This window comes from Streptosporangium canum, from assembly GCF_900113865.1.
GTDB classification, from domain to species: Bacteria; Actinomycetota; Actinomycetes; order Streptosporangiales; family Streptosporangiaceae; genus Streptosporangium; species Streptosporangium canum.
In genome coordinates, this window is record NZ_FOQY01000018.1 from 1 (window position 1) to 57,352 (window position 57,352).

The window sequence follows — 57,352 nt, forward strand, 5'->3', positions numbered from 1 at the left end:
TCCGGTACGGCCCGGCGCGCGAGGTCCCGGTCGAGGTGCGCGGCGCCGGCCAGGCCAGCCGCCAGGTCAACAACTTCTGCGCCCCGGACGCCTTCGACTGCGACAAGCTCGTCGCGGTCGAGGTGCTCACCCCCGGCGGCAACTGGTCGTCCTACCCGCCGCACAAGCACGACACCGCCTCCGAGCGCGAAGCCGTACTGGAGGAGATCTACTACTTCGAGGGCGGCCCCGGCTACCAGCGGGTCTACGGCACCCACGACACGCTGGCCGAGGTGTCGGGCGGAGACGTGGTGCTGGTCCCGCACGGCTACCACGGCCCGTCGATGGCGGCCCCCGGCTACGACCTGTACTACCTCAACGTGCTGGCCGGGCCCGCCCCCCAGCGGTCCATGGCCTTCTGCGACGACCCCCGGCACGCCTGGGTCCGCTCCTCCTGGGCGGAGCAGGCGGTCGACCCCCGGCTCCCCATGACGAAGGCGTGGCGTTGACCTCCTCCCGGGACCGAAGCCCCGGCTCTCCGCGCCGGAGGTGTCCGGCCGGTGCTCGGCACGCCCGACGCGGCGCCCCGGCCGGCCGGCGTGCCGCAGGCGCGGCGGGCCCGTCTCCCCGGCGGGCGGACCCGGCGCCCCCTACCTCTGCGCGGTGAGTTCCGGATCCGGCTGGAAGCCCCTGGCCAGCGGCACGATCAGGGCCACCACGACGGCGGCGGGCACGAACGCCATCCGCGCGTCCACGGTGTCGTTGACGGTGCCGACCACGGCCGCGCCGACGAGGAAGCCGACGTAGTTGAACATGTTGACGCGCGCGATCGCCGTCTCGGCCCCGGCGCCGAGACGGCCGGCCGCCGAGAACGACTGCGGCGCGATGATCGACAGGCCGATGCCGACCAGGCCGAACGACAGGACGGCCACCAGGACGCCGGGGGCGGCGACGACGCCGAGCGTGCCCACGACCGCGATCACCGCGCCCACGCGGACGACCGGGGCCGGGCCGTACCTGCGCACGGCGAAGTCCCCGGGAACCCGGGCGAGGAGCATGGCCGCCTGGTAGACGAGGTAGGCGAAGGGCACCAGCCAGCCGCTCGCCGACAGCGCGCTCTCCATGTAGACGGTGCCGTAGTTGGAGACCGCCGCGTCGCCGACGTAGAGGAACGCCATCGCCAGGCAGAGCGGGATGATCGGCCGCCACGGCACCCTGGCCGCCGGCCGCGCGTCCCGCGCCGTCGCCCGCTCCCCCTCCCGGTCGTAGAGCCGGGGAAGCATGATCGCTGAGATCGCGGCACCGATGGCCACCGGGATGGAGAACGACCAGCCCAGGTCCGTCCCGAGCGCGGTGAAGGCGGAGTTGAACCCGGCGCCCAGCATCGAGCCGACGCTCCACACGGCGTGGAAACCGGTCAGCACGCTCATGCCGTAGCGGCGCTCGACCGCGACGGCCTGCATGTTCATCGCCGCGTCCACCGCCCCGACGAACAGGCCGAACACGGCGCTGAGCGCGTACAGCCCGGCGAGCCCGCTGTTCCATCCGGACAGGGCCACGACGGCGCAGACGCCCAGCTGGGAGATCCGCAGGACCGGGCCGCTGCCGTACCTCGCGGCCAGGGGGGCGGCCACGACGCTCCCGACGCCGGCGATCACCGGCACGAGCAGCAGGACGAGGGTGAGGTCGCCGTCGCTCAGCCCGAACCTGTGCTGCAGGTCGATCACATGGGTGAGCAGGGTGGCGAAACAGAGACCCTGGACGAAGAAGGCGGCCCAGGTCGCCACTCGTGCTTGTCTGTCGCGTGGGGTCGGCACTACGACCTCCGGAGAACATGAGGGGGGTTCAAGTTCTCGTCAGGGTAGGGGCGCCGTCTCCGCCGGTCAATGGCCGGTCACCCGGGTCCGCGCGTTAGGGTGCTCGTGTGAGGGCGGGAGCTGACCGGCGCAGGGGTTATCCGGCCGGGGAGGCGCGGAGGGAGCGCATCCTGGCCGTCGCGCTGCAGGAGTTCGCCGAGAACGGCTACCGGGGAGCCTCCCTCGCCCGCGTCGCCGAGCGGGCCGAGCTCTCCCAGGCCGGGCTGCTCCACCACTTCGGGAGCAAGGAACGCCTGCTGATCGCGGTCCTCGACCACCGCGACGAGCTCGACCTGCGCCGCTACGACCTCGGCGGCGTGCGCACCGGGGCCGCCGCGCTCGGCGTCCTGGCCGACGTGGTCGAGTACAACTCGCGCGTCCCAGGGCTCGTCCAGCTCTTCACAGTGATCGCCGGTGAGGCGGTCACCGCCGGCCACCCCGGCCACGACTGGGCCCGCCGCCGCTACCGGCGGCTCCGCGGCGAGGTGACCCGGGCGCTGGGCAGAGCGGTGGAGTCCGGCGAGTTCCGCGCGGGCATCGACCCCGAGGCCCACGCCGACCGGCTGATCGCCATGATGGACGGCCTGCAGAACCAGTGGCTCCTGGACCCCGACCGGGTCGACATGGCGGCCGTCTTCCGCGGCTATGTCGACGACCTCGTCATGCTGCTACGGCCCTGAGAGCGATTATCGTCGAAGGGTGGACAGTTTCCCGCCCCCGTCGACCCGCAACTCCGCGCGCCCCCCGCGCCCCGGCGAACTGCGTGCCGGAGACGCCGACCGGGACCGGGTGGCCACCGTGCTGAGCGACGCGCTCGCCGACGGCCGTCTGGACCACGGCGAGCACGAGGAACGGCTCCAGGCGCTCTACCGGGCCCGCACGCTGGGCGAGCTCGCCGCGCTGACCGCCGACCTGCTCCCGCCGGAGGCCCAGCCGCTGCGGACCGACGACGGCCCGGTGATGGCCTTCTTCGGCTCGCAGGAGCGCTCGGGCCGCTGGGTGGTGCCCACCCGCTTCTCCGCCACCGCGATCTGCGCCAACGTCACGCTCGACCTGCGCGAAGCGCTGCTCCAGTCCGGCCACGTGACCCTTCAGGTCACGGTGATGGCCGCGACCCTCACGCTGATCGTCCCGGAGGGCGTCCGGATCGAGATGCCCGCCTCCGCCATCATGGGAGGCAAGAAGAACCAGGTCCCGCCCTCGCCCGACGGCCCGCTCATCGAGATCACCGGGCTCGTCACCCTGGGCAGCATCGTCGCCAAGTCGCCCAAGCGTCCCCGCCGGCCGTGGTTCCGCCGCTGAACCGCGGCACCACGGGCGGCGCCGGACGGCTCAGCTCGCGTTGTCGAAGTTGATCGCGCTGTAGGCGCGCAGCTTCCAGAGCTGGTGCTCGCTCTCGATCTTGCGGATCGTGCCGGAACGGCCCCGCATGACCAGGGAGCTGGTGACGGCGTGGCCGCCGCGGTAGCGGACGCCCTGCATCAGCTCGCCGTCGGTGATCCCGCTGGCCGCGAAGAACACGTCGTCGGAGCGGACCAGGTCGTCGGTGCTCAGCGTGGCGTCCAGGTCGAGGCCGGCGTCCAGCGCCCGGCGGCGCTCGGCGTCGTCCTGCGGCCAGAGCCTGCCCTGGATGACGCCGCCCAGGCACTTGAGCGCGCAGGCGGCGATGATGCCCTCGGGCGTGCCGCCGATGCCGAGCATCAGGTCGACGCCGGTGCCCGCGCGGGCGGCCATGATCGCTCCGGCCACGTCGCCGTCGGTGATGAGCTTGATCCGCGCGCCGGCCTCGCGGATCTCCCTGATGATCTTCTCGTGCCGGGGCCGGTCGAGGATGACCACGGTCACGTCCGAGGGCTCGCCCCCCTTGGCGCGCGCCACCGCGGAGATGTTGTCGGCCACCGGAGCGTTGATGTCCACCGAACCGGCGGCCTCGGGACCGGTGACCAGCTTGTCCATGTAGAAGACGGCCGACGGGTCGTACATCGAGCCGCGCTCGCTGACCGCGATGACCGAGATCCCGTTGGGCATGCCGAGCGCGGTGAGCCGGGTGCCGTCGATCGGGTCCACGGCCACGTCGCACTCGGCGCCGCTGCCGTCCCCGACATGCTCGCCGTTGTAGAGCATCGGCGCGTTGTCCTTCTCACCCTCGCCGATCACCACCACGCCGTTCATCGAGACCGTGTTGATCAGCTGGCGCATCGCGTTCACCGCGGCGCCGTCGGCGCCGTTCTTGTCGCCGCGCCCGACCCAGCGGGCCGCGGCCATCGCCGCCGCCTCGGTGACCCTGACCAGTTCGAGGGCGAGGTTGCGATCAGGTGCGTGTGCGCCCGTGGCGAGCGCGGCAGGTACGGACGTCTGATCGGACATGGCGAGGAGCCCCTCTCGTGGATTACTGCAACGATCGTAGTTGCACCCTTCTTGCCGGATGGCGCGGGATAATGTGTGCACACCATGAGTAGCGACACGGAACGGCTGGTGACAGGCGTGACTGCACGGACCTCCGAGCGTGGTGCCGCCACGCGCGTCGCACTTCTCACAGCGGCCAGGGAGATCTTCGTCACAAGCGGCTTCGCGGAGGCCGGTGTCACCGAGGTGGTCTCCCGCGCCGGGGCGAGCGTCGGCAGCCTCTACCACCACTTCTCCGGCAAGGCCGACCTCTACCTGACGCTCTTCGAGGACTTCCAGACCCGGCAGACCCAGCGGACCAAGCAGGCGGTCCAGGAGGCCCGCGCCGAGGGCGAGACCGACCCGATGCGGCTGTTCATCGCCGGCGCACGCGCCTACCTGGAGGGCTGCCTGGCCGAGCGCGAGCTCGCCGCGCTCTTCCTGCGCGGCGACGGGCCGCCCGGGTTCGAGGTCATCATGCGCGACCGGCTCCGTCAGTGGGCCAAGCGCAACGCCGCCCTGTTCGAGGGCGACGAGGGCGCGCTGGTCGTGGTCCTCACCGGCGCGCTCGCCGCCGCCGTCTCCGAGGTCGCCCTGTCCGAGGACGAAGACGCCTCCCGCGTCCTCGCCGAGGGCGTGCTGGACATCATCGGCCAGATCAGACGCCCCTGAGGCCGGACCGCGCCCCCGAGCGGCTAGTCTCGACAGTCGTGGAACGGTTCACTCAGGGTTTCTACGGCTACGCGGTCGCGATGCTGGTCTGCCTCGCCGGCGTCGGCGTCTTCCTGCTGGTCACGCCGCAGAGCAGGACCGAGCACCTCCCCAAGGTCGACTTCTCGATCGACGTGGCCAACATGCGCCGGGACGCGCCCTACGAGGTGTGGTCGCCGGAGCCGGCGCCCGCCGGCTGGGTCCCGACGAGCTCACGGATGACCAAGGAGAAGGGCGCGGTGACCTGGAAGCTCGGCTTCGCCACCGCCAAGCGCCCCGAAGCCGCTACGCGCTCCCACGCGATGCTCGTCCAGAGCGACGAGAAACCGGCGGCCGAGTTCGCCAACCGGATGGCCAACACCAGCGAGGTCACCGGCAGCGTCCAGATCAACGGCGAGACCTGGGAGCAACGCCTCCGCAAGGACAAGGACCAGCGCTCCCTCGTCCGGCTCCTGCCCGACGTCACGGTCGTCGTCACCGGCACCGCCCCGTGGGAGGAGCTGTCCGCCCTGGCCGGATCCCTCAAGCAGCAGGTGAAAGCCGCCTCTTAGCCGGAAGACGGCCGCCCTCCAGACGCTCCTGCGGCCCGTCAAGCGGGAGTCGCCTCCTGACACGGCCCGGCGGATCGGCGGGATCGGCGGGCGAGAGCGGCCCGCCGGCCGCGGTCCGGCCGGTCAGAAGGGCGCGTCCCCGGCGGGGTCGGGCTGCCGGCGCTGCGCCATGGCGGCGGCGAGCTTCACCCGGGCGCCCTGGAGCCACTCCTCGCACAGCGCCGCCAGCCTCTCGCCGCGCTCCCACAGCTCGATCGACTGCTCCAGCGTGAGACCGCCCGCCTCCAGACGGCGGACCACCTCGGTCAGCTCCTCGCGTGCCTGCTCATACGACGGTGTCTTCTCATCGGCCACATCCACCACCCTAGAGGGCGCCACCGGGGAACGCTCCGGACCACGGACCTGGGAAACTACCTGGATGAGTGTCCGCGCCGCGATCCACGACGACATCCCCGAGCTGCTCCGCCTGCGTGAGATCCTGGCCGACCGGATGGCCCAGGACGGCAGCTACCCGGTCGACGGCGACTGGCGGCGGGCCTACGCCGACAGCCTCACGGAGCGGCTGGGCAGCGACGACACGGCCGTCTACGTGGTGGACGCCCCCAGCGGGGGGCTGGTCGCCTGCGGGATGGGCCTCATCTTCGAGCGCTTCCCCGGCCCCAGCCTCCCCGACGGCCGCTACGGCTACATCCAGGGCATGACCACCGACCCCGGCCACCGGCGCCGGGGACACAGCCGCGCGATCATGTCCAGGCTCATGGAGTGGTATCGCGGCAGCAGGATCCAGCGCGTGGACCTGCACGCCACGTCGGACGGCGAGCCGCTCTACCGCGAGTTCGGCTTCGTCGACGACGGCCACCACTACCCCTCGCTCACCTGGCGGGATCCCTCCTGACCGTCACCCGGTCGTCGGGGAACCGGATCGTCAGCTCGTCGCCGGGGGCGACGTCGGCCGCCCGCCGTACGACGTCGCCCGTGGGGCGCTGCACGATCGCGTAACCGCGCTCCAGGGTGGCGGCGGGGGACAGGGACACCAGGCGGGCCCGCAGGTGCTCCAGGGAGTCCTGGGCGCGGTCCAGGGAGCCGGTCAGCGAGCGCCTCGCCCGGTCCCTGAGCTGCTCGGCCTGCTCGGCCCTGCGCTCGATCTCACGGACCGGGTCTGCCAGCGAGGGGCGGGAGCGGACCGCGGCCAGCCAGGCCGTCTCACGCTCCAGCCACCCGCCCGCCACCCGCCGGCCCCGATCACGGAGCTGGCGGATGAGCGTGAGCTGCTCGCCGACGTCCGGCACGATCTTCTTGGCGGCGTCCGTGGGGGTGGAGGCCCGTACGTCGGCGACCAGGTCGAGCAGCGGATTGTCCTGCTCGTGGCCGATCGCGCTGACCACCGGGGTCCGGCACGCGGCCACCGCCCGGACCAGCGCCTCGTCGGAGAAGGGCAGCAGGTCCTCCATCGACCCGCCGCCCCGCGCGATCACGATGACGTCGACCTCGCCGTCCGCGTCGAACTTCCGCAGAGCCTCGCCGACCTCGGTGACCGCGTACGGCCCCTGCACGGCCACCGGCTCGACCTTGAACCGCACCGCGGGCCAGCGCCGCCGCGAGTTCTCCAGCACGTCGCGCTCGGCGGCCGAGTCACGGCCGCAGATCAGCCCGATCGTGCCGGGCAGGAACGGCAGCCGCCGCTTGCGGTCGACTCCGAAGAGCCCCTCGGCGGCGAGCACCTGGCGCAGCCGTTCCAGCCGGGCCAGCAGCTCGCCGACGCCGACCGGCCGCATCTCCAGCGCGGTGAACGCGAATGAGCCCTTGTTGACCCAGAAGTCCGGCTTCAGATGCATGACGACCCGGGCGCCGTCCACCGGCCGGGGGACGGTCGCCTCGTAGACGCCACGGGGGCAGGTGACCCGGGCGGACACGTTGGCCACGGGATCACGCAACGTCAGGAACACCGTGCCGCCGCGAGCGGTCAGCTCGGTGATCTGCCCCTCCACCCAGACGGTGCCGAGCTTGCCGATCCAGCCGCCGACCATCTGCAGCACCGTGCGGACGGGGAGCGGCTGTTCCGGTGTGGTCTTGGAACTCATGGCCGGGAGCCTACGCGCCGGCTGCCGCTATTCCGCCGCTTCCAGCTTGGCCAGCCGGTTCTCGTACATCCGCACGACCTCCGCGCGGACGGTGGTGGCCCGCTCGTAGGCGAGGAACTCCCGGATCTGCTCGGCCGTCTTGCCGCGCATCCGGGCACGCAGGGACGCGACCGTCAGCTGTCCGTAGCCGGGCATCGGCTCGGCGGGTACGGTGACCGCCTCGACCGGCTCGGCCACCGGAGTGGCGACCTTGGTCTCGGTGACCTCGACCAGCGCGGCGTCAGCCGCCTGGGGCTTGGCGGTCTTGACCTCGGTGACCTCGATCCCCACCGCCGCGGGCGCGGGAATCCCGGTCTCAGCGGCCTCGGCCTCGGCGGCCTTGGCGGCCTTGGTGGTCCTCGCGGCCTTGGCCGGCTCGCTCCCGGTCGGCTTGGTGGCCTCGGCGGGCTTGGTCTCGGTTGCCTCGGCGGCGGGCTTGGTCTCCGGCTTGGTGGTCTCGGCGGCCTTGGCCTCGGCCGTCTCGGCTGCGGCGGGCTTGGTCTCGGGGAGCTTGGTCTCGGTCGGCCTGGTCTCCGGCTTGGTGGTCTCGGCGGGCTTGGTCTCAGCGACCTCGGTCTCGGTTGCCTCGGCGGGCTTGGTCTCAGCGACCTCGGTCTCGGCGGTCTTGGCGGGCTCGCTCCCGGTCGGCTTGGCCTCGGGCGCGGCGGGCGCGGGGCCGGTGGCGGCCTTCGGCTTGGCGGGGGTGAAGATGACCGGCTCGGGGCGGGGCTTGGCGCCGTTGGCCTCGGACCTGTCCTCCTTGGGGGAGGCGCTCTCCGGGCGCGGGGCGAAGATGACCGGCTCGCGCCGGGCCGGCTTCTCGGCGACCTTCTCCTCCGCCTTCTCGTCCTTGGCGAGCTCGTCGGCGGTCTTCGGGTGGGTCTCCTCGGTGTCGGCGTCCTGCCCGGCGATGCGCTTGATCGTGGTCCGCATGCGGTCACCGAGCAGCAGGGCCTGACCGACCCCGCTCAGCGCGGACTGCAGCACGTAGAGCGGCAGATCCTTCGCCTTCTCTTTGAACCCCTCGCGGCTGGAAAGCGCCTCGCGGACATTTCTGGTGACATTGCGGACGATGTCGGGGACTGCCATGTCGTCTCCCTGGGAGGTCTGTTTAGGCGTCTAGTCTCGCAAGACTGTGCCGTATGAGGTCATAGGACGCGTGGGCGGCCCAGCGGACACTCCACGTAGCATAAGAACATGACTTCAAAGACCCCCGCGACCCGACGCGTACTTGTGGCTAGGCCCCGTGGCTACTGCGCGGGGGTCGATCGAGCGGTCCAAGCCGTGGAGAAGGCCCTGGAGCAGTACGGCGCGCCGATCTACGTCCGCAAGCAGATCGTCCACAACACCCATGTGGTCAGGACCCTTGAGGCGCGTGGAGCGATCTTCGTCGAGGAGACCGAGGAGGTCCCCGAAGGCGCCATCGTGGTCTTCTCCGCCCACGGAGTCTCCCCGGCAGTCCACCAGGAGGCAGCCCAGCGCGGCCTCAGGACGATCGACGCCACCTGCCCGCTGGTGACCAAGGTGCACAACGAGGCCAAGCGCTTCGCCTCCCAGGACTACGACATCCTGCTCATCGGCCACGAGGGCCACGAGGAGGTCGAGGGCACCGCGGGCGAGGCGCCCGACCACATCCAGCTCGTCGACGGCCTCGACTCGGTCGCCGCCGTCCAGGTGAAGGACCCCAGCCGGCTGGTGTGGCTGTCGCAGACCACACTGTCGGTGGACGAGACGGTCGAGACGGTCACCCGGCTCAAGGAGCGCTTCCCGAACCTCATCGATCCGCCGAGCGACGACATCTGCTACGCCACCCAGAACCGCCAGGTCGCGGTGAAGGAGATCGCCGCCCAGGCCCAGCTCGTCATCGTCGTCGGCTCGGAGAACTCCTCCAACTCCAAGCGACTGGTCGAGGTCGCCGTCGACCACGGGGCCGACGCCTCCTACCTGGTCGACGACGCCTCGCTCATCAAGGACGAGTGGCTCGACGGGGTCACCACGGTCGGCGTGACGAGCGGCGCCTCGGTCCCCGACGAGCTCGTCTCCGAGGTGCTGGCCCGCCTCGCCGCGCACGGCTTCGACGATGTCGAAGAGGTCGAGTCGGTCGAGGAGAACGTCCGTTTCGCCCTCCCGCACGAGCTCCGCAAGGACCTGCGCGCCACCGTCTGACCCGACCCTGGCCGTACGGCGGCGCCGGCCGCCGCCGTACGGTGACGCCCCGCCGCCGGCCGGGTCGCTACCGGCCGGCCCCTACTGGCCCTCGCGGGGCGTGCCGTACACCTTGGGCTCGAAGTAGCCCTCGGGCTCGGGGGCGTAGCCGACGCTGTCACCACTTCTCGGGCGGGGGATGTCGGGGCCGGCGGCCCGCAGCTCCTCGCGCAGGTCGCGGACGCACTGGGCCAGGCCGCGGCGCCAGGCGACGAGCAGGACCAGCAGCGAGCCGCCGAACAGCCACGGCGCGCCGGCCGACAGCTTGGTCAGCATGCCCAGGCCGAGGGCCTGGACCGGCGAGGTCGCGCCCAGCGCCCGGACGGCCTCGGCGATCAGTGTGGCCGCAAAGAAGACCAGCGGCGGGGACACCACCAGCGAGAGCAGGTCCCGCCGGTTCACCAGCGCCACCGCGGCCCCGCAGCCGGCCACGAACATCAGGCCGACCAGCGCCGGCAGCCCGAGCAGAGCCTGCAGAAGACTGCCCAGCAGCGTGAACACCAGCACGGACGCCACCGCGCCCCGGGCGGTCAGCCGGATGCCGGTGCTCCGCTTCTGCTCACTCATATGATCACCCCGCCAAGCGCCTGCCCGTCGCGTCGCTCGTCCACCAGTCGTCCCCCTCGACCTCGGCCCCTCATCGCCAGCCCTCTCCGCTCCGCCTCCAGTGTCCGGCCGGCGGCGTCTTCAGGGAACAGCTTCTAGGGCAGGTCGTTCGTCAACTTACCGTTCAGGCGGGAGATGAGAGGCGAGCTTGGCTCCTCTTCCCCCAGCAGTTCGGGCGAGGTCAGCGTGCGCGGCAGGTCCTCGACCGTCGCGGGCGCGTCCAGTTCGGCGTCGACCAGCCCCAGGTCGTTCAGCTTGCGCGCGCTCACCAGCACCCGTGTCTCCAGGGAGCCGACCGTCCGGTTGTAGGACTCCACCGCCCTGCCCAGTGACCGGCCCATCGCCTCCATGTTCCGTCCCATGGTGCCCAGCCGTTCGTAGAGTTCCTTGCCCAGCTCGAAGACCGCCCGCGCGTTCTCGCTGAGCGCGGCCTGCTGCCAGGCGTACTGCGCGGTGCGGAGCATGGTGATCAACGTGGTGGGCGTGGCGATGTGGATCCGCCGCCGCATGGCGTACTCCAGCAGGGCGGGGTCGCGCTCCAGGGCCGGGGCGAGGAAGGCCTCACCCGGGATGAACAGCACCATGAACTCCGGCGCCGGGCTGAACGCCTGCCAGTAGGCCTTGGAGGCGAGCCGGTCCACGTGCTCGCGCACGTGCCGGGCGTGGGAGTCGAGCCGGGCCGACTGGTGGTCGGGATCGCCGGACTCGGCGGCCTCCAGATAGGCGGCCAGGGAGACCTTGGAGTCGACCACGATGTTCTTGCCGCCGGCCAGCCGTACGACCATGTCGGGCCGGAGCACGCCGTCGGGGGTGGTGACGCTCGCCTGCTCGTCGAAGTCGCAGTAGCGCTGCATCCCGGCGATCTCGGCGACCCTGCGGAGCTGGAGCTCCCCCCACCGGCCTCTGGCCTCCGGGCGCTGCAGGGCGCGCACCAGCGCGGTCGTCTGGACGCGGAGCTGGTCGTTGCTCTCGCGGACGACGTCGATGTGCTTGGCCAGCTCGGCGTGGGCGGCCCGCTGGCCCGACTGGGTGTCGCGCAGCTGCGTCTCGACGCGGGCCAGGGTGTCCTTCAACGGCTCGATCAGGTGCTCGACGGCCTGCTTGCGCTGCTCCAGCTCCCCGGCGGCCTCGGCCCGGCTGGAGGCCAGCCGGGTCTCGGCCAGCTCCAGGAACCGCAGGTTGTTGACGTCGAGCGCGCGGGCGGACAGGGCCTGGAACCGCTCGGCGAGCTGTCCCTCGACGTAGGCGACCTTCTCCTCGGCGACTTTGGCCCGGGCTTCGGCCTCGGCCAGACGGGCCCCGGCATCCGCCGCCCCCGAGGAGGCACGCGCCCGGCCCAGCAGGAATCCGATCGCGAGGCCCGCGGCGAGTCCCACGGCGAGCTGGAAAGCGAGTGCCATGACATCCACCCCGGAATGATCGCAGGCCCGGCGGCTCCTGGCTTCCCGACACGCCTTCGGTCCCGGCCCTCGCGTCCCTTTCGCACCGTCCCGCCCCCTCACTCGACGTTCTCGTACGGGCGCGGAGGGTGGGATCCGTCGGCCGCGCGCTGCCCGCGCCCGGACGGAGAAGGCCGCCCGGACCGGGGCGCGGAGGGCGCTGTCCGGCGGGTCCGGACCGCTGTCCGAGGGCTGTGAGCGCGATGTCCACCGGCCTGTGACCTGTCTACGGCGGGTAGCACTGGGTGATTCGCCGTAAACTCGGCTGACGTGAGCTTGAGCATCGGCATCGTCGGATTGCCCAACGTCGGCAAGTCAACGCTTTTCAACGCGCTGACGAAGACCGCCAACGCCCTGGCGGCGAACTATCCGTTCGCCACCATCGAGCCCAACGTGGGCATCGTCGGCGTTCCCGACCCGCGTCTGGAGAAGCTGGCCGAGATCTTCGGTTCCGCGAAGATCCTGCCCGCGAAGGTCGAGTTCGTCGACATCGCCGGACTGGTCCGCGGCGCCTCGGAGGGGCAGGGGCGGGGTAACCAGTTCCTCGCCAACATCCGCGAGACCGACGCCATCTGCCAGGTCATCCGGGTCTTCAACGACCCCGACGTGACCCACGTGGACGGTGGCGTCGCCCCCGAGCGCGACATCGAGACGATCAACACCGAGCTGATCCTCGCCGATCTGCAGACCCTGGAGAAGGCGATCCCCCGCCTCCAGAAGGAGTCCAGGACCAACAAGGACCGCAAGGCCACGCTGGAGGCGGCCGAGGCCGCGGTCAAGCTCCTCGACGGCGGCACCACCCTGTACGCCGGGGCCAAGGGGGCCGGGATCGATGTGGCCGACCTGCGCGAGCTGCACCTGCTGACCGCCAAGCCGTTCCTCTACGCGTTCAACCTCGACGCCGACGAGCTGACGGACGAGGACCTGCGGGCCCGGCTGGCGGCGATCGTCGCGCCCGCCGAGGCCGTCTTCCTGGACGCCAAGATCGAGTCCGAGCTCGTCGAGCTCCCCGACGACGAGGCGCTGGAGCTGCTGCAGTCCGTCGGCCAGGAGGAGTCCGGCCTGTCGCAGCTCGCCCGGGTCGGGTTCGAGACCCTCGGCCTGCAGACCTACCTGACCGCCGGCCCCAAGGAGACCCGGGCCTGGACGATCCGTAAGAACGCCACGGCTCCCGAGGCGGCCGGGGTCATCCACACCGACTTCCAGCGGGGTTTCATCAAGGCGGAGATCGTCTCCTTCGACGAGCTGGTGGAGGCGGGCTCCATCGCCGCCGCCCGCCAGGCGGGCAAGGCCCGGATCGAGGGCAAGGACTACGTGATGCGCGACGGCGACGTCGTGGAGTTCCGCTTCAACGTCTGACGTCTCACCGCGAGCGAACGGGCCCGGTCCTCGGACCGGGCCCGTTCTCGCATGTGGTGACGCTGCGTGACGTATTCCAGATGAATGCGCAGGTCGCGATACTCTCCCTGCCGTTTGGACAGCAATGCGTGGCGTTTGGGTAATCGGGTTACCTGTTGACCAGGCATAACACGTTTTCTTGGCGATGTGGGCAGGTAACGGGTTCTGGCAGGTTCCAGACCGGGTTTGCTCAGTCGCGAGGATGCCTGCAGCATAGGCGTGGCTTTCCTGGAACAATCGGCGAGGCGGTTAGAGTAAGTGCTTGACCATGGTTAACGGGGTCGGGAGTAATACGACACCGCGCCAACCGGGGGATGGGCGCGAGCGGAGGCAAGATGGCTCGAAGGGCAACGGTCCAGCGTGATCCTCGGATCGCTGGCGACCCTGAGCCGTCGGCGTACCCGGAGGCGTCCTACGACCCCGATCTCACCGGCGCTCCGGCGCGCGGGCGGGGTGCGCCGGTCCGGAGCCGATGGTCCGGCGGAGGCGGACGCTGGCTGATATGGACCGGCAGGGCGGTGCTCTGGGCGTTAATAGTGGTCATCGTGGTGAACGGGGTCCGTGCACCTTTTGAGCGTTTCACCCGGCAGAACACCGCAGGCGGGTCCGCCCCCGTTTCGGCGGACAGCGAATTCCCGGTCAGCCGGGCGACCTCTTTCGCCAGCCAGTTCGCCGCCGTCTATCTGAATTTCGAGGCCGTCCGTTCCCAGGAAAGGGCCGCGCGGCTCGCGCCCTACCTGCCCGACGGCGCCCCGCCGCAGTTCGGCTGGGACGGGCTCGGCCGGATGGCCGCCGGCGCGGTGCAGCCGTACGGCACGGAGATCGTCGACAGGGAGAACGCCGTCGTGACCCTGGCGTTCCAGTCGGGCAGCCGCCGCCAGCTCCTGTCCGTGCCCGTGTTCCACGACGGCGAGACCGACAGGTTCGTGGTCTCCGGCCGGCCGGGGATCCTCCCCGCGCCGACGCCGGCGAATCTGCCCCAGGTGCCCGCCGGGGAGAGTGACGAGGCCGCGGAGACCGAGCTCCGCACCCCGCTGGCCGATTTCTTCAAGGCCTACGCCGCGAGCGACAACGCCTCCCTGCAGCGCTACGCCGCCGCCGGGGTCACCCTGGAGGGGTTCGGCGGCGCGTTCACCTTCGTGGAGCTCAAGAACCTCGACGTCCCCCTCGTCGGCGGCGCCACCCGCGACGTCACCGCCACGGTCGTGTGGGGCGTGCCCTCAGGCGCGTCGCCCTCCGCCGAGCCCACCCCCTCCGATCCCGGGGACATGAGCGGGAAGCTGGAGCAGGCCTACCTGCTCACCGTGGTCAAACAGGGCGACAAGTGGTTCGTCAAGGACATCCGAGGCGCGAAACGGTCTGTGGGGTAACACATGATCGAATGGTGCCGGGCCGCAGTGAACAGACCCCCCCTGATCAGCGAGTCGGCGGTGGACGGATCCGGACATGCGTGTCGCGGGCACGTGGCCGCCCGGCAAGCACGATCATGAGCACGGAGGACGAGAAGTGATCCTGAAGACCATCCTGCTGAGCGCGATAGAGCTCGCTCAGCCGACCTCTCCTCCGGCGGGTGTCAACACCGAGGGCCTGGCCGACTTCCTCCGCAAATTCTTCGCCCCGCTCTTCCTCGTCGTCGTCTCCGTCGTCGCGCTCTTCTTCCTCTTCACCCGTGAGATCACCAGGTTCGTGCAGTTCATCATCCTCGCCGTGGCCATCGGAGTGATCTTCTACGTGCCCAACATCATCGAGGTGACGGCCAAGGCGATCGCGGGCGCACTGGGCATCACGGGGGGTTGAGACCGCGCGTAGCGGTCAAAGAACGAGAGGCGGAAAGGAGGAGCGTGTGGACCTGCCCACGTATACCAATATCTGGCGGATTGAGAAGCGGCTCTACAAGCTGTACGACCTACGGCTGCCGATGCCGCTTCCGATTGTCTGGATCGGTGTGTTCGTGGGTGTGGTGGTGCCCTGGTCACTGCTGCTCTACCTGCTAGGTCTGCCTTTCGACGCGCCCTGGCATGTGGTGTACCTGGTGCCGCCGGGGATCGTCACCTGGCTCTCCACCCGGCCGGTGATCGAGAGCAAGAGGCTCACCGAGCTGCTCCAGTCACAGGCCCGCTACGTGGGTGAGCCGCGCACCTGGTGCCGGATGGCCCCCGCCTCCGAGCCTTCGGAGATCAGCCTGACCGGCCGGGTCTGGCAGGCCGCGCCCCAGCGGGAGGCGCCGGTCCGGGTCAAGGCCTCCCGCAGGGCCCGGCACGCCCAGTCGAAGCGCGCCGCCGCCCGCGAGGTCCGCCCCGCGGTGGCCGCCGCCGCGGCGGCCGCGGCAGCCGCTCCGGTCGCCCGCGAACGCACCGCCTGGGGTACGGCCGTGGCACCTCGCCGGGGCACCGCCCCGGCCCTCGGGCAGGCGGTGTCCGCCGAGGAGCCCGGAGCCGTCACATCCGCCGCGCGCGCGACCTCCGCTTCCGAGACGCACGCGCCCCCGGCCTCCGCGATACGCGCGACCTCCGCTGCCGCGGTGCCGGTCGAGGGGGTCTCCCTCGCCCCGCCTCCCGCGGCCTCCGCCGCGCTGGTCAAGGCGCAGGCCGACCCCGCGCCGGCCGCTTCGACCCCTACGACTTCTCCGGCCCCTGCCGCCGGGCAGGCCCCCGCCGGCCCGGCCGCCCCGCCCCAGCAGGCCCCGGCCGCCCCGGCCGAGCAGGCCCCGGCCGCTCCGATCGGCACCGAGGCGTTGCGGCGGCTGCGCAGGCTCGCCGCCTCGGCCGAGGCCGAGCGTGCCGTTGCGGTCCAGGCCGACCAGGGCAGGGCCCCGGCGGGCGCGGCGTCTTCGCCTCCGGCTCAGCCCGAGGTGACCGCTGAACCCGAGGCGACCGCTGAACCCGCCGAGCGTGCGGCGTCCGCCGAATCCGCGGCGTCCGCCGATCGTCTCGTGGCCGGTGAGCCCTCTGTGCCCGTTGCCGGGCCTCGTGAGTCGGCCGGGCGGCCTGAGGCCGTCCCCGGGTCGGTGGTGCCGCTTCCGCAGCGTCCCGCGGCCGTCGAGCGCGGTCCCGGGGCCGTCGAGCGGCCCGCTGCCGCCTCCGGGCCGGTGGTGCCGCTTCCGCAGCGTCCCGCTGCCGTCGAGCGGTCCGCTGCCGCCGCCGGATCCGGCGACTCCGCCGAACAGCCGCCCGCCGAACAGATGCCCGCCGATCCCCGGTTCGTCGGGCCCGCTCCGTCCCGGCGGCGTGCCGCCGAGCCGGAGGTGCAGGCGGACGAGGCGGCCGAGGGCCTGTGGGCCCGGCACCGCAAGGGGCAGCCGGCGCCGGCGGAGCAGTTCGCCGAGACGCAGAGGACGTGGCCGCAGGAGCGGCCCGGGGGGACGCCGGCGGGCGTCTCGATCCGGGCGGTCCCCGCGAGGACCGAGGCCAAGGCCGACCCGGTGATGCCCGCGGTGCCGGTGCCCAGGCCCGGTCAGGGCGAGGCCCGGGTGCGCCGGGTGGAGTCGGTCGTCGGCCGGGATTCCTCGGGGGGCTGGCGGCGGCTGGCCCAGGTGGTCATCGGGCCGGGCGCGGGCCGGATGGACGGGGCGGAGATCGACGAGGCACGGGCCAGGACGGTGTTCGGCGGCAGCCGCCGGGTGGTGGTGCTGGGCTGCACCGGCGGCGCCGGGCAGACCACGACGGCGCTCATGCTCGGTCACACTCTCGCCCGGTATCGCGAGGACCGGGTGCTCGCGGTCGACGCCAACATCGGCATCCACCCCCTGTCCAGCCGTATCCAGGGCGAATCGCCCGAGACGCTGAGCTCCCTGCTGGCCGGTCTCGACAACATCCACGGCTACCTGGGCATGCGCGCCTACACCAGCCGCTGCGCCTCCGGCCTCGAGGTCATCGCCGGTGACAGCGACTCCGGTGCCGAGCAGCGGCTCGCCGACCGCACGCTCTTCTCCGACCGGCGGCTCAGCCAGACCATGAACATGCTGGACCGCCACTACAAGCTGATCGTCATGGACCCGGCGGCGGCGCTGGCCGCCCGGGTGCTTCCCTACGCCGACCAGCTCGTCCTGGTCGTCCCGGCCAGCGAGGACGGGCCGGACGCGGTGGCCATGACCTACGAGTGGCTCGACGGACACGGCTGCGCGGACCTCCGACGTCGCGCGATCATGGTCGTCAACGGCGTGAGCCGCCGGAGCATGGGCGACGTGGAACAGGCCGAGGCGGTCGCGCGGGGCCGGTGCCGGGCGATCGTGCGGGTGCCCTGGGAGGACGAGCTGGCCCCCGGCCGGTCGGAGCGGGTGGAGCCGTCCCATCTACGGGCGCCGGGCCGCCGGGCGTATCTCGCGCTGGCCGGCGTCGTGGTGGCGGGCTTCGGAGCGGCGCAGACGGTTCGACCCAGCGAGGAGGAATTGGCCCAGTGATCCCCCGGGCGCGAGGAGACGTGGTGAACGGGCGTAACGAGGTGGGCGCGTGAGCGGGCGCGGCGGGCGAGCCGCCGGCCACGGGGACCCGGCCGCACAGCCGGCGAGGGAGGTCGTGTGAGCCGCGCCTCGCGGGCACGCAACCGGCTCGCCGTCCGATACTTCGACGACCGGATCCTGCTGACCGACTCGGCGGTCTGGGCCTACTTCCGGCTGCCGACCGTGAGCTACGAGTTCATCACCCCCGAGGAGCGGGAGGCGCTGGCCACCAACATCACGATCGCGCTGGCGGCGATCCGGATGCCGGACGCCGAGGTGCACCTGCGGGTGGCGCACCGCACCTATCCCGCGGCCGAGTGGGCGATGGCGCTGAACGCCACCTCCGACGAGGGCCCCGGCTGGCGCGACTACCTGGAGGAGATGTACCGGCACGTCTGGGCCAAGGACTTCTGGAGCAAGGAGGTCTACCTCGGCGTACGGCTCGGCCTGCGCGGCAGGCAGCTCGGCACCGGCGTCCTGTCCCAGCTCTTCGGCTTCTACCAGCGCAGCGAGAAGGTTCTGGGCATCGAGGACGACCACGTCCCCAAGACGGAGATCGCCAAGTGGTCCGAGCAGGCGGAGCGGCTGGGCCGGGCCCTGTCCGCGAGCGCTCTGTACGCCCGGCACGCCACCTCCACCGAGATCGCCTGGCTCTTCCAGCACGCCGCGACGGGCTCCCTCGGCGACCCGCCGCCCTCGGCCAGCCCCAAGCGGCGGTGGGGACAGGGCGAGATCGAGTCCCTCGTCGAGGGGCAGATCCACAACGGCAGGTCGCTGCTCCGGATCGAGCAGCCCCAGGGCGACTCCTACGTCGCGTACCTGTCCTTCGCCCGGTTCCCGGATCTGATGCCCTTCCCCGACGGCGAGCCGTGGATGCACTTCGCCGACCAGCTCCCCTTCCCGGTGGAGATCAGTTCGAGGATGCGGCTGATCTCGCCGGTCAAGGCCAGCAAGGACGTGGCGCGCAAGCTCGCCCACGCCCGTGACATGGACATCCACATCCGGGAGGCGGGCGCCGAGGCGCCGCTGGCGCTGGCCGAGCAGATCGACGCGGCCCGGATGCTGGAACACGGCATCACCAAGGAGCGACTGCCGTTCGTGTACGGCTGGCACCGGCTGATCGTCTCCGCCCCGACCGAGGAGATCTGCGTGCAGCGGGTCGAGGCGGTCGTGGAGCACTACCGTGACATGGGCATCGACATCGTCAACTCCACCGGTGACCAGTTCTCGCTGTTCTGCGAGGCGCTGCCGGGCGAGCGGGTCCGGGTCAACGCCTACGCCCAGCGGCAGCCGCTGCGCACCATCGCGGGCGGCATGGCGACCGCCACGGTGGACCTGGGCGACCGGACGGACGAGGGCAACGCCGGCTGGATGGGACCGTACGTCGGGGAGACCCTGGGCCGGGCCCGGAGCATCGTCCACTTCGACCCGCTGGTGGCGGCCACGCGCAACCGGCCGACGGCCATCGCGATCACCGGTGAACCCGGCGGCGGCAAGACCACGCTGGCACTGCTGATGATCTACCAGATGGCGCTGCGCGGCGTGACGGTCGCGGTCATCGACCCCAAGGGCGACGCCGACTCCCTGGTCCAGCTGCTGCAGAGGCGGGGCAGGAAGGCGAGGGTCATCCCGCTCGGCTCGGCTGCCCCGGGGCTGCTCGACCCGTTCTCGTTCGGCGACGACATCGCGGCCAAGAAGACGATGGCCAGCGAGACGCTCCGGCTGCTGCTGCCGCGCATGTCGGAGGAGCGCGAGTCGGCGATGATCCAGGCGGTCGCGGCGGTCTCCAACGGCGAGGACCCCTCGCTGGGCAAGGTCGTCGACTTCCTGGAGCAGACCGAGGACGCCGCCTCCAAGAACCTGGGCGCCGTGCTCCGCTCGATGTCGGAGATGCATCTCGCCCGGCTCTGCTTCGACCCCTCCGGCGGCGACCAGATCGACACCGAGGGGTGGACCACGGTCTTCACCCTCGGCGGCCTGACCCTCCCGGACGCCTCCACCGGCCGCGACGACTACTCCTACGAGCAGCGGCTGTCGGTGGCCCTGCTCTACCTGGTCGCCCAGTTCGCCCGGGGGCTGATGAACGGCCTGGACCGGCGGACCCCCAAGGCGATCTTCCTGGACGAGGCCTGGGCGATCACCTCCACGCCCGAGGGCGCCAAGCTGGTGCCCGAGGTCAGCCGGATGGGCCGCTCGCGCAACACGGCCCTCGTGCTGGTCTCGCAGAACGCCGGCGACCTGCTGAACGAGCAGGTGACGAACTGCCTGTCGTCGGTGTTCGCCTTCCGCTCCACCGAGCGGGTCGAGGTGGAGCACGTGATGGCGCTGCTCGGGGTGGAGCCCTCGGAGGAGCACAAGGCGATACTGCGCTCGCTGGGCAACGGCGAGTGCGTCTTCCGGGATCTGGACGGTCGGGCGGGCCGTATCGGGGTGGACCTCATCTCCGACGAGCTGGTGCGCTGGCTCGATACGAATCCGACCCACGACAAACCAGGCGAGAACGTGCATGATCTTTCTGGGGGCGACAGAGTCAGTAGGCCGGGGGCCGCGGCGCTGGAGGTACGGTCATGAAGGTCTCCCGCAAGGGGCTGAAGGGTTCCCGCAAGGGACGACTGGGCAAGCGGATCGCCATCGCGCTGGTGGCGCTGACCGCCTTCCTCGCACTCCCACTGCTGGCGCCGGCGGGCACACCCACCGCCGTCGCCGCCGCTCCCTGCGACCTCTCGCCGGACCTGGCTCCCGAGGTCGTCGGTTCGGGCGTGGACGGCCTGCTCAAGCCACCGTCCCCGGCCGCGCCCACGCCGGGCGCGGCGGCTCCCGCCGCGGCCCCGGCCACGCAGGGCAACTACGCCACCTACGGCATGAGCGGCCAGTTCTGGCACACCCACCAGCTCGGCTGCGACGACGTCGCGGCCGTGATGGGCAACACGATGGCCAACACGATCTTCTCGTGGGCCAAGGCGCTGGACCGGCTGACCATCACCACCTATCAGGCGGCGGCCACCGAGGGTCCGCTGGAGTCGATCAAGGATGTCGTCGACGACATCGTGATCAGCCTTTCCAACGCGATGTACTGGCCGTTCCTGCGGCCGATCGTGATCCTCGGCGCCATCTGGCTGGCCTGGTACGGCCTGATCCGCAAGCGGGCGACCACGACGGCCGAGGGCGTCATCTGGATGGTCCTCGCGGTCACCGTCGCGGTCTGGTTCTTCAGCCGCCCCGGCGACTTCACCGGCATGGGCAAGCTGGTCACCGACAAGACCAGCGAGGTCGTCAACTCCGCCTTCTCCGGGCTGCCCGGCGCGGGCGGGACCTCCTGCATTCCAGCCAAGGGTGACACCAATCCCGAGATCAAGTCCGGCGGTTACGGTCAGACCGGCGTCCCGGGGGTCGAACAGAACGCCGAGGCGCTCTGGTCCACCCTGGTCTGCAAGCCGTGGCTGATGGGCGAGTTCGGCACCGCCGACCCCGCGGCACCCGCGGTGAAGGCGTACGCCTCCAATCTGCTGAGCATCCAGGCACTCGACGAGGCCGAGCAACGGGCCACGCAGACCCCGAACACCAACGCCCACCAGGCACAATATGAGGCCGAGATCGCCGACAAGCTGGAGAACACGCCGATCTTCTTCCTCTTCCAGGGAAAGGATTGGACAAACCGGATGGGCATCGCGATCGGCGCGCTGATGGCCGCGATGGTCGCGGGGCTGCTGATCTTCCTGGTGGCCGTCTCGCTGCTGGTGCTCAAGGTCGGCTTCCTGCTGTTGCTGATCCTCGCGCCGGTCTTCCTGCTGATCGGCGTGCACCCGGGGTCCGGCCGGATCATCGCGATGCGCTGGGTGGAGATGCTGGTCGGCACCCTGCTCAGACAGGCGGTGCTGACGCTGGTCCTGGGCGTCCTGGTGTACGGCTACGCCCTGATCATCTCCACGGCGATGCCGTGGGGCATGCAGGTCATGTTCATGGCCCTGCTGACGATCGCGGTCTTCTTCTACCGGCGGCCGTTCCAGCACCTGTTCGCCTCCATGGACGGGCACACGATCGCCACCCGCGTGCTGGGCGACGCGGCCACCGCGCCGACCCTGCAGCGCGCGGCGGGCGTGCTGCCGCCGGTCGCGGCGGCCCGGATGGGCCGCTGGGGCATGCGCAAGGCGGAGCCCGTGTTGCAGGCCGCCGCGCTCGCCGGCGGCGCCTCCGTCGCGACGACGGCCGCCGCGGTCGCCCAGGGCAAGGTCCGCGGGGAGGAGGGCGCCCCCGGCGGGCACACCCCCTCGGGCGCCCGGGTCCCGGTCGGCGCGCAGCCCACGCCGCTCGACACCGACGCCCAGGCAGCCGGCCGGCGCAAGGGCACCGGCCGGCCGGTCACCGCCGCCCGCGCCGGCGCGGCGCCGCCGCTCAACCTCTCCGGAGGCGGTACGGCGGGCAGCGCCTCCCCGACCCGTTCGGGCGGCGCCGGCCGCGGCGGCGCGGGCGGCTGGTTCAGCGGCCGCTCCGGCGGCTGGGCCCCGCAGGGCGGATCGGGTCCGGCGGGCGGGTCGTCTCCGGCGCCCTCGTCCGGTGGCAGATCCTCCGCCCCCTCCTCCGGTGGAGGAGGGGCGTCCCCGTCGGGGGGCGGCCGGTCGGGTGGGAGCATCTTCGGCTCCGGCGGCGGTTCCCGGCGCTGGGACTCCGGCTCGCGCGGCTCGGGCTCCGGGTCGCGGAGCGGTTCCGGGTCGGGGTCGGGCTCGCGCGGCGGGGGCGGCGGTTCCCGCGGCTCCTCGGGTTCCGGTGGTTCCCGGAGCTCCTCCGGCTCCGGCGGCGGCGTCTTCGGGGGCTCCCGTGGCTCCTCGGGGTCGGGCGGCAGCCTGTTCGGCGGTTCCTCCGGCGGATCGAGGAACAACGGCGGCGGGCGCACGGACAGGTCGTCCGAGGCGCCCCCGCTCTGGCTGCCCAGCCGGTCCGACCGGGGCAGGCAGGCGGATGAGGCCGCGCCCTTCTGGCTCCGCGCGTCCAACCCCGACAAGGACTGACGATGGTCGAAGGGGGCAGCCGCCGAGGGCTCGTCTTCGCGGTGCTGGTCATCATGCTGGCCGCGGTCGGGATCTACCTGACCATGTGGCCGGACTCCGGCGACGAGCGGCAGCCACCGGCCGACCCGGTGGGCGCGAGCCGTACGGTGGCCGCGTCGCAGGCGCCGCCGGGCGCCGAGCGGCCCCGGCCGTCGGCGACGGCCAGCAACGCGCCCTTCGACGTCTACTCCTACCTGCCGATGACCAAGCAGGAGCTGGCCGCCGCCGCCGACTACGCCCAGCGGTTCACCACCGAGTACGGAACCTTCAGCTACGACGAGGACCCGGCGGACTACGGGGATCGGCTCAGTGGCTACACCACGACCGAGTTCGCCGCCGTGCTGCTGCGCACGGTCACCTCGCCGGGCAGCGTCGAGGCCAACCGCGCCGACGAGGTCGTCTCCGTCGGCACGGCGCGGGTGAAGGAGATCCGGCAGGTCCAGAGCACCTCGGTGACGTTCGTGGTCACCGGCACCCAGAACGTCACCGCCAAGAGCGGGCCGAAGGAGCGGACCGAGGACTACGCCGTCACGCTCATCGAGGTGGGCGCCGACTGGCGGGTCCACGATCTGCAACCGGCGGACGACGGCCAGGACGGAGACGACCAGTCCTCGCAGACGGGCCAGATCGGATGACCGGCGGAGACGGCCAGTCCTCGCAGACGGGTGAGATCGGATGACCGGCAACAGGAAGCTGCACCTCGCCCTGATCCTCGGCGTCGCGGGGCTCTGCATGCTCGCACTGGTCATGGCGCCGATGCTGATGGTGAGCACGTTCCCGTCCTTCACCGGCGGCGGGATGCCCGACTGCGAGGACACGGCCAGGACCGTGAGCGCGCAGTCCGAGACCGCGGGATCGGACATCCCGGCGGAGTATCTGAAGCTGTACCGCGAGCACGGCGAGAAGATCGGCGTGCAGTGGAACGTGCTCGCCGGGGTGGGCAAGCGGGAGACCGACCACGGGCGCTCCACGCTCCCCGGGGTGCGCAGCGGCACCAACTACGCCGGGGCCGCGGGGCCGATGCAGTTCCTGATCAGCACCTGGGGCGGCAAGGCGAAGATCAAGATCCCGTCGCGGTTCAACGGCTACGCCTCCGACGGCGACGGCGACGGCTGGGCCGACGTCTACAACCCGGCGGACGCGATCCTGGGCGCGGCGAAGATGCTCAAGCGCAACGGCGCGCCGGAGGACGTGCGGCGGTCGCTGTTCGTCTACAACCGGGCCTGGTGGTACGTGGACCAGGTCATGGAGATCGCCGGGAAGTACGCCGAGGACGGCGCGGTCAGCGTCCCTCCGGAGGCGGAGGCGGCCTGCGACGAGCCTCTGGTGGAGGCGGCGCCGAGCGGTACGGTGGCCGGGATCCTGGAGTACGCGCTGGCGCAGCGCGGCAAGCCGTACCTGTGGGGCGGCACCGGGCCGGACGCCTTCGACTGCTCCGGGATCATCTACATGGCCTACCGGAACGTGGGGCTGACCATCCCGCGCACGACCTTCGGCCAGTGGCCCTTCGGCGTGAAGATTGCGCCGGGTGAGGAGCAGGCAGGGGATCTGGTCTTCTTCAACTCGGGGCCGGGCACCGGGGCCGACACTCCAGGGCACGTGGGCATGGTGGTCTCACCGGGCAAGATGGTCGAGGCGAGGTGCCGCCTGTGCGGGCCGATCAAGGTCACCACCTACCGCGACCGGACCGGCATCGTGGGGTTCACCCGGCCGTTGCGAAACCCCGATGTGCTCGCGCAGCTCAAATTGAGGGAGCAAGGCTGACACAATCGGGTGCCATGGACAAGGTCGTTGTGGGAGCCGCGATCGTCGACGGCAGCGGCAGACTGCTTGCCGCCCAGCGCGCAGAGCCACCCGAGCTCGCCGGTGGCTGGGAGTTACCCGGTGGAAAGGTCGATCCGGGGGAGGATGATCACACCGCGCTGATCCGGGAGTGCCAGGAGGAGCTCGGCGTCCTGGTCGAGGCCGGGGAGCAGGTGGGCGGCGACTGGCCGCTGACCGACGGTTACGTGCTCCGGGTCTGGCTGGCGGAGATCGTGGAGGGGGAGCCGGAGGCCAAGGAACACCTGGATCTGCGCTGGCTGCCCATGGACGAGCTGTACGACGTGCGATGGCTGCCCGCCGACCTGCCGATCGTGCGTGCCGTACAAGGCCAGCTCGATGAGGGTTGAACGGTAACTCTTTGTGACATAACAATTACTGGATGTGTTGTTGTCGTGCGTCCGTATCGGGGGATCGGAGAAGTGCGGTGACCGGATGGTGGCAGCGTGCCCGGGTCGTGTCGGCCGTGGGGACGGGAGCGCTCCTTCTGGGGGGAGGGCCGGCGGTATACGCGGCCGGGGCGGACGACCCTTCCGCGCTCCCCGCCGAGGCGGCGGAGGCTGACGAGCTCAACTCCTGGTCGCGATGGGTCCGCGCCGGTGGCGTGATCCGGTTCCGGGTGTGGCTGGAGGGATCCGGCACCGACGCGCGGCTGGCGGTCGAGACCACCCCCGCCGAGGCGCTCGCGGGCATCGAATGCCCGCAGGCGATCGACCCCCGGCTGCCGCGCGGCGGTCCGCAGCTGTGCACCCTGGGAGAGGTCAACGCGCGCAGATCCGTGGACGTGCTGCTCACCATGCCGGACGAGGCCGAGGACATCGAGCTGACCGCGGTGGCCCGGATGCGCAACCGCGAGGGCGTATGGGTCACCCACACGGCCAGGATCACCGTCGAGAACCCGGCCTCCAGAAGCGCCGAGATCGTGAAGGCGGCCCAGATCCTCGACCTGGCCGACCCCGTTCTGCCCCGGCCCGCTCCGGGCGTGCTTCCCCGGCCCCCGGGGTCCCCCGCCGAGGACGCGGGGACGCCGGGGCGTGCCGAGGACACGGCGGCGGAGGCGGGGAAGGCCGTCCCGGCGGTCACCGGCAGCCCGCTCGCGCCGTCCGCGACGACGCCTGGCCCCGCGACGCCGTGTGCTTCCGCGGAGCCACAGGGTTCCGCGACGCCGTGTGCTTCCGCGGAGCCACAGGGTTCCGCGACGCCGCATGCTTCCGCGACGCCGTGTGCTTCCGCGACGCCGCACGGTCCCGCGGAAGCGCCGAACGCCCTTCAGATCCGGCCGGTGCCGGTCGCGCCGCTGAACCCGCCGGCGCTCGGGGCGCCGCGGATCGTGGGGGAGCCGGGAGTGCGAGCCGTGCCGCCGGATCCGCACCCGAGGGACCGCCGTGAGGGGGAGGGGGCTCCGATGATCCTGGAGGAGCCCGAGACGCCCCAGGGGAGCGCCTCGGTGTATGAGGACCCCGGGGCCGAGGAGGTGGCGCCGGAGAATTCCGGCGCCCCGGAGAGCGCCGATCCGGGTACCGATCCGAGCGCCGGGTCGAGCGCCGGGCCGAGCACCGATCCGGCCGCCGGGATGGGGCAGGGCGGCGGGGGCGCGTCCGCCGGGATGGGGCAGGGCGGCAGAAGGCCGCTGGAGCCGATCACGGCAGGGGAGCCGGCCCGGCCGAAGGGGGCGACCCAGGCGCGGCGGAGCGGGCGGGAGCAGGTGGACGCCGGGGCGAGATCGGCGGCCTCGCTCTCGGAGGAGCTGGCCGAGGCCGGGCAGATGCCCCCACTGACGGGAGAGGTGCCGCAGATGGCGATGCCGATGCCGCAGCCACCCGGGCAGATCCCGCCGGTGTGGAACGACCCCAACCTCCGGATGCCGCTGGCCGCGCCCGTGCCGGCCGTGTCGCCGTCGTCGTCGGTCATGGCGGACTCGCAACCACTGGGCGCGCCGTTGCCCCAGGACTTCGACGGGTCGAGCCGGCAGGTCAGGCCGATCGCCGAGGCAGATCCGATCCTGACCGGAATGCGGGGAATCCCGGTGGTGGGAGTCGCGCTGGGAGTCCTGCTGGGGCTGCTCTGGCTGCAGATGAGGGTCCAGCGTCGCCGTGAATCGCGATCCGTGATGTAAAAAGCAGTTTGCTGTTACTTTTGCCCAACTAGTATTTTCCTTGACTCGTTCTGTATGGGAAATCCGCGGAGGGCACCGGTGACGCGATCACGGCGTACGGCGGCCGTCTCCGCCGTTGTCATGTCCCTGGGACTGAGCGGGATGGCGCTGCTCGCGGCCGCGCCGCTCACCGCCTCCGCTCCCGCGGACGCGGCCGTCCGGCTGGTCGTCGCCAACCCCTCCGAGATCCCCGGCTGTGACGTCGACCCGGGGGCCCCGTGTGAGGAGCCCACGCCGGTCACCACCGTCACGGTCACCGCCAGCCCCGATGAGACGGAGACCACCCCGGCGCCGCAGCAGACGGTGACCACCACGGTCACGGTCCCTCCGGCGACGAAGACGCCGAAGCCTCCCAAGACCACGGCCCCGCCGGAGACGACCGCCCCGCCGGTCCCGACGTCCGCCCCCGTCGAGCCGCCTCCCGTCGTCAACCCGCCGCCGGCGACCGAGGAGACGACGGAGCCGGAGCCCGTCTTCCCCGGCACCGAGCAGACCTCGACCACGCTCCCCACGGCCCCGGCCGAGCCGACCGGCAGCCCGACGTTCGAGGAGACCGCGCCCGCCGCGGTGCCCTACGAGATCCGCAACGCGGCCTCGGAGTTCGACGGGGCCACCCTGAGCGGACAGCTGGCCATCCCGGCGCTGATCCTCGTGCTCCTGGTCCTGTTCGCCGTGCTGATCTTCGAAGGCAGGCTGCGCCGCCTGGCCCACGCCGCGGCCATCCGCCGCGCCGGCCCCCGCGCCCTGGGGCACCCGCGAGGCGACGCCATGGGCGCGATGGGCTACCCCGCCGGTCCCGGCTACGGGCCCGCACCGGGTTTCCCGCACGGCGCCTACCAGGGTGGTGCGGCTTACGCCCCGATAATCAGCTTCGTCCCCATGCAGATGTATGCCCCGGTCTACCCGGAGGGTTACGCGCCGGAGCAGTATCCCCAGCCGTACGAGCAGCCGACGGCCTATCTGCCCCAGCCGGGCTACGAGCAGCCGCCCGCCGGTTACGTGGAGCACCAGTACGGGATGGAGCAGCAGTACGGGCAGGCGCCCTACACGCCGACGGGACCGGACGCCGCGCCGGCCGCGTTCCAGCACCGGGACGCCCAGCCGTACGGCGGCCCGCAGGGCGACTTCCCCCAGGGGCCCGGCGAGTTCCCCGGCGCGCCGTTCCCGCAGGAGCCGGCGCACGTCCGCGGCCACACCCAGGAGCCGTTCTTCCCCACGCCGGACCGGTTCGGTGACCACCCGCGGCCCGGCGGGCCGGAAGGCTCCCTCCTCGAGGGCCCCGGGTCACCCGGTGGAGCCCTCGGCTCGGAAGACGCGCCGTCCCCGCACGGCCCCGAGCCCCTACGCCAGGACGGACCACAGCACCCGTACGGTCCCGCCCCGCAGGGCTCCGACTTCCAGGGCGGCCCGCCGTTCCCGCCGGGGCGTGACCTCCAGGGCGGCTCGCCGCCTTCGCATGGCCATGACTTCCAGGGCGGCCCGCCGTTCCCGCCGGGGCGTGACCTCCAGGGCGGTCCCGTTCCGCAGGGGCCGGGCGAGTTCCCCGGCGCGCCGTTCCCGCTGGAGCCGCCGCACGCCGGCGCCCCCGGCCAGGACCCCCTCATCGACCCGTCGCCCTCTCCGGAGTCCACCGGCACGGCGGTCTACCCCCTCCCGGGCCAGGACACCGGCAAGAAGAGGCGCGGCCTCTTCCGCCGTCCCAAGTAACCGCCGGGAGCGGATCCGGCGCCGCCGCCGTACGGCCTTCCGCTCCCGAGCGTGTCCCCCAGCCGTCAGGTAGTCGCTCTGCATGCTTCGCTCTTGATCCGGGCGGTCTCGGCGTGGGGCCCGAGGTGACAGGCCGGAATGCTCCTTCAGCAGGTCATCCGTCGTCGCGTAGAGTGCGGTCGCGAGGATGCCTAGGTTGCCGGTCACAAAACGATCTTCGACACCCTCGTTCTCGTCTCCGCAGGCACCCCTTGGGATAGATCATCCAGCTCGCACGACGCGTACTGGTCTGCCGATGGCCGAGCGTGCGCGGGATTCCCCCAACCACGCATGCCCGTCGACTATCTGATCTTGATGATCACCTTTCCGAACGGGCTGGCCGATTCGTAGTACCCGTACGCTGCCGCGGCTTCTTCGAACGGGAACACCTGGTCGAGGACTGGTCGGAGCCGATGCGCGGTGATGACGTTGTTCATTGAGATGAACTGGGCGCGACTGCCGACGGCCAATGCGCGGACCGTAGCGGCGACGCCGAACAGCAGACGAGGGTCGACCGGTGGCCAGTTGCCGGAGACGGACCCGACGAAGGCGATGTGTCCGTCGACGGCGACTGACTTCAGCGACTGCTCCAGCGTTCCGGCGGTGTCGACGACGCGGTCGACCCCTCGCCCGGCGGTGAGTTCACGGGTAGCGGTGTGCCAGTTCGGGATGTCGCGGTAGTTGATCACCTCGTCGGCTCCCAGATCGCGAAGGCGCTGTTCCTTGTCCGCGCGGCTTGTCGTGGCGATTACTCTCGCGCCCAGGAGTTTGGCGAACTGCACCGTGAACAGCGACACGCCGCCGGAGCCGGTGACCAGCATGGTCTGTCCGCGCTGGATTCCGCGGCCGTCGCCGGTCAGGGCGTTCCATGCCGTGACGGCGGCGCAGGGAAGAGTTGCCGCCTCGGTGTAGGAGAGGTGGTCGGGGATGTGCACGAGCGCGTCCTCGGGGAGGATGGCCAGCTCGGTCAGCATTCCGTCGAGCGAGCCACCCAGTTGCGGCAGGTATGCCGGTTCCAGCGGGCCGTCCAGCCACCGCGGGAACAGTGCGGCGGTGACGCGGTCGCCTGGGCGCACCCGCCGGACATCCGGCCCAACGGCGACGACCTCGCCGGCACCGTCCGAGACCGGTATGACGTCCGGTTTGACGGGCAGCACGTACTGCCCCCGTAGCACCAGAAGTTCGCGGAAGTTGAGTGAGGTGGCGTGGACCGCGACCGCGACCTCCCCCGCCCCGGGTGTGCGTGGTTCGTGCGTGCGCAGCGACAGGCCATCGATACCGCCGCCGGTGGTGACGTGGTAGCTGCGCACCGTCGATGGGCGTATCGCCGTCATCGCGGTCATCCCTCGATGAACTGGTAGTCGCTGACGATGCGGCCGTCGGGGCCGAGCATGAGGATCTCCAGCCCGACGCCGGCGACCTCACCCCCGTCCCGGGGTGCCATCTCCCAGTTGAACTTGACAACGTCGTGGAGCCGGTCGGTGTTGCCGCGCGACCGGAAGACAAAGGTGCCTGGCGCGACGAACTCCTCGTGGGCGCGAGTCACCCGGAACTCCAACGCGTGGTGCCCGCGCGCCTCCAAAAGGAGACGCTCGAAGCCCAGCCCTTCAGCGGTCTGCAGGATCTCCTTGGGAGGCTGCAGCACATGGACCGCATCGGCGGACCACAGCTCGCGAATCGCGGCGCGGCGGCGCTCCGCATCGGGTTCGTTCCATACGGCGACGTAGCGGTCGGTGAGGTCGTGGATGTCAATGTCAGCCATGGTTGATCCCCTTGGTTGCGAATGGTCGGCGTGCGGCAACGACCTTGCTGCGTCGGCCGTCGCGCGGCAATTCCTCGCAGGGAATCGCCGATCGGGTTACCCAAGAGGGGTGATCAGCGAACGTCGCGACACTGTCGTGCTGTCGGATCGATGACGACCGGCGTCCCGGAAAATTCTTCAAAGAAATCCGGGAGGCGGTGTCGGATCGGGGCGGTGGTGTTCGTAGCAGGGGTGAGGCCGCCCGCGAGGGGGGCGGCGCCAAGGCAAAGGAACCGCGATCATGAAGCTGACGACCATGACTCAGGTCACCATCGATGGAGTGGTGCAGGGAAACGGCGCCGCGTCGGATGACCGCAGGAACGGATTCGAGCGCGGCGGATGGGCCCTGGGGAAGGGCGACGACGAGACCAGGGCGTTCATCGCGCAGACCTACCAGCGCGCGGAGGCGTTCCTGTTCGGCCGGCGCACCTACGAGCTGTTCGCCGGCTCCTGGGGATCAATCGACCAGATGCGCGCACATCCCATCGGCGTGGCCTTGAACGAGGCCCCCAAGTACGTTGCCTCGACCACGCTCACCGCGCCGGACTGGGAGGACACGACCGTTCTCCGCGGTGACCTCGCGGCGGCCATCAGTGACCTGAAGGCCAAGCCCGGCGGTGAGCTGCAGGTGCACGGCAGTGGCGCCCTCATCCGGTGGCTGCTGGAGAACGATCTGGTCGACGAGATGACTCTGATCGTGATCCCGGTGATCGTCGGCCAGGGCGCGAGACTGTTCCCGGAGTCCGGTCCGGATCTTGCGCTCGAGCTGGTCGAGTCGCGGGTCGACTCGAAGGGGGTGACGATCCAGGTCTACCGGCCGGCCGGGCGCCCGCGGTATGCAGCGGCTTGAAGTCCCTGACCAGCGAACTACGCTGTCTTGACACCAGAGGAGATGATCTTCAGATGCGGTACCTGGTTTCCGTGATCGATGACAAGAGCAATCCCGGCAGCACGGACAGGCGGCCTGCCATCAGCGCGTTCAACGAACGACTGATCGCCGAGGGCTACTGGGTCTTCTCGGGCGGACTCGCGGACACCGACGCGGCCACGGTCATCGACAACCGGGGCGAGCAGGCGGTGTTCAGCGACGGGCCTTTCGTGGAGTCGAAGGAGTACCTCGCCGGCGTCTGGGTGTGGGAGGCCCCCGATCTGGATGTGGCGCTCAAGCTCGCCGCCGAGGCGTCGAAGGTCTGCGATCGGAAGGTCGAGGTGCGGCCGTTCCGGTGAGCGACGCCGAGGATGTGATCACCCGGGCCCACCACGAGGAGTGGGCGCGGGTGGTCGCCGCCCTGACCAGGCGTTTCGGTGACCTCGACATCGCCGAGGAGGCGGCCGCCGAGGCGTTCGCGACCGCCGTCGAGCGGTGGCCGGCCGACGGCGTACCCCCCAACCCCGGCGCCTGGCTGACCACCACCGCCAACCGCAAGGCCATCGACCGGATCCGGCGCGAGAACAAGCGCGACGACAAGCACAAGGAGGCTCAGATGGTGTACGACAACGACCCGCCCGAGCCTGTCGGCGCCGTCGACGACGACCGGCTCCGGCTGATCTTCACCTGCTGTCACCCGGCGCTGGCGATGGAAGCGCGCCTGGCGTTGACCCTGCGCATGGTCGGCGGTCTGACCGTGCCCGAGATCGCCCGCGCCTTCCTGGTGGCCGAGACCGCCATGGAGCGGCGCATCACCCGCGCGAAAGCCAAGATCAAGGCGGCCCGCATCCCCTATCGGGTACCAGCCGTGGAGGATCTGCCGGCACGCGTGTCTGGCGTACTCGCCGTGCTGTACCTGGTGTTCAACGAAGGCTACCTGGCGACCGGCCCCGCCACCGATCCCCTACGTCACGGCTTGACCGCCGAGGCGATCCGGCTCACCCGCCTGATCCGTGCCCTCATGCCGGGCGACGGAGAGGTGGCCGGGCTGCTGGCGCTGATGCTCCTCACCGAGGCCCGCCGCACCGCCCGGATCTCGGCCGGCGGCGAACTGGTCGCGCTCGACGAGCAGGACCGTGGGGCCTGGGACACAGGCCTGATCGCCGAGGGCCACCGGCTGGTGCGCGAGCGCCTCGCCGCTGCCGCCGCCGGGGCGGCTCCGGGCCGCTACCAGATCCTCGCCGCGATCAACGCCGTGCACACCTCCGCCCGCGACATCCGTGACACCGACTGGTCGCAGGTCCTCGCCCTCTACGACCAGCTCGTCCGCCTCGACCCCTCGCCGATCATCGCCCTCAACCGGGCCATCGCGGTCGCCGAACTCGACGGCCCGCGGGTGGCATTGGCGGCCGTCGACCGCCTTGAGGACAAGCTGGCCGGCTATCACGCCTACCACGCCACCCGCGCCGACCTGCTGCGCCGGCAGGGCCACAGCCAGCAGTCACGCGCGGCCTACGACAAAGCCATCGAACTGGCGGGCAACACCGCCGAGACCGCCTACCTGACCCGCCGCCGCGACCAACTGCGGTAGCGCCCGCAGATCCCGATCAAACCCCGCGCACAGCGGCGGCCGACCCGGGCACCCTCGGCCACTCGGCCAGCACGTCCTCATCCGCTCGGATCGCCTGTCGTCTGTCGCCCGATGGCCGGAGGGGGCGTGGAGACGCGGCAGCGCCGGCCGCGGGAGGCGGGCCGGCGCTGCCGGGGAGGGGTCAGCTCTTCGAGCTGGAGCGCTTGAAGATCTTGTTGCCGAGCCAGACCAGCGGGTCGTACTTGCGGTCGACCACACGTTCCTTCATCGGGATCAACGCGTTGTCGGTGATCTTGATGTGTTCGGGGCAGACCTCGGTGCAGCACTTGGTGATGTTGCAGTAGCCCAGGCCGTGCTCCTCCTGGGCGGAGTCCTTGCGGTCGGCCACGTCGTAGGGGTGCATGTCCAGTTCGGCGATCCGCATGAGGAAGCGCGGGCCGGCGAAGCCGGGCTTGTTCTCCTCATGGTCACGGATCACGTGGCAGACGTTGTTGCACATGAAGCACTCGATGCACTTGCGGAACTCCTGGGACCGCTCGACGTCGATCTGCTGCATGCGGTACTCGCCGGGCTTCACGTCCGACGGCGGGGTGAAGGAGGGGATCTCCCGGGCCTTCTGGTAGTTGAACGACACGTCCGTGACCAGGTCCTTGATCACCGGGAACGTCCGCATGGGCGTCACGGTGATCGTCTCGTCCTCCGTGAAGGTGGACATCCGGGTCATGCAGCCGAGCTTGGGCCTGCCGTTGATCTCCATGGAACAGGAGCCGCACTTGCCGGCCTTGCAGTTCCAGCGGACCGCGAGGTCGGGAGCCTGCGTGGCCTGGAGCCTGTGGATGATGTCGAGGACGACCTCGCCCTCGTTCACCTCGACGGTGAAGTCCTCAAGCTTGCCCTCGCCGCCCTCGCCCCGCCACACGCGGAACTTCGCCTTGTAACTCATGGCTACTCCTTGACCAACGCGTCGAAGTCGGCCAGCTCATCCTCGGTGATGTACTTCTTCAGCTCGTCCCGGTCGAACAGCTTGATCAGGTCCTCGCGCATGGAGGGCTGGACCTTCTCCTCGACGGTCACGCTTGAGCCGTCCGGGGAGAGGCCGCAGCGCAGGAGCTTGCGGCGCCACTCGGACGACATGCCCGGGAAGTCGTCACGGGTGTGACCGCCGCGGCTCTCCTGGCGGAGCAGGGCCGCCTTGGCCACGCACTCGGAGACCAGGAGCATGTTGCGCAGGTCGAGGGAGAGGTGCCAGCCGGGGTTGTAGATCCGGCTGCCGACCGCGCCGACCCCCCGGGCCCGCTCCTTGAGCTTGCCCACCGCCTCCAGGGCCTCTGTGACCTCCTCGGCCTTGCGGATGATGCCGACCAGCTCGTTCATCGTCCGCTGCAGCTCGTGGTGGACCTCGTAGGGGTTCTCGCCGGCGCGCTCCAGCGGGGCGAGCGCCTCCGCCTTCGCGGCGTCCACCGAATCCGGGGAGATCTTCGGGCGGGCCGCGAGCCCGTCCACGTACGAGGCCGCTCCGGCGCCCGCGCGGCGGCCGAACACCAGCAGGTCCGACAGCGAGTTGCCGCCCAGCCGGTTGGAGCCGTGCATGCCGCCGGAGACCTCGCCGGCCGCGAACAGGCCGGGGACGTCCGCCGCGCCGGTGTCGGCGTCCACCTCGACGCCGCCCATGATGTAGTGGCAGGTCGGGCCGACCTGCATGGGCTCCTTGGTGATGTCGACGTCGGCCAGCTCCTTGAACTGGTGGTGCATCGACGGCAGCCGCCTGACGATCTCGGTGGCCGGCAGCCGGCTGGAGACGTCCAGGTAGACGCCGCCCTGCGGGGATCCGCGGCCGGCCTTCACCTCGGAGTTGATGGCCCGCGCCACCTCGTCACGGGGGAGCAGCTCCGGGGGACGGCGGTTGTTGGCCTGGTCGGTGTACCAGCGGTCGCCCTCCTCCTCGGTGGTGGCGTACTTGTCCTTGAACACCTCGGGGATGTAGTCGAACATGAAGCGCTTGCCGTCGGAGTTCTTCAGCACCCCGCCGTCACCGCGGACGGACTCGGTGACGAGGATGCCGCGGACCGACGGCGGCCAGACCATCCCGGTGGGATGGAACTGGATGAACTCCATGTTGATCAGCTTCGCCCCGGCCAGCAGCGCCAGCGCGTGGCCGTCCCCGGTGTACTCCCAGGAGTTGGAGGTCACCACGTAGGACTTGCCGATGCCGCCGGTGGCCAGCACGACCGCGGGGGCGTCGAACAGGATGAGCTTGCCGTTCTCCCGCCAGTAGCCGAAGGCGCCGGAGATCGCGTCCCCGTCCTTGAGCAGGCGGGTCACCGTACACTCCTGGAAGACCTTGATGTAGGCCTCGGCGTCGCCGTGCAGCTTCTCGTCCTCCTGCTGGAGCGCGACCACGCGCTGCTGCAGGGTGCGGATCAGCTCCAGGCCGGTACGGTCGCCGACGTGGGCGAGCCGGGGATACTCGTGCCCGCCGAAGTTGCGCTGGCTGATCTTGCCGTCCTTGGTGCGGTCGAACAGCGCACCCCACGCCTCCAGCTCCCAGACCCGGTCCGGGGCCTCCTTGGCGTGCAGCTCGGCCATCCGCCAGTTGTTGAGGAACTTGCCGCCGCGCATGGTGTCGCGGAAGTGCACCATCCAGTTGTCGGCACTGTTGACGTTGCCCATGGCCGCGGCCGCGCCGCCCTCGGCCATGACCGTGTGTGCCTTGCCGAACAGCGACTTGCAGACGATCGCCGTCCGCTTGCCCTGCTGACGGGCTTCGATGGCCGCCCGCAGTCCTGCTCCGCCGGCGCCGATGACGACGACGTCGTATTCGTGACGCTCGATTTCCACAGCTGATCCTTATGCGAACGGGAAGTTGATGATGCCCTTGGCGACCAGCCGGACGTAGAGGTCGGCGCCCATCACCGAGAACATCGAGATCAGCGCCAGCTCCTGGTGCTTGGCGTTGAGCTTGGAGACGAAGCCCCACGCCTTGTAGCGGACGGGGTGCTTGGAGAAGTGGTTCAGTCGCCCGGCCGTGATATGACGGCAGGAGTGGCACGACAGCGTGTACAGGTTGATCAGTACGGCGTTGACGATGAGGATCCAGGTCCCGAGTCCCGTCGGGTTGCCGATGAGGGCCTTCACCGCGTCGATGGCGAGGACCAGGCCGACCACGATCGCCGCGTAGAAGAAGTAGCGGTGGACGTTCTGCAGGATCAGCGGGAAGCGGGACTCACCGGTGTACTTGCTGTGCGGCTCGTTCACCCCGCACGCCGGGGGCGACAGCCAGAAGCCCCGGTAGTAGGCCTTGCGGTAGTAGTAGCAGGTGAAGCGGAAGCCGGCGGGCAGGCCCAGGATGAGCAGGCCCGGCGGCAGGGTGTACCAGTCGCCGAAAGGCGCGAAGCCGAACAGGCGCGACTCCGGCGGGCAGCTGGTCGCCAGGCACGGGGACGCGAACGGAGCGTGATACGGGGACACGAAGTAGGACGTGTCGAAGATCGCCCACGTGGCGTAGACGAGGAACGCTGTGAAGATGATGAAGGTGATCAGTGGATAGCGCCACCACTGGTCGGTACGCAGGGTGCGCTCCTTGATCTGCGCACGCTGTCTTCTGGCCGGGCTGTCGGCCGTTGTCTGGGTCATCGGTGACCTCTCCACCTCCCACGGACCCCGCTGGCCAAGGGTCCGGGTCGTTTCAGTTGTGCCGCGCGCTGGGCCATGGTCGCGCCGGCTCACACGTGCGCGCGCATATTGGTGGGGGATACGTTACGACGGAGCCCGGGGGTTATGTGAGAAGGGTCACTCACATTTTCACTGACTGGCTGTGATTCCTGTCACGTTAGTCAGGCAGAGGTCATCGACCTGCCACGATCTGAGGGCTGAGCGGGTCTCCAGGGAGATTCCCGGTCAGCCCGGCCTGGGGCGGCGCGAGCCCCCCCGGCTCAGTAGTGCTGGTCGGAGTTGGGCAGCTTGACGACGGTGACGAAGAAGTCGTCGATCCGCCGGACCACGCTGATGAACTGGTCGAAGTCCACCGGCTTGGAGACGTAGGCGTTGGCGTGCAGGTGGTAGCTGCGCAGGATGTCCTCCTCGGACTCCGAGGTCGTCAGCACGACCACGGGGATGCCGCGGAGCCGCTCGTCGCCCTTGATGTCCTGGAGCACCTCCCTGCCGTCCTTGCGGGGCAGATTGAGGTCCAGCAGGATCAGGTCCGGCCGGGGCACGTCGGCGTACTCGCCCTCCTTACGGAGGAAGGCCATGGCCTGCTCGCCGTCGTTGACGACGTGCAGCTTGTTCCTGACCTTGTTCATCTCGAACGCCTCCCGCGTCAGCAGGACGTCGCCCGGGTCGTCCTCGACCAGGAGCACGTCGATCCAGCGCAGGTCATTCATCCGTATCTCCAGAGGGAAGGGTCCAGCGGAAGGTCGTGCCGGGTCTGTCGGGCTCCTCGCCGTCCACCCAGATCCGGCCGCCGTGGTATTCGACGATCTTCTTGCACAGCGCCAGCCCGATGCCGGTGCCCGCGTAGACGTCGCGTCCGTGCAGGCGCTGGAAGATCAGGAAGATCCTGTCAGTGTATTTGCTCTCGATGCCTATCCCGTTGTCGGCGCAGGAGAACTCCCACATGTCCCCGTCGCGCCGGACCCCGATGTGGATCCGGGGCGGCTCCTGCGAGCGGAACTTGATCGCGTTGCCGAGGAGGTTCTGGAAGAGCTGGGTGAGCTGGGCCCGGTTGCCCTGCACGGTGGGCAGGTCGTCGGAGCTGATCGTGGCCCCGGCGTCCTCGATCGTCACGGCGAGGTTGTTCAGCGCGGCCTGCAGGGACAGGCCCGTGTCGATCGCGGTCCGCTCGCCGCCGACCCTGCCGACCCGGGAGAAGTCGAGCAGGTCGTTGATCAGCAGCTGCATGCGCTTGGCGCCGTCCACGGCGAAGGCGATGTACTGCTTGGCCCGGTCGTCGAGCTGGTCGCCGTAGCGCTGGTCGAGCATCTGGGTGAAGCTGGCCACCTTGCGCAGCGGCTCCTGCAGGTCGTGGCTGGCCACGTAGGCGAACTGCTCCAGCTCGCCGTTGGAGCGGCGCAGCTCCGCCGTCTGCTCCTCCAGCTTGCTCTGCGCCTCCGAGGCCCGCCGCCACTCGGTGAGGATGCGGCGCCGCATGGCGTCCACGTGGCTGGAGAGCTCGGCCAGCTCGGAGGGGCGCTCGACCTTGAGCTTGTGCTCGAAGTCTCCCTGGGCGACCGCGCGGACCTGGCCGTTGAGCTCCGCCATCGGACGCAGTACGGCGTGCCGGACGATGAGCACGGAACCGATCCCGGCCAGGACCAGCACGCCGGCCACCCCGCCGAGTGCGAGGTAGAGGGCCTGCCAGCCCTTCTCCAGCCGGACGCCGCCCTCCATGTGCAGCCGGTTCAGGTGGTCCTGGAGCGCGGTGAGCGACTGGCGGATCTCGGTGAAGCGGGCGGCGTTGACGGGCGCGTTCTGCCGGTTGGAGGCCTCGGTCCTCATGGTCGGCACCGAGGCGATGAGCGGCTCCGCGTAGTCGCGCCGCCAGGCCTCTCCGGCCGCCTTCAGCCGGGCGACCTCGGCGGCGACCGTCCGCCTCTCCGGCATCCGGGACATCAGCCCGTCGATCGAGGCCAGCGCGCCGGCCTCGGCGACGACCGCCCCGCGGTAGTCCTGGAGGGACGTCTCCTCGTTGGTCCTGCCGTACGCCCGGACCGAGCTCTCCTGCGAGGTCAGCGCGTTGGAGATCTCCAGGGCGCGCAGCGCCGCGGGGTCGACGACGTCCACCACGGCCACCCTGGCCTCGCGGGTCTCCTCGATCGAGATGACGGTGAAGGCGCCGGCGACGGTGAACACCATCAGAATGAACACCCCCGCCAGCAGGAACCACTGCCCGACGCGGAGCTTCCCGAAGCCCGTCGCCGGGGTGGCGGCGGGCAGGGGGCGCAGGCCGTGGCCGGTGTTCACCGCTCCTCGCCGCGCGAGATGAGCACGGCCGCGAGGTCGTCGCTGAGCGCGTCCTGGTTCAGCTCGATCACCCGGTCGATGAGCCGGTCGAGGTGGATCCCGTCCTGCTCGTGGACCAGGCGGAGCAGGCCCTCGGTCCCGAGCAGGTCGGGGCCGCCGCCGACGGTGGCCTCGATCAGGCCGTCGGTGTAGAGCAGCAGGGACCAGTCGGCGCCCAGCGGCACCTCGATCTCCGTCCAGTCGACACCCTGGAAGATCCCGAGCGGCGGCCCCGAGGGGGTGCCCGGGACCACGCCGATCACGCCGTCGCGGATCAGCAGGGGCGGTGGATGGCCGACCACGTGCATGCGCGCGGTGCCGAGCGTGGGGTCGATCGTGACGATGCACAGCGTCGTGAAGATCTCCGCGGACTTGCGTTCGAGGCGGAGCACCGAGTCGAGGGTGCGCAGCAGCTCGTTGCCGGTGTGCCCGGCCAGGACCAGGGTCCGCCAGGCGATCCGCAGCGCGACGCCCAGCGCGGCCTCGTCCGGGCCGTGCCCGCACACGTCGCCGACCACCACGTGCACGGCGCCGTCGGGGCTCTGCACGGTGTCCCAGAAGTCGCCGGCGAGCAGGGCCCGGCGGCGGCCGGGCAGGTAGCGGGCCTGGTGCTCCAGGAGCCCGGGCTCCAGCAGCGGCACCGGCAGCAGCCCGCGTTCGAGTCGGGAGTTCTCCTTGGTGAGCAGCTCGACCTCGACCAGCCGGCGCTGGGCCAGGTCGGCGCGCTTGCGCTCCATCGCGTAGCGGATCGCCCGCGCCAGCAGCCGGGCCTCCACGTCCTGCTTGACCAGGAAGTCCTGGGCGCCCGCGGCCACGGCCTCCGCGCCCACGTGGGTGTCGTTCAGCCCGGTCAGCACGAGCACGGCGGCGTGCGGCGCCATGGAGAGCACCTGCTCCAGCGCTTCGAGGCCGGTCGCGTCGGGCAGCGAGAGGTCCACGAGCACGCACTGCACGTCCTGTGTCAGCTGTACTCGGCTCTCCGCCAGGCTGCGCACCCAGATGATCTTCGGTGGGTCGTCCGACTCGCCGAGCAACTCCTCCACGAGGAAGGCATCGCCCGCGTCGTCCTCGATGAGAAGGATCGTGAGCGTGTCATGGGGAGGGGCGGTCACTGACGCCTCTTTGCGAGATCGGGGGGACACCTATTAACGCTATGCAGAATAGTGTGACACCAGGACTTATAGGACAGTGCCCAGCTTCATGTCCTCGGCCGGTCCGTGGGCCGTGTCCCGCAGTCGTGCGGCAGGGCTCGCGTCCGCTCCGAGACGCTGCTCCACAGTGGGGGGACAGCGAAGTGCGTGCGGAGGATCTCAATGATGTCCCCATCGATGAGGGTGGATATTCCGGGTGAGCCGAGTGCGCGCACCATCGCATACAGCACATCGGCATGAGGCTGCCGCAGTAGAGCCTGCGCCTGGCCATGCGCCCGCTGGTGCTCGCCTCGTGTGAGGGATCTCGCGTACCCGCGGAGCATGTCCTGGCAGCGCTGGAAGCCGTCCTGGCGCGCTCGCTCCAACTGCCAGCGGTCCAGCCGGAAGGTTCTGATGGTCGCCTTCCCCTTGGGCGTCCTGGCCCGGTAGCGCCCGGTGCCAAGGAGGAGCTGGAGGTGATCATGGGGATCTTCGACGGAAGGGTCGATGAGCAGACACTCTCCGGTCAGCGGGTCACATGGATACTCGGCACGCTTGGCGTTGCTGTTGCAGTAGTCACAGGCCAGAAAGTGGTTCAGCCAGTCGAAGGCGCGCAGCGGAGCCAACTTGATCGGTTCGAAGTGGTCGATCGCCGTGCCGAGGCTGTCTCCGCAGTACATGCACCGCTCTATCCCGGCCGCCATGGGTTGCAGCCGAGCGCGCAGGGCCGACCGGTCGTCGGTCGCGTTCTTCCAGCGCCGGCGGGCGGTGGCCGCGTTCGCGGAGCGGGAACGGAGATGGTCGGTCTGGTCACGGAGCCTGCCGGCTAACTCCGCTGAAAGGGAAGGACGTACCAGCGGGATCACGGATCGGATCCGAGGGTCTGTGACACCTCTCGCACTCGGGTGGCCGGAGAGCTCGCCAGCTCTTCGCTGAGTCGCCTGTAGGCATCGACATCCGCGGGCGTCGCGGTCCCGTCGAGCACCTTGATCTCCAGATCGCCGAGATCCTCGCGAAGCTCGTCCGAGCGCGGAGAGTACGGGGAGTCCACACCGAACAGTTCGGTCACGACGGCATCGTCGCCACTGCCGTACACGATGCGGCGGTGGAGTTCCTCGTCCACGACGCTCGGAGGGGACTGTTCGTCCGGGCCGGGCAGGCGAATGAGGCCACCGGCGCTCGCACTCTGGCAGACGTAGGGGCTGTGGGTGGTGACGATGAACTGGATCATCGGGAAGTGTGTTTTCAGCCACTCGCCGATCTTCTGCTGCCAGCTCACATGGAGGTGTGCGTCCACCTCGTCGATCAGCACGACACCTGGGTAGGGAATGGTCGGGCGCCCGTCTCGGCTCTCGACAGCGAGCATTCCGTAAGCCGTGTGCATCTGCCGCATGATGTCGAGCACGAGGGCGGTGACCGCTCGATATCCGTCGCTCATGTCACGGAGCGGTCTTCGCGTGCCGTCACGTTGAACCCAGAGGCCGTCGGAATCCAGACGCACGATTTTGAATCCGTCGGGCAGGAGACCGTCTCCGAGCAGGGCGAGGACGGATTCGAGAAGCTCCTTCGCCCCTGGGCGACCTTCCAACTGGAAAAGGTGGCGTTCGACAAGCCAGCTGACACTCTCGAACAGAGTCGCGTCCTCGTCGAAGAGTGTCCTTGTCGCCTGATAACTCGATCTGAGCTCGGAGCCGCCGCGTCCCATCTCGGCGGCCGACAGCCTGCGGAAGGGGCCGTACCCGGAGAGGAACCAGCCGCTCTGCGTCTTTCGCAGCCAGAGACCGTCGATGCGAGGGTCATCTCCCCGCCAAAGGCCGAGACCATCGGATGTCCAGCGAAGGGCAGCCGGCAGTAGGGCGTCCGACCCCGGGATGCCGAACGGATCGTCGGCATGATCGAATTTTAGGTCGTAGCGGAATTCGCAGCGAACACCCGCCGTTGCGGAATCGGGTGGTGAACCAGTCCAGCGATCGAGATCCACGCCGACGCGCGGGCCCGCAGCGGTCAGTGCGATGGCCTGCAGAATGGTGCTCTTACCCGAGCCGTTACGGCCCGCCAGCACGGTCCAGCCGGCGTATGAGCCGTCGGGCCGGGTGAAATCGAGGTCGACCTCTCGCGGACCGGAGAAGCCACGTACGCCGGAGATCTTTAGATTCGCGACGTACACGTCATGCCATCCTCTCGCTCGTGTGCGTGAGCCGGGTCGCCGTGCGCTCAACTCTAGGCGTGGGGGCGCGCCGGTGTCCTGGTCAACCCTCGACGATCAGCTCCAGGCCTTCGGGAAGGCTACCGTCGTGGGCGGCCTCGGCGAGGAAGAACAGCAGGGTGTCGTGGAAGGCCTGGGCGGCGCGGGTGGGTTCGACGTCCTTGCGGTGCGCGATGGCGATGGTGCGCTGCAGCCCCGGGGGGGCCAGCGGCGTCCCGGTCAGGCCGGGACGGCCGTCCAGCACCATCGAGGGGACCAGCGCGATCCCCAGCCCGGCCTCCACGAAGCGGAGAACGGCGTCCATCTCGCCCCCCTCCACCGACAGCCTGGGCTCGAACCCGGCCTGGCGGCAGGCGCCGAGCGTGGCCTCCCGCAGGTCGTAGCCGCGCCGGAACATCACCATCGGCTGCCCGCGCAGCTCCTCTATCCGCAGGTATGGCCTGCGCGCCTGCGAGTCGGTGGGGGAGACGACGACCAGGTTCTCCCGCAGGACCTCCTCGGTGACCAGGGCGGGGTCGTCGCTCTGCAGCGGCATGATGATCAAAGCGAGGTCGAGCTGGCCGCGTGCCAGGGTGCGGACCAGGTCGCGGGAGCCGCCCTCCTCCACGAGCAGCTCGATGCCGGGGTAGGCGCGGTGGAACCTGGCCAGGGCGTCGGCCATCAGCCCGGCGCAGAGCGAGGGCGTGGCGCCCAGGCGGACCCGGCCGCGGCGCAGCCCGGCCAGCTCGCCGACCTCGCGCCGCGCGGTCTCGGCGTCGGCCAGCATCCGGCGCGCCAGCGGCAGCAGGGCCTCCCCGGCGGCGGTGAGGGTGACGTTCCCCCGGGCGCGGCTCAACAGCGGCGCGCCGAGCTCGGCCTCCAGGGCCTTGATCTGCTTGCTGAGCGACGGCTGGGCGACGCGCATCCGCTCGGCGGCCTGAGTGAAGTGCCGGGCCTCGGCGACCGCCACGAAGTAGGCGAGTTGCTGGAGCTGCACGTTTCCCTAGCGTACGGATGCGCCGGTGGCGCATCCGGGGCGGCCCCCGCCATCGGAGATGATGTGAGATTGCTCGCACCGGCCTGCGGGGCCCGAGGATGAAGCCGCCCGGACGCAGAGATAATAGCCGGAGGCTATGGAAACGACATCCACGATGACTTGGACGGCGGGAAACCGCCTTACCTAGCGTCACGTCTGTGACTGCCACGATTGAGCGCGGATCCGCCACCGCGCGGGTCAACTCCCCCGCGGACGCCGCCGCGAAGACCGCCAAACCCCGGAGGCCCGGCGGACTGCTGGGCTCCTCCAACGGTAAGAAGGCTGTGATGGCCGTCACGGGCGCCATCCTGGTGCTCTTCCTCATCGGCCACATGGCCGGGAACCTCAAGAGCTTCTTCGGCGCCGAGTCCTTCAACGCCTACGCCGAGTTCCTGCGGACCATGGGCGAGCCGATCCTCCCGCGGCGCGTCCTGCTGACCGTCGTCGAGGTCGTGCTGGCCGCGGCCGTCGGGCTGCACATGTGGTCGGCGATCTCCCTGGCCCGCCGGGCGCACAAGGCCCGCCCGGTCAAGTACGCGGCCAAGCGCAAGTCCCAGGCGGGCGGCTACGCCGTGCACACCATGCGGTACGGCGGTGTGATCATCGTCCTGTTCGTCATCTGGCACCTGCTGGACCTGACGTTCGGCGCGGTCAACCCGGCCGGCTGGGACGGCACGCCGTACGAGCGGCTGGTGCAGGGCTTCGACCCGTCGCGCTGGTGGGTCACGGTCTTCTACGTGGTCGCCGTCATCATGGTCGGCCTGCACCTGCGGCACGGCCTGTGGAGCGCCTTCCAGACGCTCGGCCTGGCCGGTGGCCGCAGCTACCGCCCGCTCAAGGGCGTCGCCGCCGCGATCTCCGTGGTGCTGGTCCTCGGCTTCCTCGCCGTTCCCGTCGCCGTCATGGCCGGGGCGATCAAGTGAGCGGATCCGACGCAGTGAGCGCGGCGGCAGGCGCCGCGCGGCAGGCCTTCCGCGTAGTGAATGAGGAGCGGTGAGCGGACGATGACCACGAAGTACACCGAAGGCGAGCCGATCCGCGACACCAAGGCTCCGGCGGGTCCGATCGAGGACCGCTGGGAGAAGCGGAAGTTCAACGCCAAGCTGGTCAACCCGGCCAACAAGCGCAAGCTCAACGTCATCGTCATCGGCACCGGCCTCGCGGGCGGCTCGGCCGCCGCGACCCTCGGCGAGCTGGGCTACAACGTCAAGTCGTTCTGCTACCAGGACACGCCCCGGCGCGCGCACTCCATCGCGGCCCAGGGCGGCATCAACGCCGCCAAGAACTACCGCGGTGACGGTGACTCGACCTACCGGCTGTTCTACGACACCGTCAAGGGCGGCGACTTCCGCGCCCGCGAGTCGAACGTCTACCGGCTCGCCCAGGTCAGCGTGAACATCATCGACCAGGCCGTGGCCCAGGGCGTGCCGTTCGCCCGCGAGTACGGCGGCCTGCTCGACACCCGCTCCTTCGGCGGCGCGCAGGTCTCCCGGACCTTCTACGCCCGCGGTCAGACGGGCCAGCAGCTGCTGCTCGGCGCCTACCAGGCGCTGGAGCGGCAGATCGCGGCCGGGACCGTGGAGATGCACACCCGCCACGAGATGCTCGACCTGATCGTCTCCGACGGCCGGGCGCGCGGCGTCATCGTCCGCGACATGGTCACCGGCGAGATCGAGCGGCACGTCGCCGACGCGGTCGTGCTGGCCAGCGGCGGCTACGGCAACGTGTTCTTCCTGTCCACCAACGCCAAGGGCTGCAACACCACGGCGATCTGGCGGGCGCACCGGCGCGGCGCGATGTTCGCCAACCCCTGCTACACCCAGATCCACCCGACCTGCATCCCGGTCAGCGGCGAGTACCAGTCCAAGCTGACCCTGATGTCGGAGTCGCTGCGCAACGACGGCCGCGTGTGGGTGCCGGTCAAGGCGGGCGACGACCGGCCTGTCTCGCAGATCCCCGAGGACGAGCGCGACTACTACCTGGAGCGCATCTACCCGGCGTTCGGCAACCTGGTCCCGCGTGACATCGCCTCCCGCGCCGCCAAGAACGTCTGCGACGAGGGCCGCGGCGTCGGCCCCGGCGGTCTGGGCGTCTACCTCGACTTCGCCGACGCGATCCGCCGCCTGGGCCGCGACGCGGTGGAGAAGAAGTACGGCAACCTCTTCGAGATGTACGAGCGCATCACCGGCGAGGACCCCTACACCCAGCCGATGCGCATCTACCCCGCCGTGCACTACACGATGGGCGGGCTGTGGGTGGACTACGACCTGCAGTCCACGATCCCCGGCCTGTTCGTGATCGGCGAGGCCAACTTCTCCGACCACGGCGCCAACCGCCTCGGCGCGTCCGCGCTGATGCAGGGCCTGGCCGACGGCTACTTCGTGCTGCCGACCACGATCGGCGACTACCTCGCCAACGGCCCCTACGGGGAGGTCGACGAGGAGGCAGTGGCCGAGGCCGAGATCGCGGTCCGTGAGAAGATCAACAAGCTGCTGTCGAACAACGGCGACCGCACCGCCGACTCCTACCACCGCGAGCTGGGCAAGATCATGTGGGAGTACTGCGGCATGGAGCGCACCGAGGAGTCGCTGCGCAAGGCGCTGGAGCGGATTCCGGAGCTCCGCGAGGAGTTCTGGAAGAACGTGAAGGTGTCCGGCGAGGCCGACGAGCTCAACCAGGCGCTGGAGCGGGCCGGCCGGGTGGGCGACTTCTTCGACCTGGCCGAGCTCATGTGCATCGACGCGCTGCACCGCACCGAGTCGTGCGGCGGCCACTTCCGCGCCGAGTCGCAGGACGCCGATGGCGAGGCCCTGCGCGACGACGACAACTTCGCCTACGTCGCGGCCTGGGAGTACGGCGAGCAGGGCCCGGTCCTGCACAAGGAAGACCTCGACTACGAGTACGTCAAGATGAGCCAGCGGAGCTACAAGTGAGTGCACCCGACGTAGTGAGCGGAGTGGAAAGCGCCGCGAAGCAAGCTTTCCGCGCAGCGAATGAGGAGCGGTAAGCGAACCATGGGTATGAATCTCACACTCAAGGTCTGGCGCCAGAAGGGCCCCGAGGACAAGGGCCGGATGGTCACCTACCGCGTCGAGGACGTGTCTCCTGACATGTCCTTCCTGGAGATGCTCGACGTGCTCAACGAGCGTCTCATCCTGGAGGGCGACGACCCGGTCGCCTTCGACCACGACTGCCGCGAGGGCATCTGCGGCATGTGCGGCATGGTCATCAACGGCGTCGCGCACGGAGAGCAGGTGGCCACCACCACCTGCCAGCTCCACATGCGGCACTTCGAGGACAACGCGGTCATCACCGTCGAGCCGTGGCGCGCGGCGCCCTTCCCGGTGGTGAAGGACCTGGTCGTGGACCGCTCGGCGTTCGACCGGATCATCCAGGCGGGTGGCTTCATCTCCGTCCCGGCCGGCTCCGCCCCCGACGCGCACAGCGTTCCGGTCAAGAAGGTCGACGCCGACGCGGCGTTCGACGCGGCCACCTGCATCGGCTGCGGCGCGTGCGTCGCCGCCTGCCCGAACGGCTCGGCCTCCCTCTTCACCGCCGCCAAGATCACTCACCTCAGCCTTCTCCCGCAGGGCCAGCCCGAGCGTGACTCCCGCGCCAAGGCCATGGTCGAGCAGATGGACGCCGAGGGCTTCGGCGGCTGCACCAACACCGGCGAGTGCACCGCGGTCTGCCCCAAGGGCATCCCGCTGGACACCATCGCCCAGATGAACCGCGACTACCTCAAGGCCTCCAAGTAGGTCCCCGGTAGTCCCGCACGGGCGCTGTCCGCCCCGGTGCCCGGCCACAGCGGCCGGACCCGGGGCGGACGCGTCTGCCGGGACCTCACCGGCCGGGGCTGTGCCTGAGGAGCGTTCGCGGCGTTCCGAAGGATCCGGTGGACGGTGTCCTATCCGGGCGTCCGCCGCGTGCCGAGTTCACGGACGACCTCCTGGCGCAGCGCCGCGGAGTCGATCCCCGCGTCGGCGAGGACGCGTGAGCCCAGCCCCTGCCCCTCGCGGAGCAGCCCCAGCAGGATGTGGCCGTCGCCGATGTAGCCGTGCTTGAGGGCGAGGGCCTCCCGCAGGGAGAGTTCCAGCGCCTTCTTCGCCCGGGGGGAGAAGGGGACGTGCCTCCCGCTGAGCAGCCCGCCCCGGTGGTCGCGTTGCGGCGGCCGGTCCAGGGCGCCGGGGCCGAAGGCCGCCTCGACCCTGTCCCTGATGGCGGACAGGTCGATGCCGATCGTCTCCAGCGCCTCCGCGTCGAGCGCGTCCTTCGGCGCACGCGGGATGAGGGCCGTCACAGCCCGGCAGGCCCGGTCGTGGTCCAGCCCGTGCCGCCCGAGGATCTCGGCCGAGTCGCTCTCCGGCTGGTCGAGCAGGCCCAGCAGGAGGTGTTCGGTGCCGATGAGGTGATGGTTCAGCCGGCGGGCGTTCGCCTGGGCGAGTTTCACCGTCTGCCGGGCCTCATCTGTGAACCGTTCGAACATGGTTACCTCTCCCGTCTCAGCAGACCTCGGCCGCCCGCGTACTTCTTGTGCACCGCCTGCCGGGTGACTTCCAGGCAGTGCGCGATCTCCTGCCAGGACCAGCCCTGATCCCTGGCGTTCTCCACCTGAAGGGCCTCCAGCCGATCGACGAGCATCCGCAACGCCCGCACGGCCCGCAGGCCGACGGCCGGATCGCGGCTGCCGGCGTCGGAGGCCAGCTGTGCCGTATCGCTCATGTCTGTCAATTTAGGTTGACATCATGCGCTTGTCAACTCTTATTGACGGTTCCGCCGGTCGGGGGCCCGATCGGCGGTCCCGCCGGTCAGAAAATGGTTTGCTGGTGAGGCGGGAGTTTGTCAGCCTGGGGAGGCTATGCGCTCCCTACCTGTTGCCGACCCCGGCATTCCTGACGCCCGCAGTCCGATCCGATACCTGTGCTGGATAGCCCGTATGCAGGCGGGCCCGCTGCTCATCGGCATCGGCTACGCCATCCTGTGGTGGCTGGCGATGGCGCTCGTGCCGGAGGCGATGGGCAAGGGCATCGACGCCATCAGGGCCAAGGACCTGCCGGCCCTCCTCACCTGGGGCGCGGTCCTGCTCGTCCTGGGGATCGTGCAGGCCGTCGCCGGCATCCTCCGGCACCGGATGGCCGTCTACAACTGGCTGAGCGCCGCCTACCGGACCGTCCAGGTCACCGTCAGGCAGTCGACCCGGCTGGGCGCGACCCTGCCCAAGCGCATGTCCACCGGCGAGGTGGTCAGCGTCGGCAACTCCGACATCGCCCACATCGGCAACGCGATGGACATCCTGCTCCGGGGCACCGGCGCGATCGTCGCCATCGTCACGGTGACCGTCATCCTGATCAGGGCCTCGCTGCCGCTCGGTCTGATGGTGCTCATCGGCGTGCCGATCATGGCCGTCGCCGTCGCCCCCCTGCTCCGGCCGCTGCACAGGCGCCAGCACGCCCACCGCGACCTCCAGGGCGACCTGTCCACCCGCGCCGCCGACATCGTCGCCGGTCTGCGGGTGCTGCGCGGCATCGGCGGCGAGCAGGTCTTCGCCGACCGCTACACCGAGGAGTCCCAGAAGGTACGGCACGCGGGCGTGCGGGTGGCCGCGGTCGAGTCGATGCTGGAGGGCGCCCAGATCCTGCTGCCCGGCCTGCTGATCGCCTGCGTGACCTGGCTGGGCGCGACCTTCGCGATCCGGGACGAGATCACCGCCGGCCAACTCGTCGCCTTCTACGGCTACGCGGTCTTCCTGATCGCCCCCATGCGGGCGCTCACCGAGGCGGCCGACAAGCTGACCAAGGGCCACGTCGCCGCCCGCCGGGTGGTGCGGATCCTCACCCTCGAACCGGAGGTGCGCGGCGGCGCCGGGCACTCCGGCGGGGGCCTGCTGCGCGACGTGGCCTCCGGGGTCGCGGTCCGTCCCGGCGTGTTCACCGCCCTCGCGGCGACCTCGCCCGAGGAGGCCGTCACGATCGCCGACCGGCTCGGCCGCTACGGCGACGGCGACGTGGACTTCGGCGACGTGCCGCTGGACACCCTGCCGCTCGCCGAGGTCCGCCGCCGGATCCTGGTCGCCGACAACAGCGCGAAGCTGTTCGCCGGGGTGCTCAGGGACGAGCTGGACGTCTCCGGCGAGGCGTCGGACGAGGACATCGCCGACGCGCTGCGCACCGCGTGCGCGGAGGACATCGTCGAGGCGCTGCCCGGTGGCCTCGACGGGTACGTCGCCGAGTCGGGACGGGAGTTCTCCGGCGGCCAGCAGCAGCGGCTCCGGCTGGCCAGGGCGCTGACCGCCGACCCGGAGGTGCTCATCCTCATCGAGCCCACCAGCGCGGTGGACGCCCACAGCGAGGCGCGCATCGCCGACCGGCTGGCCAAGGCCCGAGCCGGCAAGACCACCCTGGTCTGCACGACCAGCCCGCTGGTGCTCGACCGCACCGATCAGGTGATCTACGTCGAGGACGGCGTCGTGCGCGCCCAGGGAACACACCGGGAGCTGCTGGCCACCGTGCCGGCCTACACCGCCCTGGTCACCAGAGGGGAAGACTCGTGAGCGAGCGGGCCGCAGGGCGTCGTGAGCGCGTGAACGCAGGTTACGGGTACCGAGAGGGGGAGAACGCATGAGCAGGCAGATCCTGCCCGTCGCCGATCAGGCGCAGGTCCGGGCGTATGCCCGCAGGCTCACGCTGAAGTACCCCCGCAACCTGACGGCGGCGCTCGGCCTGCACGGCCTGGCCGCCGTCGCGGGCCTGGCGGTGCCGTGGCTGCTGGGCTCGCTGGTCGAGGGGGTCAGCGACGGCGCCGGGGTCGACGTCACGATGGTGGCGCTGGCCGTCGGCGGTTTCCTGGTCGCCCAGGCGGTGCTGGTCAGGTTCGCCGTCTACGTCTCCTCCAAGCTCGGCGAGAAGGTCCTCGCCGAGCTGCGCCAGGAGTTCGTCGGCCGGGTGCTCGGCCTGCCGCTGTCCACCGTCGAGCGCGCCGGATCCGGCGACCTGATCACCCGGACCTCGCGGGACGTGGACTCGCTGTCGCGCACCGTACGGCACGCCGTGCCCGAGACGTTGATCGCGGTGGTCACCTGCGTGATCACCGTCGGCGCGCTGCTGCTGGTGGGGCCGCTGCTCGTGCTGCCCTCGCTGCTGGCCGTACCGATCCTGTGGTTCGCCACCCGGTGGTACCTCAAGCGGGCCCGGGACGGCTACCTGCGGGAGAGCGCCGCCTACGCGGACATGACCGACGGCCTGGCCGAGACGGTCGGCGGGGCCCGCGCCGTGGAGGCCCTGGGCCTGCAGGACCGGCGGCACCGCCGTACCGACACCGACATCTCCCGGTCGTGGGCGGCCGAGCGCTACACCCTCAGGCTGCGCACCCTCTGGTTCCCGGCGGTCGAGCTCGGCTACGTGATCCCGATCGTGGCCACCCTGGTCCTGGGCGGCGTGTTCTACATCCAGGACTGGGCCTCGCTGGCCCAGGTCACCTCGGCCACGCTGTACGTGCAGCAGCTCATCGACCCGCTCGACCGGCTGCTGATGTGGATCGACGAGCTCCAGGTGGGCGGGGCCTCCATGGCCCGCCTGCTGGGGGTCGCCGAGGTGCCCGACGACCGTGAGGCCGGTTCCGGCACCCCCGACGGCGAGCGGCTGCGGGCCGCGGACGTCCGCTACGCCTACCGTGAGGGCCACGACGTGCTGCACGGCATCGACCTGGTGGTCGAGCCGGGGGAGCGGCTGGCGATGGTCGGCCCGTCCGGGGCGGGCAAGTCCACGCTGGGCCGCCTGCTCGCGGGCATCCACGGCCCGCGCACCGGCGCGGTCACGGTCGGCGGCACCTCTCTGGTCGAGCTCCCGCTGGACGACCTGCGCGGCCACGTCGCCCTGGTGACCCAGGAGCACCACGTGTTCCGGGGCACCCTGCGCGACAACGTGCTGATCGCCCGCCCGGACGCGGACGACGCGCGTGTCCGGGAGGCGCTGGAGGCCGTGGACGCCTGGGACTGGGTCGAGGCCATGCCCGGCGGCCTGGACACCGCCGTCGGCTCCGGCGGCGAACCGGTCTCGGCCGCCCAGGCGCAGCAGCTCGCCCTGGCCCGCCTGGTCCTGGCCGACCCGCACACCCTGGTCCTGGACGAGGCCACCTCGCTGATCGACCCCCGGGCCGCGCGCAACCTGGAGCGGTCGCTGGCCGCCGTCCTCGACGGCCGCACCGTGATCGCCATCGCGCACCGCCTCTACACGGCGCACGACGCCGACCGGGTCGCGGTGGTCGAGGACGGCCGGATCAGCGAGCTCGGCTCCCACGACGAGCTCGTCGCGGCCGAGGGCTCCTACGCGGCGCTGTGGAGCAGCTGGCACGGCACCTCGAAGTGAGAGGGCCTCCGGCCGGGGCATGGCGCCGCCCGGCCGGAGGGGTGGCCCCGGGGCCGCCCGCCGGCCTCAGCCCAGGGCCTTCTTGAGGAAGTCGACCTGGAGCAGGAGCAGGTTCTCGGCCACGACCTCCTGGGGGGTCATGTGGGTGACGCCGGACAGCGGCAGGACGTTGTGCGGGCGGCCCGCCGCCAGGAGGGCGGAGGACAGGCGGAGGGTGTGGGCGGCGACCACGTTGTCGTCGGCCAGGCCGTGGATCAGCAGGAGGGGACGGTCCAGCTTCTCGGCGTCGGCGAACAGGGACGACGACTCGTAGTGGCCCTCCTCCGGCCGGCCGAGGTAGCGCTCGGTGTAGCAGGTGTCGTAGAGACGCCAGTCGGTCACCGGCGCTCCGGCGATGGCCGCGTGGAACACGTCCGGGCGGCGGAGCACGGCCAGGGCGGCCAGGAATCCGCCGAAGGACCAGCCGCGGATGCCGACCCGGGACAGGTCCAGGTCGTCGGGGAACCGCGCGGCGGCGCCCTGGAGGGCGTCGACCTGGTCCTCCAGGGGCGGGGTGGCCAGGTCGTGCAGGACGGCCCGCTCGAACTCGGGGCCGCGCCCCGGAGTGCCGCGGCCGTCGGCCACGACCACCGCGAAGCCCTGGTCGGCGAACCACTGGCTGGTCAGGTAGGCGCCGGAGGCGGCCAGGACGCGCTGGGCGTGCGGCCCGCCGTAGGGGTCCATGAGGACCGGGAGCCGCACCGAGCCGGGCACGTGACCCGACGGGAAGAGCACGGCGGTGGCCAGATCGCGCGCGCCCGCGCGGATCAGGGAGACCCGCAGGTCCAGGCCGTGCCGTTCGGCGTGCGAGGCGATGTGGCCGCGGGGCTTGCCGTGGTGCAGGACGCGCGTGACCGGGCCCTCGCTGTCGAGGGTCTGGCCGGTGACCACCAGCGTGCCGCCTGCCGTGTGGCCGCTGTAGACGCCGCTCTCGGCCGGGCTGACCAGCGTGATGCGGCCGTCCTTGTAGGCCCACAGGGCGATCTCGGTGGGATCGCCGCCGGCCCGGAAGAGCACGGCGTCACCGTCGACGTCGAGGACCTCGCGGACCTGGAGCGTGGCCGGGGTGACGGGCTCGTCGCCGATGATCAGGCGGTGGCCCCCGTCGACGTTCGCCGCCCAGACCAGGGTGCCGTCGGACAGGTGGCCGGGCACGCCGGGGACGATGTCCACCCAGGCGGGGTCGGTGTCCTCGCGGACGACCGTCGAGCCGCCCGTGGCCGGGTCGACCTTGAGCAGGCGGATGCTCCGCTGGTCGCGCGGCATCGTGACGATCGCCAGGCCGTGGGCGTCCCAGGAGGCGGTGACCAGGTATTCGTCCTCGAAGGACACGGGGACGCGGGAGCCGTCCAGGGCCAGGACGAACAGCTCGACCCCGGTGTTCGGCGTGCCGGCGGCGGGGTAGCGCTGCTCGGTGGCCGGGCGGGAGGGGTTGGCCGGGTCGGCGATGTGCCACTTGTCGACCGGCGAGTCGTCGGCCCGCTCGGCCAGCACCGCGTCGCCCGCCGGGGACCACCAGTAGCCCCGCATCCGGTTCATCTCCTCGGCGGCGATGAACTCGGCCAGGCCGTACGTCACCTCGGGGGACTCGGGGCGGGCCAGCACGTGGTCGACCTCGTCCTCGAGGTCCTGGACGTGGAGCGCGCCACCGGTCACGTAGCCGACGTGCTCGCCGGTGGGGGAGACCCGCGGGTCGATCACCGGGCCGGCCGTCTTCAACCGCCGGATCCTCTTGGTCTTGAGGTCGGCGACGTAGAGGCCGCCGGAGAGCGCGAAGGCCGCCGTGGTCACCGCCGTGTCGGTGCTGTAGCCGACGATGCCGCCCGCCTGCTCCCGGCTGCGCTCGCGGCGGGCCCGCTCCTCGGCCGGCAGGTCGTCCTCGTCCACGGCCAGCGCGCGCGGGTCGGCGATCAGCCGCTCCTTGCCGCTGGCCACGTCGAACTCCCACAGGCAGGTGACCGGGTCGCAACCGCCCTTCGTCCGGAGGAAGACGACGCGGTCGCCGCCCGGGGCGATGGTGAAGCCACGCGGCACTCCGAGGGTGAATCGGCGGGTCCGTGCGTGCAGACGAGGGAAGCTCTCACTCATACCAGTCATCTTGCCAGCTCCACGTCCGGTCCCGGGGGGTCCCCAGGATGGCTTGGGCAACAGATGTCTTGGGAGAAACTTGGGCAGGTGACATTTACTGCGCGAATCGCTCGCTCTCCGGGAACGCCTGCCGTGCTGTCGCTCGTGCTCGTGCTCTGGGGGATCGGCACCCCGTCGTTCTGGCGGGACGAGTCGGTGAGCGTGATGGCGGCGACCATGTCGTTCGACGAGCTGTGGCGGCTGCTCGACGACATCGACGCCGTGCACGCGCTGTACTACCTCCTGCTCAGGCCGTTCGCCGCGTTCGGCGGGGAGTTCGCGGTCCGGCTGCCCTCGGCGCTCGCGGTCGCCGGGGCGACGTTCGGGATCGCGGCCATCGGACGGAAGCTGGCCACCCCGCAGGTGGGGCTGCTGGCCGGGCTGGTCTACGCGGTGCTGCCCATGATCAGCCGCTACGGCCAGGAGGCGCGGAGCTACGCCCTGGTCAGCGCGGTGGCGGTGGCCGCCACCTGGGTCCTGCTCGGCGAGCGCCGGTCGCGCTACGCCGGGTACGGCCTGCTGGTCGCGCTGCTCGGCTGGTTCCACCTCTACGCGCTGCTCCTGCTGCCCGCGCACGCCGTCGTCGTCCTCCGCAGGCGCGGGGAGACCGTCCCGTGGCTGGCGTCGCTGGCCGGGGCCGGGGTGCTGCTCGCGCCGCTCGCGGTGATCGCGTCCGGGCAGCGGGAGGAGCAGCTCTTCTGGCTGAAGGTGCCCGGCATCCCCGAGCTGGGGCAGTTCGGGGTGGACATCGCCGGAGGCGACGCGGCGTGGGCGTCGCCGCTCCTGCCCGCGCTGTTCCTCGCCCTGCTGATCGCCCTGGTCCTGCTCGGGATCTGGTACGGGACGCGCTCCCGCCGCCGTGGCGTCCCGACGGCGCGAGGCCACCGGGAGGACCCGGCGGCGGGAGGCCACCGGGAGGACGCGGGGGCGGTAGGTCACCGGGAGGATCTGACGGCGGGAGGCCACCGGGAGGACGCGGGGGCGGGAGAGGGGCCGGGACGGCCCTCGCTGGTGGGGGTGGCGGTGCCCTGGGCGGTCCTTCCCGTGGTGCTGTCCCTGCTGATCTCGCAGATCCACCCGGTCTACAGCCCGCGCTACGTCCTCTTCGCGGTCCCGGGCCTGGCCCTGCTGGCCGGAGCCGGCCTGGCCGCGCTCCGCCGTACCCCGGCGACCTGGGCGGTCCTCGCGGTCCTGGCGGCGTTCTCGGTGAGTGCCCACCTCGCCGTCCGCGGGCCGGCCAACCGCCCCGACGACCTCCGTACCCTCGCCGCGGAGCTGAGCGCCCAGGAGCGGCCCGGTGACGCCGTCCTCTACGTTCCCGAGCGCTTCCGGCTGTTCGTCGTCGTGTACGGCGAGCCGTACCGCAGGCTGAGCGCCCTGGGATCGGGATCCGACCGTGTGTGGCTGGTCTCGCGGCGCATCCGCGGTCCCGAGTGGGAGGAGGACCCCCGGTTGAAGGAGCTCAAGCGGGACTTCCGGAAGGCCGGGCAGACCCGGATATCCGGGGCGGTCCGCATCACCCTGTACACCAGGCGGATACCCTCTGACGCATGACTGATCGGCGCCTGCTGCTCGTGCACGCCCACCCCGACGACGAGACGATCGGCAGTGGTGCGACCATGGCCAAATACGCCGCCGAGGGGGCCCACGTCACGCTGGTGACCTGCACGCTCGGCGAGGAGGGCGAGGTCATCCCGGCGGAGCTGGCCCATCTGGCCGCCGACCGGGACGACACGCTGGGCGAGCACCGCGTCGGCGAGCTCGCCGCGGCCTGCCGGGCCCTCGGCGTCACCGACCACCGCTTCCTGGGCGGTGCGGGCCGCTGGCGCGACTCCGGGATGATGGGCGTCGCCTCCAACCACCGCGACAACGCCTTCTGGCAGGCCGACCTCGACGAGGCCGCCGGGGAGCTGGTCAAGGTCATCCGCGAGGTGCGGCCCCAGGTCCTCGTCACCTACGACGAGAACGGCTTCTACGGCCACCCGGACCACATCCAGGCCCACCGCGTCTCCTGGCGCGCCTTCGAGCTGGCCGCCGACCCGGCGTTCGGCGTGGGGGAGCCGTGGCGGATCGCCAAGTTCTACCTCACCGCGACGGCCCGGTCCACGATGCGCCGGACGGCCGAGGCGTTGCGCGAGGCCGATGTGAGCTTCCTCACCGAGGACGCCCTCGACGACCTGCCGTATGGCTGCGCGGACGAGGACGTCACCACCGAGATCGACGGCCGGCCCCACGTGGGCCGCAAGCTCGACGCGATGCGGGCGCACGCGACCCAGATCAGCGTGGCGGCGCCCTGGTTCGCCCTGTCCAACAACATCGGCCAGGAGGCGCTCGCGGTGGAGCACTTCATCCTGCGCTCCGGGACGCCCGGACCCGCCGGACCGGGGGCGCCGCTCGAAGTCGGCGGGCTCGGCGAGCCGTACGGCCGCGAGGCCGATCTCTTCGCGGGGATCCACTAGCCTCGATGACTGTGATGGAGCAGGTCCACCAGACGACGGCACGGCGGCCCTCGGCGGCGGCGGTCACCGCGGCGGCGTACCTCATGCTGGTCCTGCTCGGCCTCATGATGGGGGTGCTGGGCGGCTTCCAGCACTCGTGGTATCTCCGGCCCTTCCCGATCTCGGCCGTCGGCTGGGTCGTCCTGCTGGCCATGGCCTGTTACGGCGCCGGGCGGGCGATGAGGGGGCGGCTGGCCGCCCTGGCGCCCGGGGCGGGCTGGATGGCGATCACGCTGATCTGGCTGGGCGGCAGCCCGGAGGGCGACGTGGTCATCGCCAACGACCTGGCCGGCTACGTCTACCTCTACGGTGGCCTGATCGCGATCCTGGCGGCCGTCCTGCTCTCCCCGTCGGGCGGCGGGGCGTGGCTGCTCACGCAGGGCCCGTACGGTCCCCGCCCGGCGGAGCCACCTTCGCACTAGGCGGCAGTCTCGAACACGTTCCCCGCGGCGATCCGCGCCCGGGGCGCGGTCAGCGGAGCCGCATGTGTGACGGCCGACGTGTCCGGCCCGCCGCCGGAGCGGCGGGCCGGGGGCTCAGTTCTCGGTGCGCCGGCCGTAGGAGGCGGCCTCGTACCGGTCGATCGCCCGGCCCAGCTGGGCCAGCTTCTCGGTGTAGGTGACCGGGAAGATCCCGGGCGCGGTGGCCGGCCGGTTGGCGTCGACGTACTGGGTACCGAGGTTGGTGAACGCGACGACGACGTAGTTGCGGCCGTTCTTGCCCGGCAGGGACCTGACGATGCCCGCGTCGGCCCCCGAGTTGCCGACCCACCCGGTCTTGTGCGCGAACGTGACCTGCGCCTGCTGGTTGCAGGGCCGTACGTCCTGGCCGAACGTGTTGCCCGCGACGGTCACCGTGCCGTCGGCGGCCACCCACCGCGACGCCACCCGCTGCGGGATGCCCGGAGCCGGGTAGGCGCTGCCGCACCGGTTGGCGGTGGAGAGCATGTCGTTGAAGCCCTGCTCACCGAGCAGCTTCTTGAACACCTGGCGGGAGGCGGGGCTCAGCACGTCGCCGGTGACCGGCTTGCCGTCGGGGGCGGTCCACGCCTTGCCCTGTACGCCGTTGACCAGCGCGAGCAGCTTGGCCGTGTCCAGCGAGCTCATCGTGACCGGGTTGGACCAGCGGCCACCGTTGGCCGGGTTGGTGTTCTTCAGTTGCATGGTCTCCAGGCCCAGGTCCTGGAAGGTCTTGTTGAGCTCGTCCACCGCGCCGCGATCGTGCAGCAGTTTCACCAGCGCGCAAGACGCGGCGTTGGA

Annotated in this window: 51 protein-coding genes (1 of these 51 cut by a window edge); 29 read left to right on the top strand and 22 right to left on the bottom strand. The window is 71.0% G+C overall.

Features of this window, described 5'->3' with window-relative positions:
- Nucleotides 1-488: 5-deoxy-glucuronate isomerase (iolB, locus tag BM085_RS24520; RefSeq protein ID WP_093889278.1), on the top strand; the 488-nt coding region annotated here is incomplete at its 5' end.
- Between the two features lie 141 nt (nt 489-629).
- Here the strand turns inward: iolB and BM085_RS24525 are convergent.
- On the bottom strand, nt 630-1,766 hold the full coding sequence (locus BM085_RS24525) for an MFS transporter (RefSeq protein WP_245789648.1): 1,137 nt from the start codon (nt 1,764-1,766) through the stop codon (nt 630-632).
- Between the two features lie 137 nt (nt 1,767-1,903).
- Here BM085_RS24525 and BM085_RS24530 point away from each other — a divergent pair, with 137 nt between their 5' ends.
- Together BM085_RS24530 and BM085_RS24535 are read left to right on the top strand one after the other, a co-directional pair.
- On the top strand, nt 1,904-2,515 hold the full coding sequence (locus tag BM085_RS24530; RefSeq protein ID WP_093889280.1) for a TetR/AcrR family transcriptional regulator: 612 nt from the start codon (nt 1,904-1,906) through the stop codon (nt 2,513-2,515).
- A 19-nt stretch (nt 2,516-2,534) separates the two neighbouring features.
- Nucleotides 2,535-3,137, top strand: a complete 603-nt coding sequence (locus BM085_RS24535; RefSeq protein ID WP_031173338.1) for a DUF1707 SHOCT-like domain-containing protein — start codon at nt 2,535-2,537, stop codon at nt 3,135-3,137.
- Nucleotides 3,138-3,167: 30 nt separating this feature from the next.
- Here the strand turns inward: BM085_RS24535 and glpX are convergent, their stop codons facing one another.
- Complete coding sequence (glpX, locus tag BM085_RS24540) at nt 3,168-4,202, bottom strand: class II fructose-bisphosphatase (RefSeq protein WP_086575280.1); 1,035 nt, start codon at nt 4,200-4,202, stop codon at nt 3,168-3,170.
- An 84-nt stretch (nt 4,203-4,286) separates the two neighbouring features.
- On the opposite strand from glpX, the gene BM085_RS24545 reads away from it, so the two are divergent.
- Both BM085_RS24545 and BM085_RS24550 read left to right on the top strand, forming a co-directional pair.
- Nucleotides 4,287-4,892: a TetR/AcrR family transcriptional regulator gene (locus tag BM085_RS24545; RefSeq protein ID WP_093889408.1), complete on the top strand. Its 606-nt coding sequence runs from the start codon at nt 4,287-4,289 to the stop codon at nt 4,890-4,892.
- Nucleotides 4,893-4,930: 38 nt separating this feature from the next.
- Nucleotides 4,931-5,482 carry a DUF4245 domain-containing protein gene (locus BM085_RS24550; RefSeq protein ID WP_093889281.1) on the top strand — a complete coding sequence of 184 codons (552 nt, stop codon included), beginning with the start codon at nt 4,931-4,933 and terminating at the stop codon, nt 5,480-5,482.
- A 123-nt stretch (nt 5,483-5,605) separates the two neighbouring features.
- Here BM085_RS24550 and BM085_RS24555 read toward each other — a convergent pair whose 3' ends face one another.
- Nucleotides 5,606-5,845 carry an exodeoxyribonuclease VII small subunit gene (locus BM085_RS24555; protein WP_386450636.1) on the bottom strand — a complete coding sequence of 80 codons (240 nt, stop codon included), beginning with the start codon at nt 5,843-5,845 and terminating at the stop codon, nt 5,606-5,608.
- 55 nt (nt 5,846-5,900) lie between these two features.
- Here BM085_RS24555 and BM085_RS24560 point away from each other — a divergent pair, with 55 nt between their 5' ends.
- The gene (locus BM085_RS24560; protein ID WP_093889282.1) at nt 5,901-6,377 is read left to right on the top strand and encodes a GNAT family N-acetyltransferase; all 477 of its coding nucleotides are present in this window, start codon (nt 5,901-5,903) and stop codon (nt 6,375-6,377) included.
- Here BM085_RS24560 and xseA read toward each other — a convergent pair.
- Entirely contained in the window at nt 6,355-7,563 is a 1,209-nt protein-coding gene (gene xseA / locus BM085_RS24565; protein ID WP_093889283.1) for an exodeoxyribonuclease VII large subunit, read from the bottom strand. The genes BM085_RS24560 and xseA overlap by 23 nt on opposite strands.
- 27 nt (nt 7,564-7,590) lie before the next feature.
- Nucleotides 7,591-8,691 (bottom strand): hypothetical protein, encoded by a 1,101-nt coding sequence (locus tag BM085_RS24570; protein ID WP_093889284.1) that lies wholly within the window; start codon nt 8,689-8,691, stop codon nt 7,591-7,593.
- 108 nt (nt 8,692-8,799) lie between these two features.
- Here BM085_RS24570 and BM085_RS24575 point away from each other — a divergent pair, with 108 nt between their 5' ends.
- On the top strand, nt 8,800-9,768 hold the full coding sequence (locus tag BM085_RS24575; RefSeq protein ID WP_093889285.1) for a 4-hydroxy-3-methylbut-2-enyl diphosphate reductase: 969 nt from the start codon (nt 8,800-8,802) through the stop codon (nt 9,766-9,768).
- An 81-nt stretch (nt 9,769-9,849) separates the two neighbouring features.
- Here the strand turns inward: BM085_RS24575 and BM085_RS24580 are convergent, their stop codons facing one another.
- The gene (locus BM085_RS24580; protein ID WP_093889286.1) at nt 9,850-10,374 is read right to left on the bottom strand and encodes a DUF6542 domain-containing protein; all 525 of its coding nucleotides are present in this window, start codon (nt 10,372-10,374) and stop codon (nt 9,850-9,852) included.
- A gap of 134 nt (nt 10,375-10,508) precedes the next feature.
- The gene (locus BM085_RS24585) at nt 10,509-11,813 is read right to left on the bottom strand and encodes a DNA recombination protein RmuC (protein ID WP_093889287.1); all 1,305 of its coding nucleotides are present in this window, start codon (nt 11,811-11,813) and stop codon (nt 10,509-10,511) included.
- Between the two features lie 309 nt (nt 11,814-12,122).
- Here BM085_RS24585 and ychF point away from each other — a divergent pair, with 309 nt between their 5' ends.
- The 11 genes from ychF (at nt 12,123) to BM085_RS24640 (ending at nt 28,416) form a co-directional block, all read left to right on the top strand.
- Nucleotides 12,123-13,211, top strand: coding sequence for a redox-regulated ATPase YchF (gene ychF, locus BM085_RS24590; protein WP_086575263.1), 1,089 nt, complete (start codon nt 12,123-12,125; stop codon nt 13,209-13,211).
- A gap of 584 nt (nt 13,212-13,795) precedes the next feature.
- Complete coding sequence (locus tag BM085_RS24595; protein ID WP_245789650.1) at nt 13,796-14,620, top strand: conjugal transfer protein; 825 nt, start codon at nt 13,796-13,798, stop codon at nt 14,618-14,620.
- Nucleotides 14,621-14,756: 136 nt separating this feature from the next.
- Nucleotides 14,757-15,047, top strand: a complete 291-nt coding sequence (locus tag BM085_RS24600) for a hypothetical protein (protein WP_093889288.1) — start codon at nt 14,757-14,759, stop codon at nt 15,045-15,047.
- Nucleotides 15,048-15,093: 46 nt separating this feature from the next.
- The gene (locus BM085_RS24605; protein WP_093889289.1) at nt 15,094-17,649 is read left to right on the top strand and encodes a TcpE family conjugal transfer membrane protein; all 2,556 of its coding nucleotides are present in this window, start codon (nt 15,094-15,096) and stop codon (nt 17,647-17,649) included.
- 117 nt (nt 17,650-17,766) lie between these two features.
- Nucleotides 17,767-20,259 carry an ATP-binding protein gene (locus BM085_RS24610; RefSeq protein ID WP_093889290.1) on the top strand — a complete coding sequence of 831 codons (2,493 nt, stop codon included), beginning with the start codon at nt 17,767-17,769 and terminating at the stop codon, nt 20,257-20,259.
- Nucleotides 20,256-22,694: a type IV secretion system protein gene (locus BM085_RS24615; protein ID WP_093889291.1), complete on the top strand. Its 2,439-nt coding sequence runs from the start codon at nt 20,256-20,258 to the stop codon at nt 22,692-22,694. The genes BM085_RS24610 and BM085_RS24615 overlap by 4 nt, the downstream gene beginning before the upstream one ends.
- A gap of 2 nt (nt 22,695-22,696) precedes the next feature.
- Nucleotides 22,697-23,368 (top strand): hypothetical protein, encoded by a 672-nt coding sequence (locus BM085_RS24620; RefSeq protein WP_093889292.1) that lies wholly within the window; start codon nt 22,697-22,699, stop codon nt 23,366-23,368.
- A gap of 40 nt (nt 23,369-23,408) precedes the next feature.
- Nucleotides 23,409-24,497: a C40 family peptidase gene (locus BM085_RS24625; protein ID WP_093889293.1), complete on the top strand. Its 1,089-nt coding sequence runs from the start codon at nt 23,409-23,411 to the stop codon at nt 24,495-24,497.
- A 14-nt stretch (nt 24,498-24,511) separates the two neighbouring features.
- Nucleotides 24,512-24,904 carry a (deoxy)nucleoside triphosphate pyrophosphohydrolase gene (locus BM085_RS24630; protein ID WP_012894841.1) on the top strand — a complete coding sequence of 131 codons (393 nt, stop codon included), beginning with the start codon at nt 24,512-24,514 and terminating at the stop codon, nt 24,902-24,904.
- A gap of 77 nt (nt 24,905-24,981) precedes the next feature.
- Nucleotides 24,982-26,670, top strand: a complete 1,689-nt coding sequence (locus tag BM085_RS24635; RefSeq protein ID WP_093889294.1) for a hypothetical protein — start codon at nt 24,982-24,984, stop codon at nt 26,668-26,670.
- Nucleotides 26,671-26,748: 78 nt separating this feature from the next.
- Complete coding sequence (locus BM085_RS24640; protein WP_143121057.1) at nt 26,749-28,416, top strand: hypothetical protein; 1,668 nt, start codon at nt 26,749-26,751, stop codon at nt 28,414-28,416.
- Nucleotides 28,417-28,757: 341 nt separating this feature from the next.
- Here BM085_RS24640 and BM085_RS24645 read toward each other — a convergent pair whose 3' ends face one another.
- The gene (locus tag BM085_RS24645; RefSeq protein ID WP_093889296.1) at nt 28,758-29,798 is read right to left on the bottom strand and encodes a zinc-dependent alcohol dehydrogenase family protein; all 1,041 of its coding nucleotides are present in this window, start codon (nt 29,796-29,798) and stop codon (nt 28,758-28,760) included.
- Nucleotides 29,795-30,217 (bottom strand): hypothetical protein, encoded by a 423-nt coding sequence (locus BM085_RS24650; protein ID WP_093889297.1) that lies wholly within the window; start codon nt 30,215-30,217, stop codon nt 29,795-29,797. Before BM085_RS24650 ends, BM085_RS24645 begins: the two co-directional genes overlap by 4 nt.
- 280 nt (nt 30,218-30,497) lie before the next feature.
- On the opposite strand from BM085_RS24650, the gene BM085_RS24655 reads away from it, so the two are divergent.
- From BM085_RS24655 to BM085_RS24665, 3 genes are read left to right on the top strand one after another with little or no spacing between them, the layout of a single operon-like run.
- Entirely contained in the window at nt 30,498-31,106 is a 609-nt protein-coding gene (locus BM085_RS24655) for a dihydrofolate reductase family protein (RefSeq protein WP_093889298.1), read from the top strand.
- Between the two features lie 53 nt (nt 31,107-31,159).
- Nucleotides 31,160-31,483, top strand: coding sequence for a YciI family protein (locus BM085_RS24660; RefSeq protein WP_093889299.1), 324 nt, complete (start codon nt 31,160-31,162; stop codon nt 31,481-31,483).
- Entirely contained in the window at nt 31,480-32,715 is a 1,236-nt protein-coding gene (locus tag BM085_RS24665) for an RNA polymerase sigma factor (RefSeq protein ID WP_093889300.1), read from the top strand. Before BM085_RS24660 ends, BM085_RS24665 begins: the two co-directional genes overlap by 4 nt.
- A gap of 181 nt (nt 32,716-32,896) precedes the next feature.
- Here the strand turns inward: BM085_RS24665 and BM085_RS24670 are convergent, their stop codons facing one another.
- The 9 genes from BM085_RS24670 to BM085_RS24710 all read right to left on the bottom strand — a co-directional run bounded on the left by BM085_RS24670 (nt 32,897) and on the right by BM085_RS24710 (nt 43,027).
- The gene (locus BM085_RS24670) at nt 32,897-33,658 is read right to left on the bottom strand and encodes a succinate dehydrogenase/fumarate reductase iron-sulfur subunit (protein ID WP_093889301.1); all 762 of its coding nucleotides are present in this window, start codon (nt 33,656-33,658) and stop codon (nt 32,897-32,899) included.
- Nucleotides 33,659-33,660: 2 nt separating this feature from the next.
- Nucleotides 33,661-35,553 (bottom strand): fumarate reductase/succinate dehydrogenase flavoprotein subunit, encoded by a 1,893-nt coding sequence (locus BM085_RS24675; RefSeq protein ID WP_093889302.1) that lies wholly within the window; start codon nt 35,551-35,553, stop codon nt 33,661-33,663.
- A 9-nt stretch (nt 35,554-35,562) separates the two neighbouring features.
- On the bottom strand, nt 35,563-36,348 hold the full coding sequence (locus BM085_RS24680; RefSeq protein WP_086576564.1) for a hypothetical protein: 786 nt from the start codon (nt 36,346-36,348) through the stop codon (nt 35,563-35,565).
- 299 nt (nt 36,349-36,647) lie between these two features.
- A complete protein-coding gene (locus BM085_RS24685; RefSeq protein ID WP_093889303.1) occupies nt 36,648-37,097 on the bottom strand; it encodes a response regulator in 450 nt (149 codons plus the stop codon).
- A complete protein-coding gene (locus BM085_RS24690) occupies nt 37,090-38,676 on the bottom strand; it encodes a sensor histidine kinase (protein ID WP_093889304.1) in 1,587 nt (528 codons plus the stop codon). The genes BM085_RS24685 and BM085_RS24690 overlap by 8 nt, the downstream gene beginning before the upstream one ends.
- Complete coding sequence (locus BM085_RS24695) at nt 38,673-39,827, bottom strand: PP2C family protein-serine/threonine phosphatase (protein WP_245789652.1); 1,155 nt, start codon at nt 39,825-39,827, stop codon at nt 38,673-38,675. The genes BM085_RS24690 and BM085_RS24695 overlap by 4 nt, the downstream gene beginning before the upstream one ends.
- Nucleotides 39,828-39,913: 86 nt before the next feature.
- Nucleotides 39,914-40,711, bottom strand: coding sequence for an HNH endonuclease family protein (locus tag BM085_RS24700; RefSeq protein ID WP_177245251.1), 798 nt, complete (start codon nt 40,709-40,711; stop codon nt 39,914-39,916).
- A complete protein-coding gene (locus BM085_RS24705) occupies nt 40,708-42,012 on the bottom strand; it encodes an AAA family ATPase (protein ID WP_093889306.1) in 1,305 nt (434 codons plus the stop codon). Before BM085_RS24705 ends, BM085_RS24700 begins: the two co-directional genes overlap by 4 nt.
- Nucleotides 42,013-42,094: 82 nt before the next feature.
- A complete protein-coding gene (locus BM085_RS24710) occupies nt 42,095-43,027 on the bottom strand; it encodes a LysR family transcriptional regulator (RefSeq protein ID WP_093889307.1) in 933 nt (310 codons plus the stop codon).
- 197 nt (nt 43,028-43,224) lie between these two features.
- On the opposite strand from BM085_RS24710, the gene BM085_RS24715 reads away from it, so the two are divergent.
- The 3 genes from BM085_RS24715 (at nt 43,225) to BM085_RS24725 (ending at nt 46,824) form a co-directional block, all read left to right on the top strand.
- Nucleotides 43,225-43,989, top strand: coding sequence for a succinate dehydrogenase cytochrome b subunit (locus BM085_RS24715; RefSeq protein WP_093889308.1), 765 nt, complete (start codon nt 43,225-43,227; stop codon nt 43,987-43,989).
- Between the two features lie 81 nt (nt 43,990-44,070).
- Nucleotides 44,071-45,999, top strand: coding sequence for a fumarate reductase/succinate dehydrogenase flavoprotein subunit (locus tag BM085_RS24720; protein WP_093889309.1), 1,929 nt, complete (start codon nt 44,071-44,073; stop codon nt 45,997-45,999).
- Between the two features lie 87 nt (nt 46,000-46,086).
- Nucleotides 46,087-46,824, top strand: a complete 738-nt coding sequence (locus tag BM085_RS24725) for a succinate dehydrogenase/fumarate reductase iron-sulfur subunit (protein ID WP_093889310.1) — start codon at nt 46,087-46,089, stop codon at nt 46,822-46,824.
- A 149-nt stretch (nt 46,825-46,973) separates the two neighbouring features.
- Here BM085_RS24725 and BM085_RS24730 read toward each other — a convergent pair whose 3' ends face one another.
- Together BM085_RS24730 and BM085_RS24735 are read right to left on the bottom strand one after the other, a co-directional pair.
- Complete coding sequence (locus BM085_RS24730) at nt 46,974-47,552, bottom strand: Clp protease N-terminal domain-containing protein (RefSeq protein ID WP_093889311.1); 579 nt, start codon at nt 47,550-47,552, stop codon at nt 46,974-46,976.
- 2 nt (nt 47,553-47,554) lie between these two features.
- Nucleotides 47,555-47,788, bottom strand: coding sequence for a hypothetical protein (locus BM085_RS24735; protein WP_031166637.1), 234 nt, complete (start codon nt 47,786-47,788; stop codon nt 47,555-47,557).
- 214 nt (nt 47,789-48,002) lie between these two features.
- Between BM085_RS24735 and BM085_RS24740 the strand changes: the two genes are divergently transcribed.
- Nucleotides 48,003-49,616, top strand: coding sequence for an ABC transporter ATP-binding protein (locus BM085_RS24740; protein WP_245789654.1), 1,614 nt, complete (start codon nt 48,003-48,005; stop codon nt 49,614-49,616).
- 67 nt (nt 49,617-49,683) lie between these two features.
- Nucleotides 49,684-51,429, top strand: a complete 1,746-nt coding sequence (locus BM085_RS24745) for an ABC transporter ATP-binding protein (protein WP_093889313.1) — start codon at nt 49,684-49,686, stop codon at nt 51,427-51,429.
- Nucleotides 51,430-51,495: 66 nt separating this feature from the next.
- Here the strand turns inward: BM085_RS24745 and BM085_RS24750 are convergent, their stop codons facing one another.
- Nucleotides 51,496-53,556 carry a S9 family peptidase gene (locus tag BM085_RS24750; protein WP_177245252.1) on the bottom strand — a complete coding sequence of 687 codons (2,061 nt, stop codon included), beginning with the start codon at nt 53,554-53,556 and terminating at the stop codon, nt 51,496-51,498.
- 132 nt (nt 53,557-53,688) lie between these two features.
- Between BM085_RS24750 and BM085_RS24755 the strand changes: the two genes are divergently transcribed.
- From BM085_RS24755 to BM085_RS24765, 3 genes are read left to right on the top strand one after another with little or no spacing between them, the layout of a single operon-like run.
- Nucleotides 53,689-55,149 (top strand): glycosyltransferase family 39 protein, encoded by a 1,461-nt coding sequence (locus BM085_RS24755; RefSeq protein WP_177245253.1) that lies wholly within the window; start codon nt 53,689-53,691, stop codon nt 55,147-55,149.
- Nucleotides 55,146-56,054 (top strand): N-acetyl-1-D-myo-inositol-2-amino-2-deoxy-alpha-D-glucopyranoside deacetylase, encoded by a 909-nt coding sequence (gene mshB, locus BM085_RS24760; protein ID WP_093889316.1) that lies wholly within the window; start codon nt 55,146-55,148, stop codon nt 56,052-56,054. Before BM085_RS24755 ends, mshB begins: the two co-directional genes overlap by 4 nt.
- Before the next feature lie 5 nt (nt 56,055-56,059).
- The gene (locus BM085_RS24765; RefSeq protein WP_143121058.1) at nt 56,060-56,515 is read left to right on the top strand and encodes a DUF6113 family protein; all 456 of its coding nucleotides are present in this window, start codon (nt 56,060-56,062) and stop codon (nt 56,513-56,515) included.
- 114 nt (nt 56,516-56,629) lie between these two features.
- Here the strand turns inward: BM085_RS24765 and BM085_RS24770 are convergent, their stop codons facing one another.
- Nucleotides 56,630-57,352: the 3' portion of a serine hydrolase gene (locus BM085_RS24770; RefSeq protein WP_093889318.1), read on the bottom strand. The gene runs 711 nt beyond the window's last position; 723 of the gene's 1,434 nt are visible here — the last part of the coding sequence; its start codon lies off the right edge, out of view; its stop codon occupies nt 56,630-56,632.

What these genes read in the sequence shown, in the direction of transcription:
- glpX (WP_086575280.1), bottom strand. Translation starts at nt 4,202, where the DNA reads ATGTCCGATCAGACGTCCGTACCTGCCGCGCTCGCCACGGGCGCACAC.
- BM085_RS24545 (WP_093889408.1), top strand. Translation starts at nt 4,287, where the DNA reads ATGAGTAGCGACACGGAACGGCTGGTGACAGGCGTGACTGCACGGACC.
- BM085_RS24560 (WP_093889282.1), top strand. Translation starts at nt 5,901, where the DNA reads ATGAGTGTCCGCGCCGCGATCCACGACGACATCCCCGAGCTGCTCCGC.
- xseA (WP_093889283.1), bottom strand. Translation starts at nt 7,563, where the DNA reads ATGAGTTCCAAGACCACACCGGAACAGCCGCTCCCCGTCCGCACGGTG.
- BM085_RS24570 (WP_093889284.1), bottom strand. Translation starts at nt 8,691, where the DNA reads ATGGCAGTCCCCGACATCGTCCGCAATGTCACCAGAAATGTCCGCGAG.
- BM085_RS24575 (WP_093889285.1), top strand. Translation starts at nt 8,800, where the DNA reads ATGACTTCAAAGACCCCCGCGACCCGACGCGTACTTGTGGCTAGGCCC.
- BM085_RS24580 (WP_093889286.1), bottom strand. Translation starts at nt 10,374, where the DNA reads ATGAGTGAGCAGAAGCGGAGCACCGGCATCCGGCTGACCGCCCGGGGC.
- BM085_RS24585 (WP_093889287.1), bottom strand. Translation starts at nt 11,813, where the DNA reads ATGGCACTCGCTTTCCAGCTCGCCGTGGGACTCGCCGCGGGCCTCGCG.
- BM085_RS24615 (WP_093889291.1), top strand. Translation starts at nt 20,256, where the DNA reads ATGAAGGTCTCCCGCAAGGGGCTGAAGGGTTCCCGCAAGGGACGACTG.
- BM085_RS24620 (WP_093889292.1), top strand. Translation starts at nt 22,697, where the DNA reads ATGGTCGAAGGGGGCAGCCGCCGAGGGCTCGTCTTCGCGGTGCTGGTC.
- BM085_RS24625 (WP_093889293.1), top strand. Translation starts at nt 23,409, where the DNA reads ATGACCGGCAACAGGAAGCTGCACCTCGCCCTGATCCTCGGCGTCGCG.
- BM085_RS24630 (WP_012894841.1), top strand. Translation starts at nt 24,512, where the DNA reads ATGGACAAGGTCGTTGTGGGAGCCGCGATCGTCGACGGCAGCGGCAGA.
- BM085_RS24645 (WP_093889296.1), bottom strand. Translation starts at nt 29,798, where the DNA reads ATGACCGCGATGACGGCGATACGCCCATCGACGGTGCGCAGCTACCAC.
- BM085_RS24650 (WP_093889297.1), bottom strand. Translation starts at nt 30,217, where the DNA reads ATGGCTGACATTGACATCCACGACCTCACCGACCGCTACGTCGCCGTA.
- BM085_RS24655 (WP_093889298.1), top strand. Translation starts at nt 30,498, where the DNA reads ATGAAGCTGACGACCATGACTCAGGTCACCATCGATGGAGTGGTGCAG.
- BM085_RS24660 (WP_093889299.1), top strand. Translation starts at nt 31,160, where the DNA reads ATGCGGTACCTGGTTTCCGTGATCGATGACAAGAGCAATCCCGGCAGC.
- BM085_RS24670 (WP_093889301.1), bottom strand. Translation starts at nt 33,658, where the DNA reads ATGAGTTACAAGGCGAAGTTCCGCGTGTGGCGGGGCGAGGGCGGCGAG.
- BM085_RS24680 (WP_086576564.1), bottom strand. Translation starts at nt 36,348, where the DNA reads ATGACCCAGACAACGGCCGACAGCCCGGCCAGAAGACAGCGTGCGCAG.
- BM085_RS24685 (WP_093889303.1), bottom strand. Translation starts at nt 37,097, where the DNA reads ATGAATGACCTGCGCTGGATCGACGTGCTCCTGGTCGAGGACGACCCG.
- BM085_RS24720 (WP_093889309.1), top strand. Translation starts at nt 44,071, where the DNA reads ATGACCACGAAGTACACCGAAGGCGAGCCGATCCGCGACACCAAGGCT.
- BM085_RS24725 (WP_093889310.1), top strand. Translation starts at nt 46,087, where the DNA reads ATGAATCTCACACTCAAGGTCTGGCGCCAGAAGGGCCCCGAGGACAAG.
- BM085_RS24730 (WP_093889311.1), bottom strand. Translation starts at nt 47,552, where the DNA reads ATGTTCGAACGGTTCACAGATGAGGCCCGGCAGACGGTGAAACTCGCC.
- BM085_RS24735 (WP_031166637.1), bottom strand. Translation starts at nt 47,788, where the DNA reads ATGAGCGATACGGCACAGCTGGCCTCCGACGCCGGCAGCCGCGATCCG.
- BM085_RS24740 (WP_245789654.1), top strand. Translation starts at nt 48,003, where the DNA reads ATGCAGGCGGGCCCGCTGCTCATCGGCATCGGCTACGCCATCCTGTGG.
- BM085_RS24745 (WP_093889313.1), top strand. Translation starts at nt 49,684, where the DNA reads ATGAGCAGGCAGATCCTGCCCGTCGCCGATCAGGCGCAGGTCCGGGCG.
- BM085_RS24750 (WP_177245252.1), bottom strand. Translation starts at nt 53,556, where the DNA reads ATGAGTGAGAGCTTCCCTCGTCTGCACGCACGGACCCGCCGATTCACC.
- mshB (WP_093889316.1), top strand. Translation starts at nt 55,146, where the DNA reads ATGACTGATCGGCGCCTGCTGCTCGTGCACGCCCACCCCGACGACGAG.
- BM085_RS24765 (WP_143121058.1), top strand. Translation starts at nt 56,060, where the DNA reads ATGACTGTGATGGAGCAGGTCCACCAGACGACGGCACGGCGGCCCTCG.